51 protein-coding genes are annotated in these 45,458 nt (G+C 28.3%); all 51 read right to left on the reverse strand.

Annotation, left to right across the window (positions count from 1 at the left end; genetic code table 11):
* Nucleotides 1-263: hypothetical protein (locus VLM92_RS06385; protein WP_325275512.1), on the reverse strand; the 263-nt coding region annotated here is incomplete at its 3' end.
* A 323-nt stretch (nt 264-586) separates the two neighbouring features.
* Nucleotides 587-1,237 carry an RNA polymerase sporulation sigma factor SigK gene (sigK, locus tag VLM92_RS06390; protein ID WP_325275513.1) on the reverse strand — a complete coding sequence of 217 codons (651 nt, stop codon included), beginning with the start codon at nt 1,235-1,237 and terminating at the stop codon, nt 587-589.
* A gap of 88 nt (nt 1,238-1,325) precedes the next feature.
* On the reverse strand, nt 1,326-2,993 hold the full coding sequence (locus VLM92_RS06395; RefSeq protein ID WP_325275514.1) for a peptidoglycan D,D-transpeptidase FtsI family protein: 1,668 nt from the start codon (nt 2,991-2,993) through the stop codon (nt 1,326-1,328).
* A gap of 89 nt (nt 2,994-3,082) precedes the next feature.
* Nucleotides 3,083-3,712, reverse strand: coding sequence for a uridine kinase (gene udk, locus VLM92_RS06400; RefSeq protein ID WP_325275515.1), 630 nt, complete (start codon nt 3,710-3,712; stop codon nt 3,083-3,085).
* Between the two features lie 37 nt (nt 3,713-3,749).
* On the reverse strand, nt 3,750-4,676 hold the full coding sequence (locus tag VLM92_RS06405; protein WP_325275516.1) for a peptidase U32 family protein: 927 nt from the start codon (nt 4,674-4,676) through the stop codon (nt 3,750-3,752).
* Nucleotides 4,669-5,337 carry an O-methyltransferase gene (locus VLM92_RS06410; protein ID WP_325275517.1) on the reverse strand — a complete coding sequence of 223 codons (669 nt, stop codon included), beginning with the start codon at nt 5,335-5,337 and terminating at the stop codon, nt 4,669-4,671. Before VLM92_RS06410 ends, VLM92_RS06405 begins: the two co-directional genes overlap by 8 nt.
* A gap of 104 nt (nt 5,338-5,441) precedes the next feature.
* Complete coding sequence (gene mltG / locus VLM92_RS06415) at nt 5,442-6,500, reverse strand: endolytic transglycosylase MltG (RefSeq protein WP_325275518.1); 1,059 nt, start codon at nt 6,498-6,500, stop codon at nt 5,442-5,444.
* A gap of 321 nt (nt 6,501-6,821) precedes the next feature.
* Nucleotides 6,822-8,147: a pyrimidine-nucleoside phosphorylase gene (locus tag VLM92_RS06420; RefSeq protein WP_325275519.1), complete on the reverse strand. Its 1,326-nt coding sequence runs from the start codon at nt 8,145-8,147 to the stop codon at nt 6,822-6,824.
* A gap of 154 nt (nt 8,148-8,301) precedes the next feature.
* Nucleotides 8,302-9,114, reverse strand: coding sequence for a purine-nucleoside phosphorylase (locus VLM92_RS06425; RefSeq protein ID WP_325275561.1), 813 nt, complete (start codon nt 9,112-9,114; stop codon nt 8,302-8,304).
* A 26-nt stretch (nt 9,115-9,140) separates the two neighbouring features.
* The gene (locus tag VLM92_RS06430) at nt 9,141-10,313 is read right to left on the reverse strand and encodes a phosphopentomutase (RefSeq protein ID WP_325275520.1); all 1,173 of its coding nucleotides are present in this window, start codon (nt 10,311-10,313) and stop codon (nt 9,141-9,143) included.
* A 23-nt stretch (nt 10,314-10,336) separates the two neighbouring features.
* Nucleotides 10,337-11,212: a tyrosine-type recombinase/integrase gene (locus tag VLM92_RS06435; RefSeq protein WP_325275521.1), complete on the reverse strand. Its 876-nt coding sequence runs from the start codon at nt 11,210-11,212 to the stop codon at nt 10,337-10,339.
* A gap of 11 nt (nt 11,213-11,223) precedes the next feature.
* On the reverse strand, nt 11,224-11,829 hold the full coding sequence (locus VLM92_RS06440; protein ID WP_325275522.1) for a hypothetical protein: 606 nt from the start codon (nt 11,827-11,829) through the stop codon (nt 11,224-11,226).
* Nucleotides 11,830-11,890: 61 nt separating this feature from the next.
* The gene (locus VLM92_RS06445; protein ID WP_325275523.1) at nt 11,891-12,421 is read right to left on the reverse strand and encodes an NUDIX hydrolase; all 531 of its coding nucleotides are present in this window, start codon (nt 12,419-12,421) and stop codon (nt 11,891-11,893) included.
* A complete protein-coding gene (locus VLM92_RS06450; protein ID WP_325275524.1) occupies nt 12,396-13,490 on the reverse strand; it encodes a DUF3866 family protein in 1,095 nt (364 codons plus the stop codon). The genes VLM92_RS06445 and VLM92_RS06450 overlap by 26 nt, the downstream gene beginning before the upstream one ends.
* Nucleotides 13,491-13,494: 4 nt before the next feature.
* Complete coding sequence (locus VLM92_RS06455) at nt 13,495-14,319, reverse strand: glycosyl transferase (RefSeq protein ID WP_325275525.1); 825 nt, start codon at nt 14,317-14,319, stop codon at nt 13,495-13,497.
* A 7-nt stretch (nt 14,320-14,326) separates the two neighbouring features.
* The gene (locus tag VLM92_RS06460) at nt 14,327-15,019 is read right to left on the reverse strand and encodes a glycosyltransferase family 2 protein (protein ID WP_325275526.1); all 693 of its coding nucleotides are present in this window, start codon (nt 15,017-15,019) and stop codon (nt 14,327-14,329) included.
* A gap of 16 nt (nt 15,020-15,035) precedes the next feature.
* On the reverse strand, nt 15,036-15,911 hold the full coding sequence (locus VLM92_RS06465; RefSeq protein ID WP_325275527.1) for a copper transporter: 876 nt from the start codon (nt 15,909-15,911) through the stop codon (nt 15,036-15,038).
* A 16-nt stretch (nt 15,912-15,927) separates the two neighbouring features.
* Nucleotides 15,928-17,049 (reverse strand): putative cytokinetic ring protein SteA, encoded by a 1,122-nt coding sequence (gene steA, locus VLM92_RS06470; protein ID WP_325275528.1) that lies wholly within the window; start codon nt 17,047-17,049, stop codon nt 15,928-15,930.
* A gap of 176 nt (nt 17,050-17,225) precedes the next feature.
* Entirely contained in the window at nt 17,226-18,536 is a 1,311-nt protein-coding gene (locus VLM92_RS06475) for a CCA tRNA nucleotidyltransferase (protein ID WP_325275529.1), read from the reverse strand.
* Nucleotides 18,537-18,716: 180 nt separating this feature from the next.
* Nucleotides 18,717-19,544, reverse strand: coding sequence for a sporulation transcription factor Spo0A (spo0A, locus tag VLM92_RS06480; RefSeq protein WP_325275530.1), 828 nt, complete (start codon nt 19,542-19,544; stop codon nt 18,717-18,719).
* 133 nt (nt 19,545-19,677) lie between these two features.
* The gene (locus VLM92_RS06485; protein ID WP_325275531.1) at nt 19,678-20,721 is read right to left on the reverse strand and encodes a SpoIVB peptidase S55 domain-containing protein; all 1,044 of its coding nucleotides are present in this window, start codon (nt 20,719-20,721) and stop codon (nt 19,678-19,680) included.
* Between the two features lie 237 nt (nt 20,722-20,958).
* Nucleotides 20,959-22,641 carry a DNA repair protein RecN gene (gene recN, locus VLM92_RS06490; protein ID WP_325275532.1) on the reverse strand — a complete coding sequence of 561 codons (1,683 nt, stop codon included), beginning with the start codon at nt 22,639-22,641 and terminating at the stop codon, nt 20,959-20,961.
* Between the two features lie 79 nt (nt 22,642-22,720).
* Complete coding sequence (locus VLM92_RS06495) at nt 22,721-23,533, reverse strand: TlyA family RNA methyltransferase (RefSeq protein ID WP_325275533.1); 813 nt, start codon at nt 23,531-23,533, stop codon at nt 22,721-22,723.
* A 17-nt stretch (nt 23,534-23,550) separates the two neighbouring features.
* On the reverse strand, nt 23,551-25,407 hold the full coding sequence (gene dxs, locus VLM92_RS06500; protein WP_325275534.1) for a 1-deoxy-D-xylulose-5-phosphate synthase: 1,857 nt from the start codon (nt 25,405-25,407) through the stop codon (nt 23,551-23,553).
* Nucleotides 25,408-25,707: 300 nt separating this feature from the next.
* Complete coding sequence (locus VLM92_RS06505) at nt 25,708-26,145, reverse strand: divergent PAP2 family protein (protein ID WP_325275535.1); 438 nt, start codon at nt 26,143-26,145, stop codon at nt 25,708-25,710.
* A gap of 9 nt (nt 26,146-26,154) precedes the next feature.
* Nucleotides 26,155-27,042, reverse strand: coding sequence for a farnesyl diphosphate synthase (locus tag VLM92_RS06510; protein ID WP_325275536.1), 888 nt, complete (start codon nt 27,040-27,042; stop codon nt 26,155-26,157).
* A gap of 2 nt (nt 27,043-27,044) precedes the next feature.
* A complete protein-coding gene (xseB, locus tag VLM92_RS06515; protein WP_325275537.1) occupies nt 27,045-27,260 on the reverse strand; it encodes an exodeoxyribonuclease VII small subunit in 216 nt (71 codons plus the stop codon).
* Between the two features lie 2 nt (nt 27,261-27,262).
* The gene (xseA, locus tag VLM92_RS06520) at nt 27,263-28,468 is read right to left on the reverse strand and encodes an exodeoxyribonuclease VII large subunit (RefSeq protein ID WP_325275538.1); all 1,206 of its coding nucleotides are present in this window, start codon (nt 28,466-28,468) and stop codon (nt 27,263-27,265) included.
* Nucleotides 28,440-29,426, reverse strand: coding sequence for an O-sialoglycoprotein endopeptidase (locus VLM92_RS06525; RefSeq protein WP_325275539.1), 987 nt, complete (start codon nt 29,424-29,426; stop codon nt 28,440-28,442). Before VLM92_RS06525 ends, xseA begins: the two co-directional genes overlap by 29 nt.
* The gene (nusB, locus tag VLM92_RS06530) at nt 29,407-29,910 is read right to left on the reverse strand and encodes a transcription antitermination factor NusB (RefSeq protein WP_325275540.1); all 504 of its coding nucleotides are present in this window, start codon (nt 29,908-29,910) and stop codon (nt 29,407-29,409) included. The genes VLM92_RS06525 and nusB overlap by 20 nt, the downstream gene beginning before the upstream one ends.
* Before the next feature lie 78 nt (nt 29,911-29,988).
* On the reverse strand, nt 29,989-30,351 hold the full coding sequence (locus VLM92_RS06535) for an Asp23/Gls24 family envelope stress response protein (protein WP_325275541.1): 363 nt from the start codon (nt 30,349-30,351) through the stop codon (nt 29,989-29,991).
* Nucleotides 30,352-30,575: 224 nt separating this feature from the next.
* Complete coding sequence (locus VLM92_RS06540; RefSeq protein ID WP_325275542.1) at nt 30,576-31,214, reverse strand: SpoIIIAH-like family protein; 639 nt, start codon at nt 31,212-31,214, stop codon at nt 30,576-30,578.
* A gap of 25 nt (nt 31,215-31,239) precedes the next feature.
* Nucleotides 31,240-31,785 (reverse strand): stage III sporulation protein AG, encoded by a 546-nt coding sequence (locus VLM92_RS06545; RefSeq protein WP_325275543.1) that lies wholly within the window; start codon nt 31,783-31,785, stop codon nt 31,240-31,242.
* A 14-nt stretch (nt 31,786-31,799) separates the two neighbouring features.
* Complete coding sequence (locus tag VLM92_RS06550; RefSeq protein WP_325275544.1) at nt 31,800-32,381, reverse strand: stage III sporulation protein AF; 582 nt, start codon at nt 32,379-32,381, stop codon at nt 31,800-31,802.
* Nucleotides 32,382-32,391: 10 nt separating this feature from the next.
* Nucleotides 32,392-33,579 carry a stage III sporulation protein AE gene (spoIIIAE, locus tag VLM92_RS06555; RefSeq protein WP_325275545.1) on the reverse strand — a complete coding sequence of 396 codons (1,188 nt, stop codon included), beginning with the start codon at nt 33,577-33,579 and terminating at the stop codon, nt 32,392-32,394.
* A gap of 14 nt (nt 33,580-33,593) precedes the next feature.
* Nucleotides 33,594-33,971, reverse strand: coding sequence for a stage III sporulation protein AD (spoIIIAD, locus tag VLM92_RS06560; RefSeq protein WP_325275562.1), 378 nt, complete (start codon nt 33,969-33,971; stop codon nt 33,594-33,596).
* A 24-nt stretch (nt 33,972-33,995) separates the two neighbouring features.
* A complete protein-coding gene (gene spoIIIAC / locus VLM92_RS06565; RefSeq protein WP_325275546.1) occupies nt 33,996-34,193 on the reverse strand; it encodes a stage III sporulation protein AC in 198 nt (65 codons plus the stop codon).
* A 10-nt stretch (nt 34,194-34,203) separates the two neighbouring features.
* Nucleotides 34,204-34,725, reverse strand: coding sequence for a stage III sporulation protein AB (locus VLM92_RS06570; protein ID WP_325275547.1), 522 nt, complete (start codon nt 34,723-34,725; stop codon nt 34,204-34,206).
* The gene (gene spoIIIAA / locus VLM92_RS06575) at nt 34,715-35,683 is read right to left on the reverse strand and encodes a stage III sporulation protein AA (protein WP_325275548.1); all 969 of its coding nucleotides are present in this window, start codon (nt 35,681-35,683) and stop codon (nt 34,715-34,717) included. The genes VLM92_RS06570 and spoIIIAA overlap by 11 nt, the downstream gene beginning before the upstream one ends.
* 96 nt (nt 35,684-35,779) lie before the next feature.
* Nucleotides 35,780-36,214, reverse strand: a complete 435-nt coding sequence (locus VLM92_RS06580; protein ID WP_325275549.1) for a hypothetical protein — start codon at nt 36,212-36,214, stop codon at nt 35,780-35,782.
* 159 nt (nt 36,215-36,373) lie between these two features.
* A complete protein-coding gene (gene fabF, locus VLM92_RS06585) occupies nt 36,374-37,609 on the reverse strand; it encodes a beta-ketoacyl-ACP synthase II (protein WP_325275550.1) in 1,236 nt (411 codons plus the stop codon).
* 14 nt (nt 37,610-37,623) lie between these two features.
* Complete coding sequence (acpP, locus tag VLM92_RS06590; protein ID WP_325275551.1) at nt 37,624-37,848, reverse strand: acyl carrier protein; 225 nt, start codon at nt 37,846-37,848, stop codon at nt 37,624-37,626.
* A 129-nt stretch (nt 37,849-37,977) separates the two neighbouring features.
* Nucleotides 37,978-38,727: a 3-oxoacyl-[acyl-carrier-protein] reductase gene (gene fabG / locus VLM92_RS06595; protein ID WP_325275552.1), complete on the reverse strand. Its 750-nt coding sequence runs from the start codon at nt 38,725-38,727 to the stop codon at nt 37,978-37,980.
* On the reverse strand, nt 38,724-39,677 hold the full coding sequence (gene fabD, locus VLM92_RS06600) for an ACP S-malonyltransferase (RefSeq protein ID WP_325275553.1): 954 nt from the start codon (nt 39,675-39,677) through the stop codon (nt 38,724-38,726). Before fabD ends, fabG begins: the two co-directional genes overlap by 4 nt.
* A gap of 15 nt (nt 39,678-39,692) precedes the next feature.
* Nucleotides 39,693-40,622, reverse strand: coding sequence for an enoyl-[acyl-carrier-protein] reductase FabK (gene fabK, locus VLM92_RS06605; RefSeq protein WP_325275554.1), 930 nt, complete (start codon nt 40,620-40,622; stop codon nt 39,693-39,695).
* Nucleotides 40,615-41,574 (reverse strand): beta-ketoacyl-ACP synthase III, encoded by a 960-nt coding sequence (locus tag VLM92_RS06610; protein WP_325275555.1) that lies wholly within the window; start codon nt 41,572-41,574, stop codon nt 40,615-40,617. The genes fabK and VLM92_RS06610 overlap by 8 nt, the downstream gene beginning before the upstream one ends.
* 32 nt (nt 41,575-41,606) lie before the next feature.
* Complete coding sequence (plsX, locus tag VLM92_RS06615) at nt 41,607-42,629, reverse strand: phosphate acyltransferase PlsX (RefSeq protein WP_325275556.1); 1,023 nt, start codon at nt 42,627-42,629, stop codon at nt 41,607-41,609.
* An 11-nt stretch (nt 42,630-42,640) separates the two neighbouring features.
* On the reverse strand, nt 42,641-43,198 hold the full coding sequence (gene fapR / locus VLM92_RS06620; RefSeq protein ID WP_325275557.1) for a transcription factor FapR: 558 nt from the start codon (nt 43,196-43,198) through the stop codon (nt 42,641-42,643).
* A gap of 200 nt (nt 43,199-43,398) precedes the next feature.
* On the reverse strand, nt 43,399-43,575 hold the full coding sequence (gene rpmF, locus VLM92_RS06625; protein ID WP_325275558.1) for a 50S ribosomal protein L32: 177 nt from the start codon (nt 43,573-43,575) through the stop codon (nt 43,399-43,401).
* 13 nt (nt 43,576-43,588) lie between these two features.
* On the reverse strand, nt 43,589-44,116 hold the full coding sequence (locus VLM92_RS06630) for a DUF177 domain-containing protein (protein WP_325275559.1): 528 nt from the start codon (nt 44,114-44,116) through the stop codon (nt 43,589-43,591).
* A 162-nt stretch (nt 44,117-44,278) separates the two neighbouring features.
* Nucleotides 44,279-45,458: acetate kinase (locus VLM92_RS06635; protein ID WP_325275560.1), on the reverse strand; the 1,180-nt coding region annotated here is incomplete at its 5' end.

Below are 45,458 nucleotides of genomic sequence, written 5' to 3' on the forward strand. Positions count from 1 at the left end.
TTTCTTATTTTAATTTTTTTTCTAAGGAGTATTATTGAATTTATTTTTACTATTGTAGCAATTAATAACCAATATAAAATGTTTATACTTATTTTATTTTTATTTATTAAGAATAATATTTCTATACTATATATATATAATGAATATATATAAAATCTATTTTTAGATATTTTGTATGACATAAAAGCAATAAAAGGTACAGAAATAATAATAACTAAATTAAGAAATTCTAAAGTTTCTCTATATTTATATAAATCTATCACAACAGTCACCATCCTTTTCTATCTTATTACTTTATAATATAAATTTATTATTCTTATTCTTAATTATGATATATATTTTTATATAGATTTGTAATATTATTTTTTTCTACTATATATGTTATATTAGCATACTCTTTTCAATTTTTTTGTCAATTTTTGAACAGTTTTAAACAAAATTATTTGCTATAAATTAATATTTTTTGTTATCAAATCTAACCTAAAATACATTTTTTTAAAAGCAATATTCAACTTTAAAATTTATATATCTAATTACGTCATTTTATAAAATAATATGTATGTTCATTTTTATAACAAAAAAAAGCCTATACAAGGCTTTTTTCTGATTTTAACTCTTTTCTAAGTTTTTTAAGAGCTCTTTTTTCAATTCTAGATACATAAGATCTAGATATATCAAGCTTTTGTGCTATTTCTCTTTGTGTTTTATACCCACAAGTAGTTAATCCATATCTTAGAAGTATTATTTCTTTTTCCCTTTTAGTCAATATTTTATCTAATTGTTCATATAGTTTTCCAATTTGAACTTTTAGTTCTACTTGATCTAGTATATAATCAATATCTGTCCCTAATACATCAATTAAGCTAATTTCATTTCCCTCTTTATCCATTCCAATAGGGTCTTGAAGAGATACTTGAACTTTATTCTTTTTGTTTGCTCTTATATTCATCAATATCTCATTTTCTATACACTTTGATGCATATGTTGCTAATCTCGTACCTTTCTCTGTGTTATATGTCTCTATCGCTTTGATTAATCCTATTGTACCAATGGATATAAGATCATCTTGATCCTCACTAGAATTATTGTACTTCTTAGCAATATGCGCTACTAGTCTCATGTTTCTTTCAACTAAAACTTCTTTTGCATTTTCATCTTTATTTTCTTTGAATTTTGTTAGATAAGTAACTTCTTCTTCAGGGGTTAATGGTTTTTCAAATGATTTGAGAATAGTCAACAGGCCACCCCCTCTTTCTGATGTTTCATTTTAAATTATATGAGAGTGGCCTGATTAAATTGCTTGTTTTATAAATTTTTATTTTTATTTATTTGCTTAATTTTATGCATATTTCTTTGAAAATAGGTACTGCTGATTTGCTATTTTTTTCAGTTCCTTCTACTAATACGGTTATAGCATATTTAGGTCTTTCTTCAGGATAGAATCCAGTTATCCATCCATGATTTACTTTCTTTCCGTCAGAAGTGCTTTGTGCCGTTCCTGTTTTTACTCCACATCCATCTTTTAAATCTTTTAAATCCTTTCCTGTTCCATCCTTAGATACGCCCTTCATCATTTCTTTCACTATAGTTATAGTATATGGAGATATAATTTCTTCAGATTTAGAAGACCTAAAACTTTTCACTATATTTTTATCATTATTAACTATACTATCATACAAATATAAAGGTTTATATGTTCCATTATTTGCAACTATTTGAGTCATTTGATTTATTTGTAATGGTGTAAATCCTAGGCTTCCTTGCCCTATCGCTAAATTAGATATTTTTATATCTGTAGGTATTTCTCTATTTTTTTCTTCATCTATACCTATATTAACAGGTTCATCTAAATGAAGTTTTTTTGCATATTCGATTATTTTATCTTCTCCAACTTTAGTAGCTATATCAAAAAATGCTGTATTACAAGAATTAGAAAATGCTTGTTGCAAATTTTCTATTCCATGTCCTTCTTTTTTATGACAGTTTAACACTTTTCCATTACTACCTACTATAGTTTTTCCTGTGCAATTATATGTATAATTTTCATCTATTACTCCTTGTTCTAAAGCTGCATATAAAACAACTATTTTAAATACAGATCCTGGAGGATATATACTTTGTACAGTTCTATTTACAAGCTCACCTTCTTTACTTTGGATGTATTTAGCCACATCATTTTGGTCAAAATTTGGTCTTGAACTCATACATAATATTTCTCCTGTATCTACATCAGATATCACTACTGATGTTGGATTTTCTTCTGTATCTACTATTTGTTCTACTTTCTTTTGGATATCTTTATCTATGGTTAGTTTTATATGTTTAGCATCTTCCACTTCATTCACAGTTTTTATGCTTCCTTTTAATATACCTAAATCTTGTGTATTACCTGATGCCCCTGCTTTAAATGCTGATAAATATTTTTCATTAGAATCTTTTAGTATATTGTTCATAGCTTTTTCTATCCCTGATTCTCCAACTTTATCTGATCGTTTAATATAACCTATGGTATGAGACAATAACCAGTCTGATGAATATCTTAGTGTTCGTTCTTGTACTATAATGTTTTTTTCTAATAATTTTTCTTTCATGTCATCACTTAAATCTTCTACTTTAATTTGAAATATTTGTGATTTTAGTTGCTTTTGTATGCTTAAATAGATATCTTCGATTTTCATTTTACTACATTCTTGTACTAATTTTCTAACCTGTGAATCATTTATAAATCTTTCTTTTTCAACTATCATTACTTCTTCTTTTACGTTATCTGTTAAAGGCTTTCCATTTCTGTCATATATAATTCCTCTTCCACTATTTAAATCAACTTTTTGAATACTCTGTCTTTCTGATTTTTCTTTATATTTATCAGATTCTAAAATTTGTATAGCTGTCAATCTATAAGTTAAAAATGAATATATTATGATGCTAAATGAAAACATAGCCCATGCACGTCTTATAATTTGTTTAGATAAATTCCCTTTTTTCCTTGACATAAAATCACCCCTTAGATACTTGTCATTTTTAACAATTTCTAAGGGGTTAATACTAAATTTACAAATTATTTATATTAAACTTTTATATTTTAGTCTAACTGAGTTCTTATTTTACTTATAACTATATCTATAGCCACTTCATTTTGGCCACCTTCAGGCATTATTATATCTGCATATTTCTTATATGGCTCTATAAACTGATCATGTGCAGGTTTTACTGTAGTTAAGTATTGTTCTATAACTGAATCTACAGTTCTTCCTCTTTCTTTTATATCTCTTTGTATTCTTCTAAGAATTCTTATATCATCTTCTGTATCTACATATATTTTTATATCTAGCTTATCTCTTAGTTCTTCATCTTCTAGTATCATTATACCTTCAACTATTATTATATCTTTAGGAGCTATACTCGCTGTTTCATTTTGTTTTCTTGTATGAAGTTCATAATCATATATAGGTTTTTCTATAGATTTACCTTCACATAAATCTTCTATATGTTTTATAAGAAGTTTATTGTCAAAAGAAAGTGGATGGTCATAATTAGTCTTTAATCTTTCTTCAAGTGTTAAGTGAGTTTGATCTTTATAGTACGCATCTTGTTCTAGTGTAGCTATATTTTCTTCTGGTATATTTTCCATTATCGCTTTGCAAACTGTACTCTTACCTGAACCAGTTCCACCTGTTATTCCTATTATTAGGGGTCTTTTTTTATTTTTCATGTTGTAGTACTCTCCTTACTAAGTCAGATTCTCATTTTTATTTTTTATCACATGGATTACCTAAATAGAATCCAGCTGTGAATTGTCTATCGCTTATTTTTTTTAATTCGCCTAACCACATAGGGTTAAATTCCCACCCTTGTGGATTTTTATAAAATTCATCTATAGCCGCTCTATATGCCTTGACAACTTGTTCTACATATTTAGAATCTTTCATTTTACCTTCAATTTTAAAGCTTTTTATACCCGCTTTAATTAGTTGTGGTATATACTCTATCATACATAAATCTTGCGAATTAAATAAGAATGTTCCTCGCTCATCTTCATAAACCGGAAAGTATTCTCCAGGTCTTTTTTCTTCTACTAAATTATAACTTTTTTTGTTTATTTTTTTATCTAAATTTTGATCTGTAATATAGTTACTAATTAAACGTCTACCTGAATATGATAGCGTCATAGTACCATGTACGAATACCTCTATATCCATTTCTAAAGGAGTTTTAGCTCTTATTTGAGCTATTTCTTCACAAGATAGTTCTCTTGATGCTACTATCCTTTTTATTCCTTGTTCATGCCAAAATTTAGCTGTGACATAATTTGTAGTATTTGCTTGATCACTCAAATGAATCTCCATTTTAGGTATAGTATTTTTAACTATATTAAGCATGCCTGGATCTGATATTAAAACTGCATCTACTCCAATTTCTTCAAGTTGCTTTAAATAGTTTTCTACTGCAATAAAATCTTCATTATGAGGAATTATATTAACCGCTACATATACTTTACTTCCTTTTTTATGTGCAAAGTCTATGCCTTCTACCATTTGTTCTTTAGAAAAATCTTTATTTTGAGATACCATCCCAAATACTTCGCCACCTATATAAACAGCATCTGCTCCATTATCTATGTTTATTTTTAATTCTTCTAAATCTCTAGCTGGTGCTAAAAGTTCTACATTATGCATTTATGTCACCTCTTTCACTTTGCTTATAGCTAAGTGCTACACCATCTCCTATTGGTATAAGAGATGTGTTTAAATAGTCACAGTTGCATATATAATCTAAGTAATTTCGCATTCTTTTGACTATTGTTTTCTTTCTTCTTATAACAAAATCATCATGCGCTACCATGCCTTTATATAAAATATTATCTGATATTAAAAGACCATCTACTTTTAATTTATCTATAACCATATCATAAAACAATTGATATTGACCTTTAGCTGCATCTAGGAAAATCATGTCAAATTCGCCTTCAACCTCTTTAAGTCTATCTTCTGCATCTCCTTCTAATATAATTATATTTTTTTCAAATCCTGCTGATTTTATGTTTTCTTTAGCTTTCTCTATCATTTTTTCATTTCTCTCTACAGTTATTATTTCTACATCATCTCCTATTGTAGATGCAAATAATATCGAAGAGTATCCTATAGCACATCCAACTTCTAATATTCTCTTTGGTTTTTGAACCTTAAGTAATACTTTTAATAAGTCTGATACTTCTTTGTGTACTATTGGAACATTATGTTCTATTGCATAATCTTCTAACTCTTTTAAAAGTCCTTCTTTATCCTTTAGTGTATTTCTTATATAATCTTGTACTAATTCGTTTACTATATTACTCATTAAAATCACTCCTTAAGTGGCAAAAAAAATTAATAGAGGATTACACCTTAATTTTTTTAAAGCATAATCCATACTTTTAAATCTTGTCTTAAAATAATTTTATCTTATTTTTCTTCTATCTTATTTTGATTTAACTTTGCTCTTTCATCTTTATATTCTTTTACATACTTAAGATGATCTTTGTATTCTACACTATAATTGTTACCTCCATTTAACTTAGCTACAAAATATAAATACTTTGTATCATCAGGATATAATGTCGCTTGGATAGACTTTACTCCTGGATTTGCAATCGGTGTTGGTGGTAAGCCTTTGTTTCTATAACTATTGTATGGAGAGTCTATTTTTAAATCATTGTATGTTACTATTTTTTTTCGTTCTTTAAAAATATATTGTATTGTCGCATCAGATTGTAATTGCATATCTTTTTCTAATCTGTTATAAAATACACTTGCTATTGTCGGTCTATCTTCATCTAAAACAGCTTCTTTTTCTACAATTGAGGCTAAATTTACAACCTGCTGAAGAGTCATATTTAATTCTTTCTGTTTTTCTTTTAATTTATCACTATAAATCTTATTAAATTCTGATAGCATTTGACTTAATATCTCTTTTTCAGAAGCATTTTCATCAAAATAATAAGTTTCTGGATATAAGAACCCTTCTAAACATGTTATATCATCCTCTTTTAAGTATGAAAACTTATCATAAAACTCTTTGGGATTTTGTATTAAATTCTCATAAGTTTCTTTGTTCCCAAGTTTTTTTGATATGAGAATATTTATTATCTCTTTAGATGTAGACCCTTCTGGTATAGTTATTTTAACTCCATCTTGATATATCCTACCTGAAGCTAAAAGATTTATTATATCATTATTTGAATATGTTTGATTAAGTAGGTACTTCCCTGCCTTAATATTTGGCGATTTTTCACTTACTTTCGCTACAACTTTGAATAAAGTCTTATTCTTTATTAACTCATTTTCATATAATATATCTGATATTTTACTAACAGTTGAACCTGAAGGTATATCAATTACTATATCTTTTTTGTTATTTCTATTATATGGACCGATTTGTGTAAATATAAAAATTCCTATTAAAACTACTAATATAAAAGAAGTTAATTTAATTACCTTCCATTTATTTTTGTTCAAATCCATAGGGTTATCTACTCCTTATATATATTTATATCCTTTATATTATAAATCTAAGCATGAAAATTTTCAATAAAATTGTCGAATAAATTTAGTTGTTAAATATAAAAAACAGTTTTTTATCATTTCTTTAATAATCTGTAAACTACGTTTTTTTAAACTTTTTCTTTTAAATCATAAAAAATTATCACTAATAATATTACACTAGTATGTATTTATTCATATCTGTTGTTCAAACTATCTCCCAGAATGGAAATTTATAATTTCCTCATACTAAAAAAAGTCTAACGTTATTGTTTACACGTTAGACTTTTTATAATCATATTTTTAGAATTTTTTCACTTCATTCTTAGTTACAACACCATATACTAACTTTTTAGGCTCTACTCTTTCTTCGACTATTTCATAAGCACCTATAAATCTTGCACTAGCTTGTTCTAATTTCTCTTCTTTATTTAAATGCATATATGCTAATACATCGCCTTGTGCTACATAGTCTCCAACTTTCTTTTCTAATACTATCCCAGCTGATAAATCTAGTTCATCTTCTTTAGTTTCTCTTCCTGCACCTAAAATCATTGCTGAAACTCCAATCTCTTCAGCTTCTATCTTGCTTATATAACCGCTTTTAGGAGCTTTTATTTCTACTATTTTTGATGCTGTTGGTAATAATGAATAATCATCTACTACTCTCTTGTCTCCTCCTTGATTTTCTATAAACACTCTTAATTTATCAAGAGCAACACCTGATGTTATTGCCTCTCTAATCTTTTTAATACCTTCATCAAAATTATTTACAGTCTTAGCCAAGACTAACATGTATGCACCTAAAGTCTCACATAGCATAACAAAATCTTTAGGCCCATTTCCCTTTAATGTTTCTATAGCTTCTATAACTTCTAATGAATTTCCTACTGCAAATCCTAGTGGCTCATCCATATCAGTTATCATACCTATAGTTTCTCTATTCATTCCACATCCAATATCAACCATAGCCTTTGCTAATTCAAAAGAATCATCTAGTGTTTTCATAAATGCTCCATCACCAGTTTTAACATCAAGTAATATTGCATTCGCTCCCGAAGCTAATTTTTTACACATTATACTTGCAGCTATAAGAGAAATATTATCAACTGTAGCAGTTACATCTCTTAATGCGTACATTTTTTTGTCTGCTACTGCTATTGATGCTGTTTGTCCACATACTGCTATTTTATGCTCATTTACAGAGTCTATAAATTTCTTAGCTTCCATTTCTATAGAAAATCCTGGTATAGATTCTAACTTATCTAACGTTCCTCCTGTATGCCCTAGTCCTCTACCTGACATTTTAGCTACAGGTGCGCCACATGCTGCTACAAGTGGAGCTAATGCTATAGTAGTCTTATCGCCTACTCCTCCTGTACTATGTTTATCTACTTTTATTCCTTGTATCTCTGATAAGTCTATTACATCCCCTGAATTCATCATTGCTTCAGTAAGATATACCGTTTCTTGCTTATTCATTTTATTTAAGTATATGGCCATTAATAATGCCGACGCTTGATAGTCTGGTATTTCACCCTTTGAATACTTTTCAACAAAAAAATCAATTTCAGCTTTACTTAACTCATGATTATCTCTTTTTTTTCTGATTATATCATAAATTCTCATTATAATTCTCCTTAATAAATTCCTAGTTATTTATTTCATATGCGCTCTACTATATTTTAATCATTATTTTAATCATTATACATATTTAAACTTTAATAAGCTTAATATTAATTAATAATTAATATTAAGCTTATATTTGTAAAGTTAGCAAAAACTATATCTTATTAACTACATTTTTTACTAAACTTAGGAATTCAGATTTTACTTTTTGAGTAGTTTCTATTACTTCTTCATGGTCAAGAGGTTGATCAAGTATTCCTGCTGCCATGTTAGTTATACAAGATATACCTATAACATCCATACTTGAATGAGACGCTACTATAACCTCTGGAGCTGTAGACATACCAACTGCATCTGCTCCTAATATTTGTGCCATTCTTACTTCAGCTGGTGTTTCATATGTTGGTCCACTGAAGAATGCATAAACACCTTCTTGTATTTTCATATTTAATTCTTTTGCACATTCTTTTACTAATTCTACATACTTTGGCTTATACGCTGTAGACATATCAGGGAATCTTGGTCCAAATCTTTCGTCATTTTTTCCTATTAATGGATTACTTCCACTTAAATTTATATGATCTTTGATTACCATTAAATCTCCTGGTTCAAAGTTTACATTAGCTCCTCCAGCAGCATTAGTTACCACAATAGTGTCTACACCTAAAGCTTTCATAACTCTAACTGGGAATGTTATTTCTTGTTGAGAATATCCTTCATAGTAATGGAATCTTCCTTGCATTGCTACAACTTCTTTTCCTTCAAGATTTCCTATTACAAGTTGTCCTGCATGACCTTCAACTGTTGATATAGGGAAATTTGGTATATCATTATACTTTATTTTAACAGGATTTTGTATTTCATCTGCTAATACTCCAAGCCCTGACCCTAAAATTAATCCTATTTTAGGTTGTGTATTACTCTTACCCTTTATAAAATCTGCACTTTCTTGTATTTTGTCAAACATATTATTCATTAATTTTTCCTCCTAGATTATTTTATAATGTCTTTTTTAAAGCTTTGTCCATTTTTAGGCGCCTCTATATTTAATATCTCTGCAACAGTTGCTCCTATATCTGCAAAACTATTTCTTATTCCTAAATTTAATCCTTCTTTTATAGTTTTTCCATAAACTAATAAAGGTATATACTCTCTTGTATGATCTGTACCTTTATATGTTGGATCATTCCCATGATCTGCATTTATTATTAATATATCATCATCATTCATTGCATCTATAATTTCAGGTATTCTAGCATCAAATTCTTCTAATGCTTCTTTATAACCTTTTGTATCTCTTCTATGACCATATTTAGAATCAAAGTCAACTAAATTAGTAAATATTAATCCTTTATTATCTTTTTTAATATAATTTATTGTCTCATCCACACCATCCATATTATCTTTAGTGTGTATTGCCTCAGTTATACCTTGTCCATTAAATATATCTTCTATTTTGCCTACTCCTATTACATCTAAGCCTGCTTCTTTTATATTATCAAGTACTGTAGGCTCAAATGGATTTAGTGAGTAGTCTCTTCTATTAGATGTTCTTGTAAATGTTCCTGTTCCCTCACCTACATATGGTCTTGCTATAACTCTAGCAACAGCATTATCTCCCATCATAATTTCTCTAGCTATCTCGCACATTTTATATAACTCATCTAAAGGTATTATTTCTTCGTGTGCTGCTATTTGGAATACACTATCTGCAGATGTATAAACTATTACATCTCCTGTTTTCATTTGATGTTCACCATATTCATCTAATATGGCTGTTCCTGAAGCTGGTTTATTTCCTACTACTTTTCTACCTGTTTTCTTTTCAAATTCATCTATTATTTCTTTAGGGAATCCATTTTCAAATGTTTTAAATGGTGTTTCAACTAATACTCCTGTCATTTCCCAATGACCTGTAGTAGTATCTTTTCCTTGAGATACTTCGCTACATTTACCAAAAGTACCTATAGGATTGTTTATTCCTTCTATAAAATTAACTCCATCTATATTTCCTATTCCCAAATTTAATAAATTTGGAATTTTTATATCATTATGTACTTTAACTATGTTACCTAAAGTGTTCACACCTTCATCTCCAAATTTTTTAGAATCAGGCAATGCTCCTATTCCAACACTGTCGATTATAACCCATATTACTCTACTCATAGTTTGTCCTCCTTTTTTATCGTTTACTTTCTAGGATGTTTTTCTTTTATTTCTCTCCTCATATTTTTATCTATATGATTTAAGTATGATTGTAAACTAGATAAGTTAGCATTTCCTAATATCTTGCTAACCACCGCAATATTTGCCCCTTCATTTAATAAATGAATTGCAAATGAATGTCTAAGCATACTTGGGTTTATATTTTTATCTATATTAGCTAAGCTAGCATGTTTTTTTATAAGTTTCCATAAACCTTGCCTCGTAAACCTTTGCCCTAGAGAACTTACAAAAAGTGCATCTTCACCTTCATTTGCTAACTTAGTTCTTGATTCTTTTATATATTTTTCTAAGTATAATTTTGTAATATCTGAAAGTGGTATAACTCGTTGATTTTTATTACCATTACAATATATATAATCTATCTCTAAGTCTACACTGTCTAAGTCCATTTCTACCAACTCTGAAACTTTTATTCCTGTTCCATATAAAATTTCAAATATAGCCTTATCTCTTATTTGCTTAGGTGTTATTAATTTGGGGAAATTTAATAACGCCTCTATTTCTTCTTGCGTTAGTATATCTAAATTATTTTTTTCTAATTTAGGTTTTTTTATACCTTTTGCTGGGTTATTTTCGCTTATATGGCTTAAAAATAAGTAATCATGAAAAGACTTTATTGAAGATATCATTCTAGATATTGTAGCTACTGATATATTATCTTTTTCTAATTTTATCAAATATCCAATAATATCATTTTCTACTACATTATTTATACTTATTTTATTTTGTTTTAAATATTCTATGTATTTTTTAATATCTATAAAATAAGATGATATAGTATTACCTGATAACTTCTTTTTGGCTTTTAAATAACCTATATATTCCTTTGTGACTTCCATAGTAAACTCCTTTATCTAACTAGGAACTTAATAATACCTATACTTATCATGTTTATTATTGATTGTAATCCAACTGTTGTAGTTAGTACAATTATGGCATTTAGTAAATATCTTTTTCCCAAAAATAGTATATTATCTCTTTTTCCTTTTTTCAATTCATACATTATTTTTTTTAAATAATTAAATGAAATTAATGCTAATATAATTGCGCCTGGTATAGTTATTAAATTTTTAAATAAAATGATAAATATCATTCTTGTAGCTTTAAAGTTTAATGCTAATATAGTGCTATTTATAGTATAGCCGATTGATAAACCTTTTAGCATAAATATTATGAATATAATAGGAAAAGTCACAATCAATAATGTAAATATACTTATTGATCCCATAAATATTAAGTCTGACTTTAAATTTGATATTATTGCCTCTTTTGTACCTGTACTTAAATTATAACATTCTATGGCCGGATTAATATTGTCCATTATATTGCTTTGAGAACTTGGCCATATTTTATTTAAATATGTGCCTAGTATTATAAATGATATAAATACAACTCCAATAACTATTATCTGTTTGTTTAGTTCTTTAAAATTCCCTTTTCTGTATGTTCTTCTCAAATTTATAACCTCCTCTTGTATCTTACAAAATAGTATGTATGAAAAGAGGAGGTTATGCATTTTATATTAATTCTTTAGCCAATAAAATTCCTATTGAAGTTTTTGCATCTTCAATTTCATTTTTTATAACCATACTATAAGCATCTTCTAAATTCATTTTATATACGTCTAAACTTTCATCATTATCAAGGTTTCTTTCTCCAACGGTAAGTCCAGTAGCTAAATATATATATATCTTTTGATTAGAAAAACCTGCTGATGTAAAAAACTTATGTATTAATTTTAGGTTCTGTGCCTCATGCCCAGTTTCTTCTTTAAGTTCTCTTATGGCACATTCTTTAGGATTTTCTCCAGCCTCAATTTTACCTGCTGGAATTTCCCAAATAACTTTTTCTATGGCTTTTCTAAATTGCTTTATTAGTATAATTTCATTGTTATCATTTATTGCAACTATACCTACACAGCCACCATGTTCCACTATTTCTCTTTTTTGATACCCTTGATTCTCTACCTCAACAGTATCTACTTTTAAACTAATTATTTTTCCAGTATATATCCTATCACTACTAATAGTCGTTTCTTCTACTATCATCACAAACCTCCATTAAGTAATATGCAGCTGTACTAGCAGCTTCAAAAAATTCCTTATCTTGTTCGTAATTTCTGCCCATACTTCTTACTTTTAATCCATAGTAGTCTAAATCTTCTTTAGTATTTTTATTATCTATAAATATTATATTATGTTTTTTATCTAATTTATTTGTTTTTATTTGAGATTGTATTTTATCTAACTTATCACATTCATAATTTGTTATTGGTATATTTACCTCAACATTTACAATGTCTTTAAACACAGTAATACTATGATGAGATATCCCTGTATGCCTATCTCTTTTATCTGAAAAACTAATTCTAGGTATAGCTATAGGATTACCTCCTAGCTTTTTAACTGCATCTAATATAGGGCCTTGTTCTATACCCGTAAATCCATATTTAGTTCCAGTTCCTGCAATACCTGGACCCATACTAATAAATACACAATCTGCTTTTAAAATTTCTTTGGCAGTTATTAATGCTGTATATATATTTATACATTCATAGTCTCCACCAAATGCATTTCCAATTGTAATAGTATTATCAATTAAACCCTTACTTTTTAATGTATCAACATTTTTACTTAAATATATTGGAAGTGCTGCTCCGTCGGTCATTATATATACTAATTTCTTATTAGGATTATTTTTCTTATACGATGCTACAAATGATGTTAACATACTATGTAAAGTTCCAACCACTACCGGCATATTGTTTAAATTCTTAAAACCTTCTATTTTTTCGTGATAAACACTTTCTTGTTCTTCTACTGAATCAACCTTAACTTGAAAAGGAGTATACCTTAATTTCATGATATGCCCACCTTGCGTTAAATTCGATTCTAAACTATTCAAATTTGCTATTACAAAATGATATCCACCAGTACCTAAGCTAAGCTCAACTGCAGTAGTATTTAAAACCACCTCATCGCCTATATTCACTGTTCCTGTCATCTTAGGATAATTATAGGCCCTTTGTATATCTCCGTTTATATTTACCCTTATATCATCTAATCCTTCGCTTTGATCTACTATAGATTCAATTACTCCTATTCTTTTACTTATCATAGGTTTACCTTCCTAACTTATCTATAAAATTCAAGAATTTATTTTTTTCTATTATCTTTGTTAGTGAATACTTCTCCGTAAGTATATGTATAAATACCAAAAATACTAACCATCCAATTCTAACTTTTAATGAATATCCCATGATAACTAACATACCTATTGATATACCTAACACATTAGATCCAGTATCTCCCATCATTGCTCTCGCCTTTAAATCATAGTTAAAATACGCAAGTACATTTGGAACTATGAGAAATATTAAAAACTTAATATATCCAGTTAAAGTTAAAAATAAAACTACAGATATAGAAAGATATACTTTTATAGCTCTTCCTGGTCTTAAATCTAATAAATTCATTAAGTTAGTTGATAAAGCAATTATTAGTGTGTTTATAATTATATCTCCTAAATTTTTAGACACTGCAATAGATATAATCACTCCAACAAATCCACCAAATAAAGCTTTAAATCCACCTGTAGTAAGGCTTCCTTTTAATAAACTTTTAAAATGTCCTTTTAATCCACTCACATCTCTATTTCCTATAATATCATCTAATACACCTGCAAAAAACATAGATATCATACCAAATATAAACATAAATAAATATAACAAATTCTTATAATCTTGTGTAAAGAATGCTAATATTATACCATTTATAATTATCATTGGTAAAAATACTATCCCCATACTTACAGGTATCATATCTTTTTTATAATTTGGCCTTAGTACATTACTCTCTATTAATAAATTCTTAAATAAAGGTATTATTGCATACGTACCAAATAATCCTATAAACAGTAAAATAGTATAAAGTATATAATTTTCCACTTACATACTACCTCCATTCTTTCCTTTTCTGTTTTAAAACTTTCTTTATATGATAGTATTGTTTCCCTCTATGAATAAATCCTTTTAAATCTCTTCCTGTTTCACTGTGAGTCATATTCACTAATACTTCTTTTATTTTGTAACCATATTTTAATATATCTATGGTCATACCCACTTCTACACCATATCCAAATGGAATTTCATTAAATTTTTGTAATACTTCTTTTTTGAATATTCTTTGACCAGATAAAGTGGCATCTAGTTCCACGCCTGTCATATCTAAAACTGAATCTTTAGCTAAGCCCTTCACAAATCCTAATCCTCCCTTTTTCTTTGCAGGAGGGAACTTAGCAATTATTACATCAGCTTCATCGTTTAATATCGGAGTTATAAGCTTTTTTACTTCACTAGATGAGCTTCCTAAATCCCCATCTAGAAAACCTATAATATCTGCATTCTTCATAGATATATCTAATCCATAATTTAATGCATATCCTTTACCTCTATTTTTATCTAGTTTAAAGACCTTAATTTTATCACTTTTTACATTTGAAGCAATTTCTACAGTATTATCACTTGATCCATCATCTACCACGATAATTTCATTTATCTCTTTTATATCTATAACATTTTCTAATGTATCTTTTATTTTATTTGCTTCATTATAAGCTGGTATTATTATACTTATATAAGGACTCATATCTTTTCTCCTTTACTTATTTCTTGTATGGAAATAATTTATCTGCACTTTCTAATCTTCCAAAATTTCCACTTATTCCTTTTTCACTTAATGATATTACTAATGATACCTGTCCTATTCCTTCATCTATATTATCAATAGTTGTAACTTTATTTTTAGAATATAAATCTACATATGAGAATTTAGTATTACTTTTTTGAACTCCTACAATATTTTTGTTTTGTTCTTTTAATTTAGTTATTAAAACCTCATCAACTTTACTAAATTTATCATTTCCATTTTTAGCTTCATTTCCACCTGTTAAAACTACAGAATCATAATTTAGGTAATCACTTGAAATAGAGTTTAGCTTTATTAATTCAAGACTTTGAAGATTTTGTAGTTTAGTTACTCCGCCTTCATCTTTTAGACATTCTGATACATATTTTACTACATCTTGTCCGCTTTTAAATTCTATGTTTAATTTAGTAGATGCTTCTTCTAATTTTGATTTATTCTCTATATTATCACTTAAAACTATATTAAATGATAATGTTCCATTAGCTTTTGTTACAATTTCTTCTATTTCTTTAGTGTAATCATTATTTTCATTAGTAGATATTATTCCTATATTTTTTTCTAATAATCCACCAGATATTATTTTATTTGTATTTTTATTTATTAATTCTATTGCTTGGTCGTAATCTGAAGTTAAGTTCGCTAAACTATCTTCTAAGTTATCATTAGTAGTCTTTAAATCTTCAAATTTATTATCTAAATCATTTATGATACTAGCTTGTTGTTTGCTAAGTTCTTGATCATAATTCAAGTTAAATCCTACTAACATACCAATTCCTAAAGCTATAAATATAGCTCCTATGCTAACTATATAATATTTCATATTTATATGCATTTTAATCCTCCTAAATCTACATCTGTAATAGTAACTTAATTTTCAATTCCATTAAGTGTATAAATTGTTGAACACTTTGTGAAAAAGATGCTAATATTAATACCGGGAACAATGCTGTTGCTATTAATGCCCATATATATTTCATTTTCAATTTACTTCTATATAGTAAATTAACACCTTTTGCATCTATTAGCTTCGAACCTATTTTTAGTCTAACTAAGAAAGTACTCGCCATACCTTTTCTTCCTTTTTCTAAGAAATCAATCATATTTGAATGAGTTCCTAATGCTACTATAAGTTCTGCTTTATATTCATATGCTATAAGCATAGCTATATCTTCGCTAGTCCCTGGTGCTGGAAAAACTATAGCATCTAAACCTAAATCTTGTACCCTTTTAAGTCCTGGAGCTCTCCCATCAGTATATGCATGAACTATTATTTCTCCAGCCTTTTTTAATGCTTCATCACTTACACTATCCATATCACCAACAATTACATCTGGAGTATATCCAAATTCTAAAAGAGCATCAGCACCACCGTCAACTCCAACTAATATTGGCTTCATTTCCTCGATATAAGATAATATAGTACTTAAATCTTGTTTATAATCTTGTCCTCTTACAACTATTAATACATGTCTATTTGCATAATTTGTACTAACTTCAGGTATTTCAATTTCTCCTAAGATAAATCCTTTTTCTTTTTTAGCGTACTCTATAGTATTATCTATAAATCTATCTAATTCTACAGCTAAATTTTCATAGGCCTTTTTTAATTTAACTCCTACTTCATCTTTTCCTAAGACTTCACCTTCTCCTAGAAGTTCGCCGTTTCTATATATTTTCCCATCTATAACTTCGATTGTTTGACCTTCTAACAATTTATGGAATAACTCTTCTCCTACATTATCAATTATAAAAATATTTTTTTCAGTTAATATTCCCGGGCCTTTATTTGGATATCTTCCACTTATAGAAGGTGATGCATTGATTACAAGTTTTACTTTACCTTCTACTAAAGAGTTTGCAGCAACTTCATCAATATCTATATGATTTATAACTGCTATCTCTCCACCTGTAAGTCTCTTAGCAAGCCTTTTTGTTTTTCGGTCTACCTTAATAGGGGCTTCGACTCTCATATTTTAAACCTCCGATATCATTTTTAAAATCACATTACATTATAACATTATTTCACAACAAAAGAAATATTTAAAGTTTGTTTTAAATATTTAGATAAATTCCATTTGTTTATTTCTTGTCAATATTTTAATAAATTACATTTCTTTCAGCTATTTGAACTTGAATAGATATATAATTATCTTAACAATTTCATTAAATTTTCTCTTTTATTGAGAGACGGATTTTTTATAACTTCTTCTAATAAATAATTTAATTTATTACCGATATCTATTCCTTTATAACCTAAACCTTCTAAAATACTTCCATTTATATCTAAATCTTTTATCATATAACATTCTTTATTTTTTTCTATGCATTCTATTTTATTAATATAATTATTTAATAAATTATATTTTATTTTAAAACTTTCATTGTATGAATCATTTTTTAAGTTATACTCATAATACATTTTTTTTAGTTTAAATACTTGATTCAAATTTTTAGCACCTATTTTATTTAAAATCTTTTTTATTTTTATCAAATCTATATTATTTTCATCTATAAACATATATTCAATTAATTTATTACAATGATTACTTATATATTTTGAGTACTTTAATTTATTTACTATACTTTTAGGTTGTATATTTTCTTTATAGTATTTAATATTTTCATCTTCTTTATTACTCATATCCGTTATTTCTTTATTGCTTATTAAATATTCTAACATTAACAATCTTTCCTCTAAGTTTTCACTACATTGTACTAATATCTCTGAATATTTTTTCAACATATTATATTCATTTCCATTTAAATCACAATAAATTCCTAAAGATTGTAAGATACCTGTTGTATATAAAAGTATTATCTGTTGGGGATTTTTACTCAATATAATTTTATTAACTTCATCTGTTATTCTTTCTTTACTTATTTCTTTTACTATGTATGAATTTTTATATATACTTTTTAAAGTTTTGCTTTCTATATCAAATCCTAACTTACTACTAAACCTTATTGCTCTTACTATTCTAAGACCATCTTCATTAAATCTTTCGTCTGGGTCACCTACTGTTTTAACTACTTTTCTATGTATATCATTCATTCCATCAAATACATCAATCAAACCCCTTTTATAATTATACGCTATAGAGTTTATAGTAAAATCTCTTCTTTTTAGGTCTTCTATAATGTTCGATGTAAATTTTACGTCTTTTGGCCTACGATTTCCTTCATATTCACTTTCGATTCTATATGTTGTTATTTCATAAATATCTTTATCAATAATTAATCCTATTGTTCCATGTTTTATTCCATTGTCTATTATCTTATAATCTTTGAATATTTCTATTACTTCATCTGGCTTAGCATTAGTTGTTATATCATAATCATTAGGCTTAATTCCTAATATAGAATCCCTTACACACCCTCCTACTATAAAAGCTTCATGGCCATTTTCATATATTTTATCAATTATAAATTCAACTTGTTTAGGTAAATTTATTTTCATTATATTTCTCCTTAATTTTAATTTACTCAGTATTGTCAATTATAACTATACGAAACTATTTTCTTTTATATTAATGATATTCTTGACTTTATACTTATCTATAAAATAACAAATTTTAAAACACTATAAATAAAAATAAGCCTTCTTTATTTGAGAAGACTTATTGTATTAACTATATAATTATTTAACCATACTGTGTTCTAATCTTAATTTATCCGCTATCATTGCTATAAATTCAGAGTTTGTAGGTTTTCCTTTTGTATTATGAACTGTATATCCAAATAATTGGTTTATTGTATCAACCTTACCTCTACTCCATGCTACTTCTATAGCATGTCTTATAGCTCTTTCTACTCTACTTGGAGTAGTATTAAATTTCTTAGCTATACTAGGATATAATTCTTTTGTTACAGCACCTAATAACTCTACATTTTCTATAACCATTTTTATAGCTTCTCTTAAGTATAAATATCCTTTTATATGAGCAGGTACACCTATTTCATGTATTATATTTGTTATTTCTGTTTCTATGTTTCCTACATTCTTTACAAAATCACTTCTCGTCATTTGTATATCTGCATGCATTCTTGGTTTTATTTCTATATGACTAGTTCTATTCGAAACCAATTCTCTTATTCTGTTTATAAATATAACAAAATCAAACGGCTTAACTATGTAGTAATCTGCACCTAAATTAATAGCACTTTGTGTTATTTTATCTTGACCTACTGCTGATAATACTATTATTTTTGGCATTTTAGGTATATCCATTGAATTTAACTTTTCTATAACTCCTAAACCATCTAAATGCGGCATTATAACATCCAATACTAGTAAATCTGGTTGAGTCTTCTTTACTAAATCTAACGCTTCTATTCCATCTTTTGCGATACCTAATATTTCTATATCACTTTCATTAGATAAGTATTCTTTAAGTACCTGACAAAAATCCTTATTATCATCTGCTAAAACTATTTTAATTTTTTCGTTCACTAAAATTCCCCCCATTAATAAAATATCTTATTTTTTATATAATAATATCAAAAGTTTTTCATACTTAAGCATATTCGACATACTAAAATTATATTCCTTCAATTTATTTAAATATATTGAAAAATATATTGAAATAAATATTAATTTTTTAATATCTCCTATCTAATTCTATCATCTCATCTATGAAAACACCATATCCTTTTTTATGATTATCTTTAAAAACATGTGTTAACGCACCAATAATCTTATTATTTTGTATTATAGGAGCACCACTCATTCCTTGAATTATACCACCTGTATAATTTATTAAATTTTCATCAACCACTTCTATTACCATATCTCTATCATTCTTATCATTTTCTACAAAGCTTTCAATACGTATATCATAGGTTATTATATTTCTATTTTTATCCTCAAAAAGAATAGATGCTTTTCCTAAGTTTACATCTTCTCTCTTGCCTACTTCTACTAATTGCATGTCATTGTTTATTTTTCCTGTCAGATTTCCACTTATCCCAAAATTTGAGTTATCATCAAAATTACCTATGGGATTTGATGTGCTAAATTCTGCTTTAATTTGTCCTACTTTATTGTAGTTTCCCTTTGTTATGTTAATACTTATAGGATTATATATATTTCCTTGTTTTATTTTTAAAAATTCATTTGTATCTACATCTGTAATTGCGTGTCCTATAGCTTTAAATTTATAGTTTATTGGATCATAAAATGTTACTGTTCCTATTCCAGATATTTTATCTCTTACCCATAACCCAAGTTTTGATTTTCCATTTTTACGCTTTATTTTTACGGCTTCTGTAATATATTTATTATTTCTCTCAAATGTTATATCTATATCATCTTTTTCTAATTTATTTAAAGTATTAGTTATATCTTGGCTATTATTTATTTTTTGTCCGTTTATTTTTACTATATTATCTCCTTTTTGTATACCTCCTATATATTCAATATTGTCTTCTTCGTATCCTATCACTAATACACCATCTGTAGTAGCCTTAACCCCTACAACTTTTCCAAGTGGATAAACATATTTTATTTCATCCTTATTGCTGTTCATCATAGTTTCCATTGATAACTCTTTGTAATCTTCTCTTAGTGCTTTCACACCCAGTAATACTAAACTTATAACTACTACCATTACTACAGTATTTTTACTTTTAAAATTTTTAAACATAATACTGCCACTCCCTACTTACAAACTATATACTTATAATTTCTTTATATGAAATATTTATTCATATTATATATCTAAATAAAAAATTCATTTCTCTCATATCGTCAACGAACTAGAAAATCAGACCCATTGCTTGAGCAACGTGTTGGCTAGCTATTTCAAGTTCAGTAGTTGGAATTATAATTTATCCACAAACCATCTAATTTATAATCCCTTAGTATATTAAAAAAGAAGCCTTTAAAGGCTTCTTTTAGCTAATTCTATTATTTCAGTTGCATGTTCCATTGTTTTCTCTGTTATATTACTTCCTGCTATAAGTCTCGCTATTTCATCTCTTTTTTGACTATGATCTAACTTTCTTATAGTTGTAAAAGTTCTTTCATTTGATGTACTTTTTTCTATACAATAATGTGTGTCTGCATTAGCTGCTATTTGTGGTAAATGTGTTATACATAGGATTTGCTTTTTCTTGCCTATATTACTAAGTTTTTCACCTACAATTTGAGCTGCTATCCCACTTATTCCTGTATCTATTTCATCAAATACTAATGTATCAATTTGGTCTATATCTGCTAGTATAGTTTTAAATGCTAACATAAATCTAGACATTTCTCCACCTGATGCTACCTTATATATAGGTTTGATATCTTCCCCTAAGTTGAATGATATCATGAATTCTACATCATCTTGCCCATTTTGTGTAAATGTACTTTTTTCAAAGTTCACTTTAAATACTACATTTTTCATGTTTAAGCTTTTTAACTCTATAAGTAAAACCTCTTCTAATTTAGATGCAACTTTTTTTCTAGTTTGTGTTAAATTATCAGCTTTAATCGATAAGGCTTTTTCAAGTTTAAACACTTCCAATTTTAATTCTTCTACTCTTTCATCTCTATTTAGTATTTCATCTAATCTAGATTTTATTTTATTGTAATACTCAAATATATCTTGTATAGTTTCTCCATACTTTCTTCTTAAGTTATTTATTTCATCAACTCTAAACTCCACCTGCTCTAATTCATAAGGTTCAAAGTTTATGTTTTCTTTATAGTTTCTTATCTCTCTAGAAATATCTTGAAGCTCATACATAATTCTTTCGATATCATCATTATAATCACTTAAAGATTTATCATACTGTGCTATAGCACCTAATTCTCTTACTGTACTACCAATTAAATCTACAGCATTAACTGAACCATCATATAAATGCTGATAACTTAAGTTTAAGTTACTATAAATTTTTTCACTATTTCTATAAACATCTCTTTGCTTAAGCAAATCTTCATACTCATCTTTACTTAAATTAGCTGATTCTATTTCGTTTATTTGGAATTTTAATAAATCTATTTCCCTTTGAATTTGCATATCATCTTTATTCTCTGTTAGTATATTTAATGATCTTTTGACTTCACTATACTTATCATATATAATCTTATACTCTCTTTTAAAATCTGTTAACTCAATTTCTCCAAATAAATCTAAAAATTGTAGATGTGTTTCTTTATTAAATAATGCTTGTGTTTGATGTTGTCCATGCACATCTATTAGTGTAGATGCTATTTGCTTTAATACTGACATCTTAACAGTTCTGCCGTTTACTCTAGCAACACTCTTTCCATCAGAATAAATTACTCTTGTAATAACTAATAAATCATCTTCGTCTAACTCTAAATCATTTTCTTCTAATACTTTATTTAAATGATTATTTTTCGAATAAAATACAGCTTCAACTAATCCTTTGTCCGTACCTTTTCTTAAAAATGATCTATCATATTTTTCTCCTAAGCATAACCCTAAAGCATCAATTATTATAGACTTTCCTGAACCTGTTTCACCAGTTAATATATTTAATTTTTCATCAATATTTAGCCTCAATTCTTCTACTAAGGCGCAATTTTTCATATACAACTCAAGGATCAACTTAAATCCCCCTCTTTTTTATATAAAAATTCGAACTATAAACATAGTTCGTTTTAAATTTTAAAATGTGAAATCGAATCTATTTGCTTAAATTATGAGAATCTTCAACTACTTCTATTATTTTTTTACTATGTTGCTCACTGTTAAATGTATATCCTTCATTTCCATTTTTTAAATGAATTAAATATTCTATATTTCCTTCAGGACCTTTTATAGGTGAATAATCTAATCCTAATATTTCAAATCCATTTTCAATTGCAAAATCTGATATCATCTGTATTACCTCAATGTGTGTAGACTTTTCCCTAACTACACCTTTTTTACCAACCTTTTCTCTTCCTGCTTCAAATTGAGGCTTTATTAATGCTACTATTTCTCCATTCGGACAAATAAGTTCCTTGCATTTTGGCAGAACTAATTTTAAAGATATAAACGAAACATCTATAGATGCAAAATCTGCGAATTCTTTTGTTTGTTCTATAGTTACATGTCTTATATTTGTTCTTTCCATACAAACAACTCTTTCGTCTTGTCTTAATTTCCAAGCAAGTTGTCCATATCCTACATCTATTGAAAATACTTTAACTGCTCCATTTTGAAGCATACAATCTGTAAACCCACCTGTAGAAGCACCTATATCCATACATATTTTTTTATCTAAAGTTAAATTAAAGTTTTTCATGGCTTTTTCAAGCTTAAGTCCACCTCTACTAACATATGGTATTGGATTTCCTTTTACTTCAATTTTCGCTTCTTCATCTACATCTACTCCAGCTTTATCGCATCTTTGATTATTAACAAATATAAGTCCTGCCATTATAGCTTTTTTCGCTCTTTCCCTACTCTCAAAGTGACCTTGTTCTACTAATAATACATCTATTCTTTTTTTCATAAATTTACCTTTCTAGTTTATAAACTTTTTATTTTATCTGCTATTTTACTTGGTGATAAGCCTATATCTTCATATATCTCATCTGCATTTCCATGAGATACGAATTCCTCTGGAAGAGCTATATTCGTTATTTTTATATTATAATTATTATCGATTATAAATTTATTTATTCTACTTCCGAATCCACCGGTTACAACATTATCTTCTACCGTAACTACATTTTTATATTTTCTAAATAAATCATTTAATAAACTTTCATCTATAGGCTTTAAAAATCTAGCATTAACTACTGTTGGGTTTATATTGTAGCTTAATAAAATTTCCTTAGCTTCCATTGCATGTTTTACCATATTTCCTATCGCTAAAATAACTGTATCTTCACCACTTGATAAAATTTCATAGCTACCTAATTTTATAGGTTCATATTCACCTATTTCTAAATAGTAGCTATTTCCTCTCGGATATCTTATAGCTACCGGTGTATCTAAATTTAAAGATAAATCCATCATTAAGTTTAGCTCTTTACTATCTTTAGGGGCCATAACTACTATATTAGGTATTGAATTTAAATAACTTAAGTCAAACATACCATGATGTGTTTCTCCATCATTACCAACAATACCTGCTCTATCAATAAGGAATGTTACTGGTTTTTTAGTTATACAAACATCATGTATAATTTGGTCATATCCTCTTTGTAAGAATGATGAATATACAGCAAAATATGGCTTCATTCCGTTTTTAGCTAATCCTGCTGCAAATGTAGTAGCGTGTTGTTCAGCTATTCCTACATCATAATATCTATTTGGATAAGCTTGTTCAAATATATTTAATCCTGTTCCCGATGGCATGGCTGCAGTTATAGCTACAACTCTATTATCTTTATCTGCCATTGAAACAAGTTTTTCTCCTACTGCTGCTGATATAGATTTACTACATGAACTTTTTACACCTTCTTTTATATCAAATTTTGATACACCATGATATTTATGTGGTTCATTTTCTGCGTATCTATATCCCTTTCCTTTTTTAGTTATTACATGTAATAATATGGGACCCTTTTTATTTTTTGTTTTATTCAGCATTTCTATTAATTCTTTAATATCATGACCATCTATTGGACCATAGTATTTTATTCCTATAGAATCAAAGAATGCACATTCTTGAGGTGTAAATTTGCTCATAATGCTATCTTTAACCTTATTTGCTGTTTTTGATATTAAGTTTCCACCTGGCGCTACACTTAATATTTTTTCTACTTCATCTTTAACCTTATTTGCTGTTGAATTTCTTATTATACTAGACAAGTGTCTAGACATACCGCCAACATTTTTATCTATAGACATTTCATTATCATTAAGAATAACTATCATGTCTGTGTTTGTATAACCTAGATGATTTAAAGCTTCAAGAGCCATTCCTCCAGTCATAGATCCATCTCCGATTACTGCTATAACACTACCATCTTCTTTTTTTATATCTCTTGCACAAGCAATGCCTTGTGCCACTGAAATAGATGTACTGCTATGACCTGTATCAAATATATCATGAGGACTTTCATTCTCCTTTGGAAATCCACTTAATCCATTAAATTGTCTTAAAGATATAAAATCATTTTTTCTTCCTGTAATTATTTTATGTACATAAGATTGATGTCCTACATCCCATACTATTTTATCTTTAGGACTCTCAAATACTTTATGTAGTGCTAATGTTAATTCTACTACACCTAAGTTAGATGCTAAATGTCCTCCTGTTTGAGAAACAGTTCTTACTAAAAATTTCCTTATGTCTTTTGCTAACATATCTATTTCTTCAGTATTCATGCTTTTTATATCTTTAGGAGAATTTACTTTATCTAAATATTTATACATATTATCCTCACCTTTTGTTCAGTAAATTTTTATTTATTCTAATTTATAAAACTATTATTTTAATATAAAAAATGAATATACCTTAGTATTGACTAAGTTATATTCATTTTATAACTACATTAAAACATTTGCTTCTCTCATATCATCGACATAGTCGCTTAAAATTTAATTTATTAGTTTAAAATTATAAGATATTCGTTTAGCTTATTTTGTTTCTAAAATAGAAGTTATCAATGAGTACTAACTTTTATAATACTTTGATAAATAAAAATTATATCATATACTACATTCTTTTTCAATTTATGCTAAAATTATCGCAATTGTAATTCCTAGTATTGCACCAAATAAAACTTCCTTTGGGGTATGCCCTATTAATTCTTTTAGTTTTTTTTGTTCTATATGCTTTTTGTTGTGTAAATCGTCTAACATTTGGTTTATTATAGCAGCCTGCTTACCTACCGCTCGTCTAACGCCCGTTGCATCATACATTATTATTAATGCAAATACACATACTATTGCAAAATCAATTGAATCAAATCCTCTTTCAAGTCCAACTAGAGTTGCTAGGCTTGTGACAAAAGAACTATGAGAACTTGGCATTCCACCAGAAGTAAATATTCTCGCTAACTCTAATTTCTTATATCTTCCAGTAAATATTTTTATAAATTGTGCTAAGAAACAAGCAAAGATACTTATTCCTAAAACTCCGTTGCTAAAAACTTCCAAAAAAACGTTCATTGCTCCTCCTTAATATTCTCTAGCTATTATATAGTCAGCCAATCCATTTAAAAACTCAACATCATCAGAAAGTTTTTTTATACTTTCTTTAGCCTCATCTATTAATTGATTTGCAATTTCTTTAGATTTTTCTAAGCCTAATAAAGAGGGATATGTAGATTTATTGTTCTCTATATCGCTCCCTACCTTTTTCCCTAATTTAGATTCATCTCCTACTATATCTAGTATGTCGTCTACTATTTGGAAAGATAGACCTATATTTTTTGCATATTTTGTTATTTCGTCTAAATGCTCTTTACTAGCATTTCCAATTATAGCACCCGCTCTCATACACCCAATTATAATTGCAGCAGTTTTATTATTGTGTATATAATCTAGTTTATCTTTAGATATTTGTTGATTTTCACTTTGGACATCTACAACTTGTCCTCCTATCATACCATATACACCTGCAGATTTTGCTATTTCATTTATCGCTATTAAATATTTTTCTGGATTTTCTTTTCCTAAAGAATTTGAAAGCATAACTTCAAAAGCATAGTTTAAAAGAGCATCTCCAGCAAGTATAGCCATATCCTCTCCATATACTATATGATTAGTTTTTCTTCCTCTTCTCAAATCATCATTATCAAGTGCTGGCAAATCATCATGTATTAAAGAATATGTGTGTATCATTTCTATAGCCACTGCAAAAGGTATTACATCACTTTCATTCCCACCTACTATTTTACATGCTTCTAGTGTTAATATAGGTCTTAATCTTTTACCACCTGCACTTAGACTATAATTCATAGCTTCCATTATAGTCTTTTGGTATCCCTCTTCTTTTGGCATATACTTATTTAATAATGCTTCTACATAGCTTGCTTTTTCCTTCAATACTGCTTTAAATTCCACTTTTATTCCTCCCTTATGCTTAATTCTTCTTCTATACCTAATTGATTAAATTTACTTATTTTTAATTGAGCATTTTCTAAAAGTTTATTGCAATGTTTGTAAAGACTTATTCCTTCTTCATATAAACTTAAAGATTCATCTAAGCTAGTACTTTTAGATTCTAGCTTTTCTAATATATTTTCTAATTTTTTATAGGCTTCTTCATATGTTAAATTCATATTTATACCTCTTTATTTTTGATTTTTTCTACACTACATTCAATATTTCCATCTTTTAGTACTATATCTATATTATCTTTAAATTTTAAATCTTTGACACTATTTATTACTTCTCGATTCTTTTGAACTATACTATACCCTCTATCTATTGTAGCTAGTGGACTTAGATTATGTAGTATAGTTCCTCTACCTAAAAGTTTTTCTTTTTCCATACTTATATTATTTTCTACCTCAGAAGTTATTTTATCATATATTTTGTCTAATTGTATAATTTTATCTCTTATTGTGTATGCACCTAGGTAATTATTTATTTTATCAAATACTGAATTTAGTTTATGTTCATTAACTTGTAACACATTTGTTAATGATTTATTCATTCTATTTAATATGTTTTCTAATTTATAATTAACGTCTTCTAATGATGGAGTTGCTATTTCTGCAGCTGCTGAAGGTGTTGGTGCTCGCATGTCTGCTACAAAGTCACAAATAGTAAAATCTGTTTCATGACCTACTGCAGATATTATAGGTATATTAGATTTAAAAACAGCTCTGGCTACTATTTCCTCATTAAAAGACCAAAGTTCTTCTATAGACCCTCCACCTCTACCAACTATTATAGTATCTACATTATTTTGTTCATTAAAAAATTTAATACCTTCACATAGATCATACTTCGAATTTGTTCCTTGAACAGTTACCGAATATAGCTTTATATTTATTTTAGGATATCTTCTTTTTATAACATTTATTATGTCCCTTATGACAGCCCCTGTTTGAGAAGTTATGACACCAATAGCTTGAGGCATTTTAGGTATCGGTTTTTTATACTTAGCATCAAATAAACCCTCTTTACTTAATTTCTCTTTTAGTTTATTAAACTCTATATATAAATTTCCTATTCCTTCTATCTCTATTGAATTTATATACAATTGATATGATCCATCTCTTTCATAAACAGATATATATCCATCTGCTATAACTTTAACTCCATCATACAATTTCAATTCTTTATTATAGTTATTTTTAAAAATAACACAGTTAATTTTAGAATTTTCGTCTTTTAAGGATAAATATACAGTTCCACTACTGTGTACTTTAAAGTTGGATATTTCACCTTTAACCTTTAAATTATATAATATAGGATCATTACTTAAGATTCTTTTTATATATGAATTTGCTTCACTTATGTTTAAAGCTCTTATTTTCAAATTTATTCACTCCTATTATGGCACATCCTACTGCATTATCTGTACAGTATTCAGGATTGGTAAAATAAGCATTTATTTCATATTTTCTTAATTTTAATACTAATTCATTTGATATATATTTACTTGCAGATACTCCTCCTGCAAATACAACTTCATCAATATTGTACTTTCTACTTATATACACAATTGATTTGATCATATTTCTAACAATTGAATCTAAAACTAATTTACAAATATATTCTTTGCTTTCTTTATTTAAAATTTTATCAATTTGATTTTCTAATCCTGATAAATTCATATATCCTTCTTTAACAGATGTCTTTAATCCTTGCGCTATTTTTGTAGTACATTTTATAGCATTTTCATCTATATATTTACCTGCTGGAAAGTTGTATCCCATTTTTACTCCAATTCTATCTATAAGTTGTCCAAAGCTTATATCTTTGCTTCCTCCAACTATTTCTACACTATAGTCTAGTTTATTTTTATCTTTTTTACATAAAAGGATTTCAGTTGTACCCCCTGACATATGAACAGATATAAACTCTTCTTTATTTTTTATGTTGTTAGTCAAAAGACTTGCTTCTATATGATTTTCTTGATGAGTAGTTTCATATAACTCACACTTCATCATAGTTGAAGAAAACTTTGCAAAATTATATCCCACTGTAAATACTGGCATGTATGAATCTTTAATTGGCCTTGGTTTTTTTGATACACATATTGCTTTTACATTATAGTATTTTATAATGTCTTTTATTTCGTTATCTATTTCTCCTAAATTCTTCACATGTTGAAAAACGGCTTCACTTTGCCTTAAACCGTTACTATTTTTTTTTACCTCAAGCATTATTTTTTTATTAAATATAATTTTTTTACCTAAAGATATAGCTGCTATAGAGGTTGTATAGCAGCTAGTATCTATTCCGATTATTATATTATTTTCCTGAAAGCTCATTAACTACGCTTCCTAATATTCCATTTATAAATTTAGGAGTTTTATCATCACAGTATATTTTTGCAATTTCTACAGCTTCATTTATAGAAACCTTATTAGGTATTTCTTCTACAAAAAGTATTTCACATATAGATAATTTCAATATAGATAAGTCTACCTTTGGCATTCTCTCTATAGTCCAATTTTTTGCATACTTATTGATTAGTTCATTTATTTTATCTGAATTTAACTTTAGACAATTACAAATTTTATTCATATACTCTTTATCTACAACATCATCCATTTCCAGATTACCAAGTTCTATTTCTGGATTGTTCGAGAATTGCAGTCTAAGCTCCTCATATCTATTAGCTATATATTCAAAGTTATTATTTAAAAATTCATCTAATTTCCCTTGCATATCTTCTTTATTTACATCCGATTGGTATATTAATTTCATCATATACTCTCTGCTAGTTACTTTTTTTGCTTTATCGTTCTTCATTGGCTGTAATCCTCCTTCAATTCCTATTATGCGCACATTAAGCAAGAAAAAACCCTCTGATTTTTCAGAGGGTGCATATTAACTTTTTTTGATTTGTTTAGCTTCTTCCTTCTCAGCTTTTTCTTTTTTAAAGCTGATTCCTTGAACATGTATATTCACTTGAGAAACGTTTAATCCTGTCATTGTTTCAACAGTATTTTTTACATTTTCCTGAATTTTAAAAGCTATATCTGGTATAGATACTCCGTACTCTATCATAACCATTACATCTAAGTTAACTTCCTCTTCTTCTATTTGTATTTTCACGCCGTTGTTTTTAAGTAATTTATCCGTGAATGTTGTATTTGTTTCTACACCTTCAACTTCTAATGCTGCAAGTCCTGCTATAGTAGCTATTACATCATTAGATATTTTCACTTGTCCAAAATTATTATTTTCCATGATAAATTCTACCCCCTTATTTTAAGGAACTATTTTTATAATTATAATAATACCAAATACAGAAGAACTTTGCAAGAAAATAACCTCAGTTAGTCTCTGAGGTTTAATGAAAAACTGACTTATATTAAATATTATCCAATCCTTATATATTTTAATCAACTATTTATAGTATATCAAAATATATTTTTAATATTTATTTTATTTAATTGCATTGTTACATTAACTTAATTATTATTCATTAATTTTATATCTTCATACTTTACTTTTGCTTGTTCTGCTACTAAATCAAATATCTTTGCAGCATCCGCCTTTTCTAATTCACCTTCATTTACTACTACATTTACACTACCATTACTTATGTAAACTAGTGCATCTTCAAATCCTTTTGTACTTAAAAGATTTTCTATCTTAAGTTCTGTTTCTTGATCTTTGACTAATTGTAATTTCATAGAAGATGCTTCTTTTCTAGATTCTTCTGATGTAGATGGATTATTTATCATTTCATTCAAATCTTGAGTTAACTCATTTCTTTGTTTTTCTCTAGTCATTTTCATATCTAGTATGTATGTAGCTTTTTTCATGTTTTTTTCTGAAGTTAATTGATTTTTTATTTCTTTACTAGTTTCCGTTACTTTTTCATCAATATCACTACTCTTACTATCAACAACTTCTATTTCTCCATCTTTACCAGCTTCTTTTTTATCCTCATTCTTCTCCATCTGAGCTTGTTCATATGCTTTTAATTCTTTCCCTGTTTCTATAGCTGACTTTTCACTTAATTTATAATTTACAGTTCCCACTACTACTAACATTGCCGCTAAGCTTAATACTACAAATCCTCTTCCCTTATAATTAAATTTCATTTTTATCCCCCCAAGTTTAATATAATTATTTGCTATATATCTCTACTTGATGTCCTGATATCTGAAGTGCTGTTTGTACTGCACTGTATAAAGTTTCTTTAACATGCGGATCACTAGCTCCACTTGCCACTACTATTACACCCTTAATTTTTGCTTCATTAGTTTTTATTACTATAGGATCACTTGAACTTGATGTTATCATAGTTCTATTTTCACTTGCTGTTGTAATAGTTCTTTCTCCACCTTTTGGATCTTTTTCTTCTGTTTTTTCTGTTGTTGAATTAGTATTGAATGCTGGCTGTATTTCTTCGCTTGACTCAAATGTTATCATTACATCTAACTCTCCAGCTCCATCAATTTGTGATAAGATGTTTTTAAGTTTTTCTTCTAAAGAGTACTCCCTGTTTTCTTTTGCTATTTGTGCTTGATTATCAACATTTGATTTTTTTTCTGTTTCACTTTCTTCTTTAGAGAAGCTTGGCATTACTATAAGAGCTATTGTACAAACCACTCCTAACGATAATAGTGAGTATATCTTTTTCTTATCTTTTTCATTTAAGTTTTTAAACATTTACTCCACTCCTATTAATCAATTTCTATAGTTTCGATTGATACATCTAATATCTTAACTAGATCTTCTTTAAGCTTATTCTTACTTATATTCAGCTCATGTTCTGATTTTTGTTTATCATTTTTTTCTTTGAATACTTGTTCAACGTTTTCTTTTTTATTAGATTGTATGTCCTCTTTTTCATCTTTATTACTATTTTTTTCTTTAACTTTTATATTTCCTATCTCTGATCCGTTAAATTCTATTTTTTCTAGTTCATAACCATACTCATCTAATTTTAAATTCAATACATCTTGTAGCCCTTTTTCATATCCTTTTGTTAAGCTATTATTACCAGTCTTATCTGATAATTCATTTATACTATCTACATATTCCTTATTATATCTTCCCATTGATTTTAATATAGTGTCCTCAAGGCTCATGTCACTTGAAAATAAGCTTATAACAGGAGTTAACACAATAAATACAAATATGAAGTTAAGTACAAGATTTATGTACGGTTTTATTTTGGATGAAGGCAAAATCATATCAACTATATTAACTATAAATGCTCCTACTAATATAGTTACAATCCACATTTTTATATTATCTAACATATCACACCTCTTATCCTTGAGCGACTACACTTATTGATGTTACTATTGCCACTGTTACAAAGAACATTATTGTTATTGCTATTATGCACGCAAGCATTATTACCATTAAATTTGCAACCTCATTTAAAAAGCTAGATATACTTTCTTCTCCAATAGGCTCTACAACTATTGCTGATACCTTATACACAACTATTATAGATAAAATTTTTATAACAGGTATTAAACATATTCCTACTAATAAAACAAGTCCTATACCACCGAATACTCCTTTTATAAGCTGTGATGATGATAGTAGTATATCAACAGAATCTGATACAAATCCTCCTACTACTGGAATAAAATTACCTATTGCAAATTTAGCTGTTTTCACAGTAAAATTATCAATACTTTTTACATATAACCCTTGCATAGATACAAGTCCTAGATAAATAGTAAACATAGCTCCTAAAGATACTAAATTTATTTGTTTTATAAATGATGATAGTTTTTTTAATTTGATATTTTTTGATAAATTATTTATGACTAATATAGCAAATGCAACTGCAATTGATACAAATAGAAATTTTTTAAATACAACATTTATAAATGTTACTCCACCTATAAATATTGGATTTAATACTGTCGACGTGATTGGAAAACCTATTAATACCAATAGTGTTATTAATATTGGCATTATTACTTGCATCAAACCTACTGTAGAATCTATAGTCGTATTACATATTTCTAATACATCCTTAAATCCAACAAGTGTTAGTGATACCATCGTTATAAATATTATGTAAGTGGTTATTTGACTTACTGCTCCTGATGAAAATGAATTGTCTAGGCTTTTTAATACTGATGATAAAAGTGCTAAAACAAAGATTATTGCTGCTACCTTTAGGCTAGATTTAACTTCATCAAAGAGTATAAGTTTTATACCTTCTTTGTTAAATAAATCTAATATGTTTTTTTCTCCACTAATAAGTTCTTTTATAAATGTTTTTAAGTTTATATCCTGTAATGCTGAAGATTCTTTTATAAATCCTTGCATCTCGTCTATATCTATTTTCTCTAATTGACTGTCTATATAGCTATTTATATTCTTCTTAGTTTCATCGTAGCCTTCACTTTCTTTATCATCGTTACCAAAGCACACTACGAAAGATCCTAATACTAACAATAAAGTTATCATAATTCCTACAATTTTTTTTTTCATACGTAATCATTCTCCTATGGGATAATATTTATTATCATTTCTACTATGGATAAAAGTATAGGGAATGACATTGTCATAACTATTATTTTACCTCCAAACTCTAGTTTAGAAGCTATATTTCCTTCCCCACAGTCTTTACAAAGCTGTATAGCAAATTCCATAAGATATGCTATCCCAATTAATTTTATTATGAGTGTTATGTACATAGAAGGTATATTAGCTTTTTGGGCTAAACTTTGTATACTTTCTACTATAAAATTTAACTTAAATATTACTGATAATAGTATCGTTATTCCTGTAAGCATTGCTATAAACATTGCTATTTCTGGTCTGTCTTTTTTTATTACTAAACAGAGTGTTGTTGAGATTATTGCAATCCCTACTAATTGCATTACTTCCAAGATATCGCCCCCTCTTTAGTAAAGTTGAAACATTGTTCTTACTGTATTAAATAAATCACTTATTTCTGTTAATACCATACCTAAAACTATTATTACTCCTGCTAATGTTGTTAATGCTGCCCAATCTTTTCTATCAGTTTTTTCTAAAAGCATATTAAGTACTGATATTAATATTCCTATACCTGCAACTTTTATTATTAATGATATATCCATATTCATCCTCCTATATCAAAATTATTCCTATTACTAGTCCTATAACTGTAGATAATTTTTTATAAACTCTGCCTTTTTTATTTATATCATCTTGTGTTTCACTTGTTAGTTTTTTGAGATTTTCAATAGATAAGTCAATCATTCTTGCTTGCGATTCTATATCACTTTTTCCTAAAGTAAGTATAAGTTTCCTTAGCTCATCAACCTCCTTATTTTGTAAATAAGTTTCTTTTGTTAATATCTCTATATTGTCATTTAAAATTTCACCTAAAACTTTAGCTTGATTGTTATGTAGCTCGTCTTCTATTTTCTTAAAAAAGTTAGAGGTACAATATTCTGTTTTATCTCCAACTCTTTTGAAAATTTCTTCTAAAGTATACATTCCAAAGGATAAATCCATCCTTACTATCTCTAATATTCTTATGAGATCATTAACTTGTTTATGCCTATTTGTATAAGCTTTATAAATATATTCTCCTATTAAATAGCTACAAGCTACTAAAATTCCTACTATAATTATTTTAATTTGCAAAATACCATCTCTTTTCTTCTAAATCATATATTTTTTCTATTGTTCCAGGTCCTTTTTTAGCCGATAATATTATCACTTTTTTAAATAAATCTTTGTCTAATAATTGGCTTAGTTCCTTTCTATTTTTAATATCTTCAATAGAATCCCCATGTACAGTTGTAATCAAGCTTACACCGCCATTTAAAGCCGTATACAAAGCTTTTATTTCGTCTATACTACCTATTTCATCTGTTACTATAAGATTTGGTGACATAGATCTTAAAAGCATCATAATACCTAAGTCTTTTGGACACGTTTCTATTATGTCCGTTCTTATTCCTACATCCATTTGAGGTGAACCTAAATAAGATCCTGAAATTTCATTACGTTCATCTATCAAAGCTATTTTTATTCCTTTAAATCCATATTCTTCATTTCCATTGCTTAAATTTCTTACTATATCTCTAATTAAAGTTGTTTTACCACATTGTGGTGGAGAAATTATTAAAGTGTTATTTACTTGGTTGTCCCCTTTTATTATGTGAGGTAAAACTTTATTTGAACAGCCTATTATTTCTCTAGAAACCCTTATATTTAATGAGGATATATGTTTTATATTTTTAACTTGTCCATCTTCTACAATGGCTTTACCAACCAATCCTACTCTATGTCCCCCTCTAAGAGTTATAAATCCTTTTTTAATGTCATCCATAAATGAGTGGATTGAGTATTTGCATATTATTTGGAAAGTTTGTTCTACATCTTCTTTGCTGACTATATATGAATTATCCATTTTTATGTCTAGTTTGTTTGAATTTAGATTGTAAAAATAATCTTTATTATTTGCATTTAATATAAGTGGCTTTTGAGAACGAAGTCTAATTTCTTCTATATTTATATTATCCATTGAAATTTTTTTAATTTTTTCTCTTAAATTAACTGATAATGAGTTAATTATTTCCTCACTAAGCTTATTCATACCTTGTCCTCCTCCTTTGTTTATATAAATATTCTATTAATTAAATATGAAAAATATTACAAAAAAAAGAAGTCATCCGACTTCTTTTTTTCATAATTAATTTAGTTCCCATTTTATCCATTCTATAATAAATAAACATCCAGCTAAAAACAACGCACTACCTATACCTATATATACAGGTGCCCAACAAATAGGATTAATCGATGGTATCGATCTGATTGTTATACCTAATCCCATCATAAAAAACATTATTATATAACTCTTAACATCAAAGAAAGAAAATACACATAACTTTTCTTTCTCTTTATTTAATATTCTATTTCTATGTTTTTTAACCATTTTCTTGAATATAAACTTGAAAAATATAGAAAATACTATAATGCCTACTATCAAAGAACTGAATATATAATCATCTCCATTAAAAAAAACTTCAATTCCTAACTTAGAAACCATAGTTCCTGCCATAATCCATACTATCCCCGCTATTACTAATAAGTTTTTCTTATAACATCTAGGTACAAACACTTCCATTTATGTCATCTCCATTTTTAAATTTTATTAATTATAATTATACCTTTAAATATAACTCACTAAACATTTATTATTAATTTATTCAATTTTAATATAATAAGTTACTTTTTAGCTAAATTAAAATAACCTTTCTATAAATAGAAAGGTTATTTTATAAAACTAATATTTTTTTAATACTATAGTTGCATTATGACCGCCAAATCCTAAAGAATTTGACATTGCATATCTAACTTCTTTTTCTCTACCATTATCTAATACATAATCTAAGTCTAGACCTTCCTCAACTTCTTGAACATTTATAGTTGGAGGTATAAAGTTATCATTTATACTCATAGCACAAACTACTGCTTCAACAGCTCCTGCTGCACCTAATAAATGTCCTGTCATAGATTTTGTAGATGAAACACATAAATCATATGCTTTATCACCAAAAACTTTTTTTATAGCTTGAGTTTCGAATCTATCATTATATGGTGTAGATGTTCCATGTGCATTTATATAATCCACTTCATCTAAAGGTACATTACCATCTTCTAATGCCATTTTCATAGCACGAGCTCCACCTTCTCCACCTTCTGCTGGTGTAGTCATATGATAAGCATCTGCTGTTAAACCATATCCTACTACTTCTGCATATATTTTAGCATTTCTATTTAATGCATGCTCTAATTCTTCTAGTATAACTATTCCAGCACCTTCTCCCATTACAAATCCATCTCTGTCTTTATCAAATGGTCTTGATGCAGTTTTAGGGTCATCATTTCTAGTAGACATCGCCTTCATATTACAGAATCCTGAAAATGCAAGAGGTGTTACTGCCGCTTCACTACCTCCAGCCACCATAACACTAGCATCTCCTCTTTGGATAAGCTTGAAAGCATCTCCTATTGAGTGTGTACCCGATGCGCAAGCAGTACATACATTAGTATTAGGTCCTTTAGCTCCTAAAAATATAGAAACTTGACCAGCTGCCATATTTCCTATCATCATAGGAACAAAGAATGGGCTTACTCTTTTATTTCCTTTGTTTAAAAGTATCGTGTGTTGTTCTTCTATACTTTCAACTCCACCTATACCTGTACCTACTATAACTCCCATACGTTCTTTATCAATAGAATCTAAATCAAGGTTAGCATCTTCTACTGCCATTTTTGCAGAAACTACTGCGTATTGAGCAAATTTATCTAATCTTTTAAGTTCTTTTTTATTTATATAGTCTTCGCCATTAAAGTTTTTAACTTCTCCAGCTACTTGTGTTTGGAAAGTACTCGCATCAAATTTAGTTACGGTATCTATTCCACACACGCCTGATTTAATATTATTCCAAAATTCTTCTTTTCCATTTCCTACAGGTGTAACACACCCAAGACCTGTTATTACAACTCTCTTTTTCATAGAGAATACCTCCACTATTTATTAGCTTCTATATATTTAACTATATCACCTATGCATTTAAAGTTTTCAGCTTCAGTATCTGGTATTTCAACATTGAACTCATCTTCTAATGCCATTATTATTTCTACTGCATCTAATGAATCAGCTTCTAAATCCTTCATTAAAGAAGTTTCCATTGTTATTTCTTTATCCTCAACACTTAATTGCTCTCTTACTATTTCTACAACTTGATTAAACATATTTATTTCCTCCTGAATTTTCAATTAATTTTATAGTTTTAATTTGTTTTTAAAATTTAAAAATATATATTTATATAATTATTTCTCTTTAAGCTTATAAGAGTAATAATTTTTAAACTTAAGTTATTTTTATTGCATTACCATTCCACCATCTACGTTTATAACTTGACCTGTAACATAATTTGACATATCGCTAGCTAGGAATGCTACTACATTAGCTACATCTTCTGGCTTTCCAAAAACATTTTTAGGAATGTTATTTAACATGCTTTGCTTTACATCATCACTTAATACCTTAGTCATATCTGTATCTATAAACCCTGGTGCAATTGCATTTATATTTATATTTCTTGATGCTAACTCTCTAGCTGCTGACTTAGTAAATCCTATTACCCCAGCTTTTGATGCACAATAATTAGCTTGACCTGCATTTCCTATAACCCCTACTACAGAAGCCATATTTATTATTTTTCCATATTTTTTCTTCATCATCGGCTTAATTACCGCTTTAGTGCAGTTAAATACACCCTTTAAATTTATTTCTATAACCTTATCAAAATCTTCTTCTTTCATTCTCATAAGTAAACCATCTTTAGTTATACCAGCATTATTTACTAATATATCTATTTGACCAAATTCTTTAACTGCTACATCTACCATTTCATTAACTTCTTCAGATTTTGATACATCACATTTTAAACTTATACATTTTACTCCTAAAGCTTCTATTTCCGCTTTAGTTTTTAAGGCTTCTTCTTCTTTTGACGTATAGTTAATAACTAAATTAGATCCAAGTGTTGCTAATTTCTTAGCTACTTCTTTTCCTATGCCTCTAGAACCTCCAGTAACTATAGCCACTTTTCCATTTAAATTTATCATACTATCTCTCCATTCCTGTAACTTTCTATAAACTCATTTAATGAGTTTGTATCATCTATGTTATAAATTTTCACATCGACTTTTTTACTAGAAGATATTTTCTTTATGAAACCTTTTAATGTTTTTCCTGGTCCTATTTCTATGAAAGTATCATATCCTTCATCTAATAATCTTTCTATAGAATCTTCCCAAAGTACTGAAGAACTAACTTGCTTTATAAGTAACTCTTTTCCTTCATCTTCATAATAGTTTGCATTAACATTTGAAACTACTGATACCTTAGGCTTACTTAATCTAACTTTATCTAACTCCTTAGATAATTTATTTCCAGCTTCCTTCAGCATAGATGAATGGAAAGGTCCACTTACATTTAACTTAACAGCTCTTTTAGCTCCATTTTCCTTTAACTTTACCATTGCTTCATCTATCTTATCACTTTCTCCTGATATAACTATCTGACCTGGAGAGTTATAATTTGCAACTTCAACAATACCACTATCTATACTATTTATAACATTTTCTACCTTATCTCTATTCATCCCTAGTATTGCCGCCATAGAACCTTCACCTACCGGCACAGTTTCTTGCATAAATCTGCCTCTTTTTTTAACTAAAGATACAGCATCTTTAAAGTCAATAGCATCTGCTGCAACTAATGCACTGTATTCTCCTAGAGATAACCCTAGACATGCATCATACTTTAAGTCTATTTTTTCATTTAAAGCTTCTAAAACTGCTATACTATGAGTTACTATAGCAGGTTGAGTATTTTCTGTTTTTGATAACTCCTCATCGCTACCTTCAAACATTATATTTTTTAAATCCATATCTAAAACACTACAAGCATTATCTATTATATTTTTAGCTGTTTCATTACTTTCATATATATCCTTCGCCATTCCTACATACTGTGCTCCTTGGCCAGGAAATACTAATGCTATCTTTCCCATAAAATACCTCCTAGTTTATAGCTCTATATTTGGCATTATATTTTTTGCTTGACTTACCATATCATCAAGAATTTCTTTACAAGGTTTTATGTCTTTTATAATTGATGCTATCTGACCTGCCATAAAAGAACCATTATGTATGTCTCCGTCTACTGTAGCTACTCTTAAAGAACCTATACCTCTTTTATCTATTTCTTCTGAAGGTACACCTTCTTTTTCCATGCTTAGTATTTCTTTAGCTAACTTGTTTTTTAAGGTTCTAACTGGATGTCCTGTACTTCTACCAGTTACTATAGCATCTCTATCTTTAGATTTTAAAACCATATTTTTATAATTTTCATGTACATTGCATTCTTCACTACATATAAATCTAGTTCCTATTTGAACACCTTTTGCTCCTAGCGCAAAAGCTGCAACAATTCCTCTTCCATCTGCAATTCCCCCTGCTGCTATTACAGGTATTTTAACAGAATCAACAACTTGAGGAGTAAGTACCATTGTAGTTAACTCACCTATGTGCCCACCAGCTTCTGTACCTTCCACTATTATAGCATCTACTCCTAATTTTTCCATTCTCTGAGCTAAAGCTATGCTTGGTACTACTGGAATTACTTTAACTCCAGCTTCTTTTAATCTATCTAGATACTTTGCAGGATTACCTGCTCCAGTTGTTATTACTGGTATTTTTTCTTCTATTATCAAATCTATTATTTCATCTACAAATGGAGATAATAGCATAACATTTACACCAAACGGCTTATCTGTTAATTCTCTACATTTACGTATCTCTTCTTTTATGATTTCCTTAGGTGCATTTCCTCCCGCAATAAGACCAAGACCTCCTGCATTTGAAACTGCACTTGCTAAAGAAGAATTTGCTACCCAAGCCATTCCGCCTTGAATTATTGGGTATTTTATATTTAACAATTCACAAACTTTATTCATTTTTTCCTCCTTGTATACTCCAATTTATTACTGAAGCGCCCCAAGTTAGTCCGCCACCAAATCCTACTAAAACTACATTATCGCCTTTATTTATCTTTCCTTGTCTGTATGCTTCATCTAGTGCAACAGGAATTGATGCTGCTGACATATTTCCGTATTTGTTTAGATTAACATAAACTTTATCCATATCTAATTTTAGTCTTTTTGCTGATGCTTCTATTATTCTAATGTTAGCTTGATGTGGTATAAGACAGTCTATTTCCGTTGCATCTAAGTTTGCCATTTGAAGGGCTTTTAATGAAGCTTCCCCCATTATTCTTACTGCAAACTTATATACGTCACTTCCCGACATTTTTATAGAATCTCCAACTGGTAGGGTTAATACGTCTTTTCCTTTACCATCAGAACCTAAATATGTAGATAATATTCCACCTTCATCAACATTTCCTATTACAACTGCACCTGCACCATCTCCAAACAGTATTGCAGTAGATCTATCATTATAATCTACGGCTCTTGAAAGAGCTTCTGCCCCTATTACAAGAATATTTTTATACATTTCAGTTTCAACAAATTGTTTAGCTATAGTAATCCCATATATAAAACCTGAACATGCTACTGATATATCAAATGCAGCTGCATGAGTCGCGCCTATGTTTTCTTGTACTATACATGCTGTTGATGGAAATGCCATATCTGGAGTTGCTGTAGCTACAATTATTAAGTCTATATCCTGAGGAGTTAAATTTGCGCACTTTATTGCATTTAGTGCTGCTTTTGTAGACAAATCTGAAGTAGTTTCATTCTCATCCACCATTCTTCTTTCACTTATTCCAGTTCTAGTTTTTATCCACTCATCACTTGTATCCATTATCTTTTCAAAGTAAAAATTATCTACTATTTTATTTGGCAAATAACTTCCTACTCCTAATATCCCAGCTTTTTTGTTCATATATAATTTAAACCTCCAAAACGAGTCTATTTTTATTTTTCATCTTTTTTATCTTCTTTATCTTCAACCGTTTTTATAAAATCTTTTATATCATCAACAACATTTCCTTTTGTAAATTTAATCCCTTGATTTATAGCATTTTTTATAGCTCTTGAGTCAGAACTTCCATGTGCTTTTATAACACCGCCATTAACTCCTAAAAGTGGTGCTCCTCCATATTCTGCATAATCCATAAAACTTTTTAGCTTTATTAAATTATCTTTTAAAAGCATTGCACCTATTTTTCCTTTTGTGCTAGATAAAAATGTTTCTTTTAATAAACTCATAACAGACATGGCTACACCTTCTGTCGATTTCAACAATATGTTTCCTGTAAACCCGTCACAAACAATTATATCTGTATATGCATTTATTACATCTCTTGCTTCTACATTTCCTATGAAATTCAAATCTATATGTTTAAGCTCTTCATAAGCTTTTTTTGCTAAATCATTTCCTTTACCTTCTTCTATACCTACATTCGCTAATGCTACTTTCGGACTTTCTATACCTAAAACTTTTTTTGCATATATATTACTCATTGCTGCAAATTCTACTAGATTTCTAGGTTTACAATCTGCATTAGCTCCACCATCTGCTATAAGAGTCATTCCTCTTTTTACATTAGGTATAGCAGGGCATAAACAAGGTCTATCTATACCTTTTATCCTACCTACTACGAATAGTCCTCCTGCAAGTAATGCTCCTGTGTTGCCAGCTGATATAACTGCATCTGCTTTACCCTCTTTTACAAGTCTTAAAGCAACAACCATAGATGAATCTTTTTTAGATTTAATAGCTTTTACAGGTTTATCCTCATTTTGTATAATTTCGGTAGTATGAACTATTTCTAATTTACTTCTATCAAATTCATAATTAGAAAATTCCTTTTCTAATACATCTTTATCTCCAGTGATTATTAAATCAACATTGTATTCTTTTATGGCACTTATAGCACCCTCTACGTTAGATTTAGGTGCATTATCTCCACCCATACCATCTATTACTATTCTCATAACTTCTCCTCCTAGTCTAATTCTTCAAATATGAATTTCCCTCTAAATATTTGTTCTTGTGCTTTATTATTAACAACAACTTTTATATAGTGCTTCTTATCTGCTTTTTTATAAATTTCAGCTTTTGCTATAAGCCTATCTCTTTGTTGTATTAATTTCAAGCATTTTACATTTGCAAATCTCATAATTACCTTTGGCGCATCTATTATAGCCATAGCTAATGAGTCTGCTAGAGAAAATATATATGTATCCTTTAAAGTATTAGTTTTAGAGTAAAGCATGTCCTCTGTAATTTCTAACATAGATATTCCTAGTTGCCCTACTGATAAGTCAATTATCTCGCCTGTAATTTCCTTAACTCCTAAAGTTTTAACTTTTAAACTTTCTGTTTCTGCTATTGACTTAACTCTTTCTCTTAATTCAGGTATATTTAAACTCATTCTATCTAGTCTTATTGTTTGAATACTTACTTGGAATAAACTAGCTAGTTCTTCATCTGTATAGAAAGGGTCAGCCTGTAGCATTTCAATAAGTTCGTTTTGTCTTTTGGCTTTACTTTTCTTTTTCATATTACCTCCAGATTTTATAGCTGTAATTAGTACCAGCTACTAATAGTAGTATATAATATCATAATAAAATTATCAATACTTTTATTATTATTTTTTAGAATCGATATTGAGTAAAATATTTTATTTATTTTTAATTATCTATTATTTTCCCTTTTAAACAAAAAAAACATGTAGAGTAATCTACATGTTTTTAGAAGTTATTAGTTAGATACAACTTCTTTACCTTTATAATATCCACAGTCTGGACATACTCTATGTGGTAATTTTGGCTCATGACATTGTGGGCAACTTACAAATCCAGTTGCTACCATTTTTGAGTTAGCTGCTCTTCTCATTTTTGTTTTTGATTTAGATGTTTTACGCTTTGGTACTGCCATTTACGCCACCTCCTTAGTCGTTTTTAAATATATCTTTTAATTTAGCAAAACGGGGATCTATAATCTCCTCGTCGTTCGCGATTTCATTGCAAGAACAATCTTCTTTATTTAAGTTTGCTCCGCATCCTTGGCAAAGACCTTTGCAATTTTCATCACAAAGAACTCTTGCTGGCATTTTGAAGTCTAATGTCTGCTCTATTATGTTTATAATATTTAGTTCTTGTCCATCATAGATAAATGCATCATCATCTTCAAAACTATCTTCGTCAAAGTCTTCTTTAACTAAAAAACCTTGTATAGAATATTCTATTGGCACTTCTACCTCTTCTAAGCATCTTGAACAATTATCAAGAAGTGTAAATTCTACGTCTACATCTAAGTAAAAACCACTTTTAGTAGTTGAGATTTTACCGTTTATACTTATTGGTGAAGCTAATTTGTAATTCTTATCACAATAATTAATAGTATCAACTTTTTGACAAAAATTCAAGTCTATTTTGTCAGTTTCTCTTCTAATTAATCTATCTAGACTGATTTGCATTAAATTCACCTCAATACATTACCAATTTATTATACAAATTTGGTCTTTGTTTGTCAAGTATTTTTACTTGATAGATATTTTTGGAATAAAATCTAATATACATATTAGACATAAGTTAAGGTAGGTTTTACCCTACCTTAACTATATTATATCCATTTTTAATTATTTTACTAAAGCTAGTGTATCTCTAGCTATCATTAACTCTTCATTAGTTGGTATTAATAATACTTTAACTTTAGAGTCTTCTGCAGATATTACTCTTTCTTTACCTCTAACCTTATTAGCTTCTTTATCTAACTTCATTCCTAAGAATTCCATGTTAGAAGCTATTTCTTCTCTTATTTCTATACCATTTTCACCTACACCAGCAGTGAATACAACAGCATCAACGCCATTCATTTCTGCAGTATAAGATCCTATATATTTCTTAACTTTTTGAACATAAGCATCTAAAGCAACTTGAGCTTTCTCATCACCTTTTTCAGCTGCTCCTTCTATATCTCTAAAGTCACTTGATATACCAGTCATTCCGTATACACCTGACTTTTTATTCATTAAATCACTTAATCCTTTAGCATCTAATCCTTCTTTTTCCATTAAGAATGGTAATATAGCAGCATCTATATCTCCACATCTAGTACCCATTACTAATCCTTCTAATGGAGTGAATCCCATAGATGTATCTACACATTTTCCACCATTAACAGCAGCTATAGAAGCTCCATTTCCTAAGTGACAAGTTATTATCTTAGTATCTTCTATGTTCTTTCCTAACATAGCAGCAGCTCTTTGAGATACATACTTGTGAGAAGTTCCGTGGAATCCGTATCTTCTTACACCATATTTAGTGTATAACTCATGAGGTAAACCATATAAGTAAGATGATTTAGGCATTGTTTGATGGAAAGCAGTATCAAATACTCCTACCATTGGAACACCTGGAAGTATAGCTTCACAAGCTTCTATTCCCATTATGTTAGCTGGGTTGTGTAAAGGAGCTAAGTCAGTACATTCAACTAAAGCAGCCTTAACTTCATCAGTTATTAAAACTGATCCTGCGAACTTCTCTCCACCGTGAACAACTCTGTGTCCTACAGCTTCTACTTCGCTTATTTCTTTAACTCCACCAAACTTAGGATCAACAACAGCGTCTAATACTAACTTAATAGCATCTTGATGGTTTTTCATTGCTTGTTCTACTACTAATTTACCTTCAACACCATCTTTTTCTTGCTTAAGTATAGAACCTTCTATACCTATTCTTTCAACTAATCCTATACATAAAACTTCTTCATTTGACATATCTATTAATTGATATTTTAATGAAGAACTACCACAGTTT

It is taken from the genome of Romboutsia sp., from assembly GCF_035470145.1.
Taxonomy (GTDB): Bacteria; Bacillota; Clostridia; order Peptostreptococcales; family Peptostreptococcaceae; genus Romboutsia_D.

Excerpts from the sequence above, each read along its gene's own strand:
- plsX (WP_325275556.1), bottom strand. The coding sequence starts at position 42,629 with ATGAGAATAGTAATAGATGGTATGGGTGGAGATAATGCACCTAAATCT.
- fabG (WP_325275552.1), bottom strand. The coding sequence starts at position 38,727 with ATGATAAATTTAAATGGAAAAGTGGCTATAGTTACTGGAGGTTCTAGA.
- spo0A (WP_325275530.1), bottom strand. The coding sequence starts at position 19,544 with ATGGGGGGAATTTTAGTGAACGAAAAAATTAAAATAGTTTTAGCAGAT.
- nusB (WP_325275540.1), bottom strand. The coding sequence starts at position 29,910 with ATGAAGAACGATAAAGCAAAAAAAGTAACTAGCAGAGAGTATATGATG.
- spoIIIAD (WP_325275562.1), bottom strand. The coding sequence starts at position 33,971 with ATGCAATTAGTAGGGATTGCAATAATCTCAACAACACTCTGTTTAGTA.
- VLM92_RS06630 (WP_325275559.1), bottom strand. The coding sequence starts at position 44,116 with ATGCAAATCAGTCTAGATAGATTAATTAGAAGAGAAACTGACAAAATA.
- VLM92_RS06535 (WP_325275541.1), bottom strand. The coding sequence starts at position 30,351 with ATGGAAAATAATAATTTTGGACAAGTGAAAATATCTAATGATGTAATA.
- VLM92_RS06550 (WP_325275544.1), bottom strand. The coding sequence starts at position 32,381 with ATGTTAGATAATATAAAAATGTGGATTGTAACTATATTAGTAGGAGCA.
- VLM92_RS06420 (WP_325275519.1), bottom strand. The coding sequence starts at position 8,147 with ATGAGAATTTATGATATAATCAGAAAAAAAAGAGATAATCATGAGTTA.
- dxs (WP_325275534.1), bottom strand. The coding sequence starts at position 25,407 with ATGTATAAATATTTAGATAAAGTAAATTCTCCTAAAGATATAAAAAGC.
- VLM92_RS06395 (WP_325275514.1), bottom strand. The coding sequence starts at position 2,993 with ATGTCAAGGAAAAAAGGGAATTTATCTAAACAAATTATAAGACGTGCA.
- udk (WP_325275515.1), bottom strand. The coding sequence starts at position 3,712 with ATGAAAAATAAAAAAAGACCCCTAATAATAGGAATAACAGGTGGAACT.
- VLM92_RS06545 (WP_325275543.1), bottom strand. The coding sequence starts at position 31,785 with ATGTTTAAAAACTTAAATGAAAAAGATAAGAAAAAGATATACTCACTA.
- VLM92_RS06450 (WP_325275524.1), bottom strand. The coding sequence starts at position 13,490 with ATGATAAGTAAAAGAATAGGAGTAATTGAATCTATAGTAGATCAAAGC.
- VLM92_RS06475 (WP_325275529.1), bottom strand. The coding sequence starts at position 18,536 with ATGAAAATAAATTTACCTAAACAAGTTGAATTTATAATTGATAAAATA.
- VLM92_RS06445 (WP_325275523.1), bottom strand. The coding sequence starts at position 12,421 with ATGATAGTAGAAGAAACGACTATTAGTAGTGATAGGATATATACTGGA.
- VLM92_RS06430 (WP_325275520.1), bottom strand. The coding sequence starts at position 10,313 with ATGAGTAGAGTAATATGGGTTATAATCGACAGTGTTGGAATAGGAGCA.
- VLM92_RS06580 (WP_325275549.1), bottom strand. The coding sequence starts at position 36,214 with ATGGAAGTGTTTGTACCTAGATGTTATAAGAAAAACTTATTAGTAATA.
- acpP (WP_325275551.1), bottom strand. The coding sequence starts at position 37,848 with ATGTTTAATCAAGTTGTAGAAATAGTAAGAGAGCAATTAAGTGTTGAG.
- VLM92_RS06435 (WP_325275521.1), bottom strand. The coding sequence starts at position 11,212 with ATGGAAGTCACAAAGGAATATATAGGTTATTTAAAAGCCAAAAAGAAG.
- VLM92_RS06495 (WP_325275533.1), bottom strand. The coding sequence starts at position 23,533 with ATGAAAAAAAGAATAGATGTATTATTAGTAGAACAAGGTCACTTTGAG.
- VLM92_RS06410 (WP_325275517.1), bottom strand. The coding sequence starts at position 5,337 with ATGAGTAATATAGTAAACGAATTAGTACAAGATTATATAAGAAATACA.
- VLM92_RS06525 (WP_325275539.1), bottom strand. The coding sequence starts at position 29,426 with ATGAGCTTTCAGGAAAATAATATAATAATCGGAATAGATACTAGCTGC.
- VLM92_RS06540 (WP_325275542.1), bottom strand. The coding sequence starts at position 31,214 with ATGAAATTTAATTATAAGGGAAGAGGATTTGTAGTATTAAGCTTAGCG.
- VLM92_RS06405 (WP_325275516.1), bottom strand. The coding sequence starts at position 4,676 with ATGCATAATGTAGAACTTTTAGCACCAGCTAGAGATTTAGAAGAATTA.
- VLM92_RS06460 (WP_325275526.1), bottom strand. The coding sequence starts at position 15,019 with ATGAGTCCTTATATAAGTATAATAATACCAGCTTATAATGAAGCAAAT.
- xseB (WP_325275537.1), bottom strand. The coding sequence starts at position 27,260 with ATGAATTTAACATATGAAGAAGCCTATAAAAAATTAGAAAATATATTA.
- spoIIIAA (WP_325275548.1), bottom strand. The coding sequence starts at position 35,683 with ATGAATAAGCTTAGTGAGGAAATAATTAACTCATTATCAGTTAATTTA.
- fabK (WP_325275554.1), bottom strand. The coding sequence starts at position 40,622 with ATGAATAAAGTTTGTGAATTGTTAAATATAAAATACCCAATAATTCAA.
- rpmF (WP_325275558.1), bottom strand. The coding sequence starts at position 43,575 with ATGGCAGTACCAAAGCGTAAAACATCTAAATCAAAAACAAAAATGAGA.
- VLM92_RS06505 (WP_325275535.1), bottom strand. The coding sequence starts at position 26,145 with ATGAACGTTTTTTTGGAAGTTTTTAGCAACGGAGTTTTAGGAATAAGT.
- fabD (WP_325275553.1), bottom strand. The coding sequence starts at position 39,677 with ATGGGAAAGATAGCATTAGTATTTCCTGGCCAAGGAGCACAGTATGTA.
- fabF (WP_325275550.1), bottom strand. The coding sequence starts at position 37,609 with ATGAAAAAGAGAGTTGTAATAACAGGTCTTGGGTGTGTTACACCTGTA.
- VLM92_RS06485 (WP_325275531.1), bottom strand. The coding sequence starts at position 20,721 with ATGTTTAAAAATTTTAAAAGTAAAAATACTGTAGTAATGGTAGTAGTT.
- VLM92_RS06425 (WP_325275561.1), bottom strand. The coding sequence starts at position 9,114 with ATGTTTGACAAAATACAAGAAAGTGCAGATTTTATAAAGGGTAAGAGT.
- fapR (WP_325275557.1), bottom strand. The coding sequence starts at position 43,198 with ATGAAAAAGAAAAGTAAAGCCAAAAGACAAAACGAACTTATTGAAATG.
- steA (WP_325275528.1), bottom strand. The coding sequence starts at position 17,049 with ATGAGAGTCGAAGCCCCTATTAAGGTAGACCGAAAAACAAAAAGGCTT.
- mltG (WP_325275518.1), bottom strand. The coding sequence starts at position 6,500 with ATGGATTTGAACAAAAATAAATGGAAGGTAATTAAATTAACTTCTTTT.
- spoIIIAE (WP_325275545.1), bottom strand. The coding sequence starts at position 33,579 with ATGAAAAAAAAAATTGTAGGAATTATGATAACTTTATTGTTAGTATTA.
- spoIIIAC (WP_325275546.1), bottom strand. The coding sequence starts at position 34,193 with ATGGATATATCATTAATAATAAAAGTTGCAGGTATAGGAATATTAATA.
- VLM92_RS06610 (WP_325275555.1), bottom strand. The coding sequence starts at position 41,574 with ATGAACAAAAAAGCTGGGATATTAGGAGTAGGAAGTTATTTGCCAAAT.
- VLM92_RS06465 (WP_325275527.1), bottom strand. The coding sequence starts at position 15,911 with ATGCATATAAATATGAAATATTATATAGTTAGCATAGGAGCTATATTT.